Genomic DNA, 56441 nt, shown 5'->3' with positions numbered 1-56441 from the left:
TGATTACCTGGTGGAGCACGCCGTGCCTGGCGAGCTGGTGATCTGCAGTGACGTGCCGTTGGCCGACCGCCTGGTGAAAAAGGGCGTGGCGGCACTGGACCCGCGCGGGCGCGAGTTCGACGAGCGCAACATGGGTGATCGGCTGGCGGCGCGCAACCTGTTCACCGAGCTGCGCGAGCAGGGCCAGGTGGGGGGAGGGCAGGCGCCTTATGGCGAGCGCGAGAAGCAGGCGTTTGCCAATGCGCTGGACCGGATCATTGCCCGGTTGTCCAAACCCTGAAGCGACCCGGCTGGCGGTATGGACACGACGTGTGGGAGCGGCCTTGTGTCGCGAAAGGGCCGCGAAGCGGCCCCAGGATTTCAGCTTCGCCGCATAAATTGCCGGGGCCGCGCTGCGGCCCTTTCGCGACACAAGGCCGCTCCCACGGGGACCGCGTCAGATTCTGAATCTTGCACCCGTTACTCGTGCGTCAGCTCCAGCACCCGGTCCACCAGCTTGTAGATCCCGCCAGCCGCTTCACTGATCGACTTGGCCTCCATGTACGCCGGGGTGGTCACCAGCTTGCGCTGGGTGTCCTCGACAATATCGTGCACATCGCACTCTTCATGGGTGCCGCCCATCTTCGTCACGGCCGCCGCAGTGCCGGCGTCGGTACCGATGGTGCAGACCACGCCTGGCCCGTAGATCTTCGCCGCCAGCGCCGGTGAGATGCAGATCAGTCCAACCGGCTTGCAGGCATCGGCAAAGGCTTCGGCCAGGGCCAGCACATCCGGGTGGACGCTGCAGTTGGCGCCTTCCACGGCAAAGTTGGACAGGTTCTTCGCCGCCCCGAAACCGCCCGGCACGATCAGCGCATCGAAGTCTTCGGCCTTGGCCTCGCGGATGTCCTTGACCTCGCCGCGGGCAATGCGCGCCGACTCCACCAGCACATTGCGCGATTCGGGCATTTCCTCGCCGGTCAGGTGGTTGATCACATGCATCTGCGCAATGTTCGGCGCGAAGCACTGCACCTGCGCACCACGCTGGTCGAGGCGCAGCAGGGTGATCACGCTTTCGTGGATTTCGGCGCCGTCATAAACGCCACAGCCGGAAAGAATCACCGCTACTTTTTTTGTCATGCTTTTTACTCCAGTGTCGAGGCGCTAAATGTCCTCTAGTTTGGCAGATGTAGCCATAGGGATTCCTGCAAGCGCGGCCTAATCTTGGCGGATAACACCTGAGGTCGTACCCATGGACCTGATCCTGCTGGCCGTGCCGTTCTTCTTCGTGCTGATCGCCGTGGAACTGCTGGCCGACCGTGTGCGCGGCCAGCGCAACTTCACCCTGGCCGACTCGATCAACAGCCTCAGCACCGGTGCGCTGTCGACCAGTACCGGGTTGCTGACCAAAGGGGTGGGGCTGGTGACCTATGCCCTGGCGTTCGAGCACATGGCGTTGCTGCGCCTGCCGCCGCAGGCCTGGTGGGTGTGGCTGCTGGCCTTTGTCCTGTACGACTTCTGCTACTACTGGCTGCATCGTCTTGGCCACGAGCGCAACGTGCTGTGGGCTGCGCACTCGGTGCATCACCAGAGCGAGGAATACAACCTCACCACGGCGCTGCGCCAGACCAGCAGCGGGTTCATCTTCTCGTGGCTGTTCTACCTGCCGCTGGCGTTGCTCGGTGTGCCGCCGCTGGTGTTCATCACGGTGGCGTCGCTCAACCTGCTGTACCAGTTCTGGGTGCATACCCGGCACATTCCCAAGCTGGGCTGGCTTGAGTGGGTGTTGATCACGCCATCCAACCATCGCGTCCACCATGCGCAAAATCCTGCTTACTTGGATCGCAATTACGGCGGCGTGTTCATTCTCTGGGATCGTCTGTTCGGCACCTTCAAAGAGGAAGACCCGGCCGAGCCGGTGGTGTTCGGGGTGACCACGCCGCTGGCCAGCTGGAACCCGCTGTGGGCCAATCTGCAGTTCTATGCCCAGCTCTGGCACGACGCCCGTCGCGCCGGCAGCCTGTGGGACAAACTGCGCATCTGGTTCATGCCCACCGGCTGGCGCCCGGCCGATGTGGCCGCACGCTATCCGCAGGCCAAGCAGGACCTGGCGTTGTTTCGCAAGTTCGAGGTTGCCCTGGGCCGTGCGCAGCAGGCCTATGTGGCGGCGCAATTCGTGGGTTACGTGGCGCTGGGCAGCTATCTGATGGAGGTGGCCGAACGCGTGCCAACCGCCGCCCTGGTACTCGGCTGGGCGCTGATGGCGTTTGGGTTGTTCGTGCTTGGCGCGCTGCTGGAGAACCGGCCATGGGCCGTGCGCCTGGAGCTGGTACGGTTGCTGGCGAATGCGCCGGCGCTGTACCTGGCCGGCGCACTGGGCCTAGCGGTGGTCGTGCCGCTGGCCTGGTTGCTGCTCGTGGCTTACAGCCTGCTCAGCCTCTGGGGCCTGGGCCTTGCCCGCCGCCTTGCGCTCCGCGCGCAACGTGCGGAAGCGCCGGCGCAGCCACAGCAGGCCGCCCAGCGCCAACAGGCCACCGAGCACCCATAGCTCGTAGCGCTTCACGTTGCCCAGCAGGCCTTCGAGGATGGCGCCGAAGTGATACGCGGCCGCGCCCAGGGCCACTGCCCAGATGGCCGCGCCAAGACCATTCAGCAGCAGATAGCGGCGTGGCGGGTAGCCGGACAGGCCAATGGCCACCGGCATGACCGTGCGCAGGCCATAGACGAAGCGGAAACTCAGCACCCAGATGTCGGGATGGCGACGGATGTGGTCCAGCGCCCGGTCACCCATCGCCTGCCAGCGCGGTTTGCGTGCCAGGATCCTGCGCCCGTGGCGACGGCCCATGAAGTACCACAGCTGGTCGCCGGCATAGCTGCCGAAAAACGCCACCAGGCACACCAGGTTGATGTCCATGTAACCGCGGAACGCAAGGAATCCCGCAAGCACCAGAATGGTCTCGCCTTCGAAGAAGGTGCCTAGAAAAAGGGCGAAGTAGCCGAAATCCTGCAGGAATTGTTGAAGCATTTTCTGAGGTGCTGGCGAAATGAACGCGAAGCCTACCCCTTCGCGCGCGTTCGTGAAAGTGTCCAAATGTGTCTCGACATGAACAATTCTTGCTCGGAGAATGCCAGAAGCCACGCGCCATGGCTTGCCCTGGCATGTAACACAGGCGTCATAATGGGCGCTTATCTTGCCGCTCAATAGATGATAGGGCGTTAACGTCCTCAGGAACGCCAGATGAATAATGAAGTGCTAACCCCTGTCGCGATCAAGGATGCCCAGGAGCTCCCCGAAGAGATGGTGCAGACCCCGCCAGACCTGCCGCCGGCGCCCCTGCCTGCCGCGGAACCGGTGGCAGAAACTGCGGCTCCGGCCCCCGCGCCGGCCCCGGCAATCATCATCCCAGGCCTGGACGACAGCAGCCTGTACATTCATCGCGAACTCTCGCAGCTGCAGTTCAATATCCGTGTGCTGGAACAGGCGCTGGACGAGAGCTACCCGCTGCTCGAACGCCTCAAGTTCCTGTTGATCTTCTCCAGCAACCTCGACGAGTTCTTCGAGATCCGCGTCGCCGGCCTGAAGAAGCAGATCAACTTCGCCCGTGAGCAGGCCGGTGCCGACGGCCTGCAGCCGCACCAGGCGCTGGCACGCATCAGCGACCTGGTGCACAGCGAAGTGGAGCGCCAGTACGCGATCCTCAACGATGTGCTGCTGCCAGAGCTGGAAAAGCACCATATCCGCTTCATCCGCCGGCGTTACTGGACACCCAAGCTCAAGACCTGGGTGCGCCGCTACTTCCGCGACGAAATCGCCCCGATCATCACCCCGATCGGCCTCGACCCGACCCACCCGTTCCCGCTGCTGGTGAACAAGAGCCTCAACTTCATCGTCGAGCTCGAGGGTGTCGACGCCTTCGGCCGCGATTCGGGCCTGGCGATCATCCCGGCCCCGCGCCTGCTGCCGCGGGTCATCCGGGTGCCGGAAGAGGTGGGTGGCCCGGGCGCCAACTATGTGTTCCTGTCGTCGATGATCCATGCGCACGCCGACGACCTGTTCCAGGGCATGAAGGTGAAGGGCTGCTACCAGTTCCGCCTGACCCGTAACGCCGACCTGGCGCTGGACTCCGAAGAGGTCGACGACCTGGCCCGCGCCCTGCGCGGCGAGCTGTTCTCGCGCCGCTACGGTGACGCCGTGCGCCTGGAGGTGGCCGACACCTGCCCGAAACACCTGTCGGACTACCTGCTCAAGCAGTTCAGCCTCAGCGAAAGCGAGCTTTACCAGGTCAACGGCCCGGTCAACCTTACCCGTCTGTTCAGCATCACCGGCCTGGACAGCCACCCAGAGCTGCAGTACACGCCGTTCACCCCGGCGATCCCCAAGCTGCTGCAGAACGCCGACAACATCTTCAGCGTGATCGGCAAGCAGGACATCCTGCTGATGCACCCGTTCGAGTCCTTTACCCCGGTGATCGACCTGCTGCGCCAGGCCGCCAAGGACCCGCACGTGCTTGCCGTGCGCCAGACCTTGTACCGTTCCGGGGCCAACTCGGAAATCGTCGACGCGCTGGTGGACGCGGCGCGTAACGGCAAGGAGGTCACTGCGGTGATCGAGTTGCGGGCGCGCTTCGACGAAGAGTCCAACCTGCAGATGGCCAGCCGCCTGCAAGCGGCCGGTGCGGTGGTGATCTACGGCGTGGTCGGCTTCAAGACCCACGCCAAGATGATGCTGATCCTGCGCCGCGAGCAGGGCGAGATCGTGCGTTATGCGCACCTGGGCACTGGTAACTACCACGCCGGCAACGCCCGCCTGTACACCGACTACAGCCTGCTGACCTCCGACGACGCCCTCACCGAGGACGTCGGCAAGCTGTTCAGCCAGCTGATCGGCATGGGCAAGACCCTGCGCATGAAGAAACTGCTGCACGCGCCGTTCACCCTGAAGAAGGGCATGCTCGACATGATCGCGCGGGAAACCCAGTTCGCCCTCGAAGGCAAGCCGGCGCATATCATCGCCAAGTTCAACTCGCTGACCGACGCCAAGGTCATCAAGGCGCTGTACAAGGCCAGCCAGTCGGGCGTGAAGATCGACCTGGTGGTGCGTGGCATGTGCTGCCTGCGCCCAGGCATTCCGGGGGTTTCGCACAACATTCAGGTGCGCTCGATCATCGGCCGCTTCCTCGAGCACACGCGGGTGTTCTACTTCCTCAATGGCGGCGAAGAGCAGATCTACCTGTCCAGTGCCGACTGGATGGAGCGCAACCTCGACAAGCGTGTCGAGACCTGCTTCCCGGTGGAAGGCAAGAAGCTGTTGCTGCGGGTGAAGAAGGAGCTGGAAGGCTACCTGACCGACAACACCCACGCCTGGACCCTGCAGCCGGACGGGCGCTACGTGCGCAGCACGCCGACCGGCAACCAGAACCCGCGCAGTGCCCAGGCGACCCTGCTGGAGCGCCTGAGCAACCCGGTCCTCAACGTACGCTGAGGACGAAGCCGACCCGGGCCAGCCACTCCGCCTCGTTGGCGAAGTCGGCCTGGGTCAGCTGGTTCTGTTCCAGCCAGCCCTCGGGGAAGGCCACATCGAGGCTGCTGTCGGCAGCCTTGAGCTCGACCTTCGGCATCTGCTGGTTGCCACGGATGTGGTGGAACAGGATGGCGAAGCGCAGCAGCACGCACAGGCGCAGAAGCTTGACCCCTTCCTCACCCAGCTCGGCGATCTTGTCCTTGGGGATGTTGCGGCGGTGGCCGCGCACCAGCAAGGCCATCATCTGCTGGTCCTCGCGGGAGAAGCCCGACAGGTCGGAGTGTTCGATCAGGTAGGCGCCGTGCTTGTGGTAGTGGTAGTGGGCGATATCCAGGCCGATTTCGTGCACTTTCGCCGCCCAGCCCAGCAGATCGCGCCAATTCCCGTCTTTGAGGTCCCACGCGTCAGCCACCTGGTCGAAGGCGTGCAATGCCTTGCGCTCGACGCGCGCAGCCTGGCCCTGGTCCACGTGGTAGCGCTCCATCAGCGAGTTCAGGGTGCGTTCGCGCACGTCTTCGTGGTGGTGGCGGCCCAGCAGGTCGAACAGCACGCCTTCGCGCAGGGCGCCGTCGCAGTGGTCCATGCGCTGCAGTTCCAGGGCATCGAAGATCGCTTCGAGAATCGCCAGGCCCGCCGGGAAGATGGTGCGGCGGTCCGGCTTGACGCCTTCGAAGTCGATCTTGTCGACCTCGCCAAGCTTGAACAGCTTGCGCTTGACCCAGGCCAGCCCCTCGGCGTTGACCTCGCCATTGCCCAGGCCGCCTGCCTTGATGGCGGCGCCGATGGCTCGAATGGTACCGGACGAGCCGATGGCCTCGTCCCAGGTCAGGCGGTGCAGGGCATTCTCGATGCTCATCAGCTCGAGGCGCGCGGCGGTGTAGGCCTGCGCGTAGCGGGCCGGGGTGATCTTGCCGTCGCGGAAGTAGCGCTGGGTGAAGCTGACGCAGCCCATCTGCAGGCTTTCGCGCAGCAGCGGCTCGAAGCGCTGGCCGATGATGAACTCGGTACTGCCGCCGCCGATATCGGCCACCAGGCGCTTGCCGGGGGTATCGGCCAGGGTATGCGACACGCCCAGGTAGATCAGGCGCGCTTCTTCACGGCCGGATATCACCTCGACCGGGTGGCCAAGGATGGCTTCGGCGCGCTGGATGAATTCGTTGCGGTTGCGCGCTTCGCGCAAGGCGTTGGTACCGACGATGCGCACCGAGCCTGCCGGCATGCCGTTGATCAGTTGGGAAAAGCGCTTGAGGCAATCCAGGCCTCGTTCCATTGCCTCTTCACTGAGCTTGCGTTCTTCGTCGATGCCAGCGGCCAGCTGAACCTTCTCGCCGAGCCGCTCGAGAATGCGGATTTCGGTATGGTGGGCCTTGGCCACGACCATGTGAAAGCTGTTGGAGCCAAGGTCGATGGCGGCGATCAGGGACAGGTTCTTCGCGATGGTTTGCGGCATGATCTGGTTGTTCTCGGTCGTTAACCCGGCAATCGTGCCACGATAGCAGGCTGTCGCCAACGCGTGGTACATAGCCGTTGAGCTGGCCTTGATGCAAGGCAATGTGCCATTCGATGCTATGACGTTTGTATGACAGTTTCGATTCGTGGCGTCTTGCACAACTATAGTTACACTCAATCGTCCGTGGCTTCCTGTCGGGCGTGGGTGCGGCTATCATGGGCCACGTTTTTTTGCTTACGACCCTGGAGATATCCATGAGCAGCGATCTGATCAAACATGTCACCGACGCCTCCTTCGAAGCCGATGTCCTGAAGGCCGAAGGCGCGGTATTGGTCGACTACTGGGCTGAATGGTGCGGTCCATGCAAGATGATCGCTCCAGTACTGGACGACATCGCCGCTACCTACAACGGCAAACTGACCGTCGCCAAGCTGAACATCGACGAGAACCAGGAAACCCCGGCCAAGCACGGCGTGCGTGGTATCCCGACGCTGATGCTGTTCAAGAACGGCAACGTCGAAGCCACCAAGGTCGGCGCCCTGTCCAAATCGCAGCTGGCCGCGTTCCTCGACGCCCACCTGTAATATGAAAAAGCCCCGCAGATGCGGGGCTTTTCTTTGCCCGAAGGGCCTGTGGGAGCGGGTTTACCCGCGAACTCGATGCCGAACCCGCTGCCGCCTTCGCGGGTAAACCCGCTCCCACATGGCACGATTTACCCGGTCAAAACCACTAGACGTCGAAAAAAGCAAGTGTTACATTCGGCCTCGCACTGCTTCTCCAGTGCCCTCTACACGCCGTCGCCGAAGCATCCCTAATTCGAATCAGTACGCGATCCTGTCGCCATCTAGCGGCGCGGCCTCATTAAGCCAGAAGCTTAATTCTCCCTTCTTACATGATTACGTCACTCCCCTTATGAACCTGACTGAACTCAAGCAAAAGCCGATTACCGATCTTTTGGAAATGGCCGAACAGATGGGCATCGAAAACATGGCCCGTTCGCGCAAACAGGACGTGATTTTCGCCCTGCTGAAGAAGCACGCGAAAAGCGGCGAAGAGATCTCGGGTGACGGCGTGCTGGAGATTCTCCAGGATGGTTTCGGTTTCCTGCGTTCGGCTGATGCGTCCTACCTGGCCGGCCCTGACGATATCTACGTCTCGCCCAGCCAGATCCGTCGCTTCAACCTGCGTACCGGTGACACCATCGTCGGCAAGATCCGCCCGCCGAAGGAAGGGGAGCGTTACTTCGCCCTGCTGAAGGTCGACACCATCAACTTCGACCGCCCGGAAAACGCGAAGAACAAGATCCTGTTCGAAAACCTGACGCCGCTGTTCCCGAACAAGCGCCTGAAGATGGAAGCCGGTAACGGCTCCACCGAAGACCTGACCGGCCGCGTCATTGACCTGTGCGCCCCGATCGGCAAAGGCCAGCGTGGCCTGATCGTTGCTCCGCCGAAAGCGGGCAAGACGATCATGTTGCAGAATATCGCGGCCAACATCACCCGCAACAACCCCGAGTGCCACCTGATCGTTCTGCTGATCGACGAGCGCCCGGAAGAAGTGACCGAAATGCAGCGCACCGTGCGCGGCGAAGTGGTTGCTTCCACCTTCGACGAGCCGCCAACCCGCCACGTGCAGGTTGCCGAAATGGTGATCGAGAAGGCCAAACGCCTGGTCGAGCACAAGAAGGATGTGGTCATCCTGCTGGACTCCATCACCCGTCTGGCGCGTGCCTACAACACCGTGATCCCGAGCTCCGGCAAGGTATTGACCGGTGGTGTCGACGCCCACGCCCTGGAGAAGCCGAAGCGCTTCTTCGGTGCCGCGCGTAACATCGAGGAAGGCGGTTCGCTGACCATCATCGCTACCGCGCTGGTCGAAACCGGCTCGAAGATGGACGAAGTGATCTACGAAGAGTTCAAGGGCACCGGCAACATGGAGCTGCCGCTGGACCGCCGCATCGCCGAGAAGCGCGTGTTCCCGGCCATCAACATCAACCGTTCCGGTACCCGCCGCGAAGAGCTGCTGACCGCCGACGACGAACTGCAGCGCATGTGGATCCTGCGCAAGCTGCTGCACCCGATGGACGAAATCGCCGCCATCGAGTTCCTGGTCGACAAGCTCAAGCAGACCAAGACCAACGACGAGTTCTTCCTGTCGATGAAGCGCAAGTAAGCGTTTCAGGCCAGGCAGTAATTGGGGCCGCTTTGCGGCCCTTCGCGGGCACGCCCGCTCCCACAGGTTCAGTGTGATCCTTGTGGGAGCGGGCGTGCCCGCGAAGGGGCGCGAAGCGGCCCCAATGCATTTTTGCCCCCAAACAAAGCCCGAACGGCGCTACACTCTGCACCCCCGACCGATACGGCCAACACGAGGCTCCTGCATGCAGTATCGCGACTTGCGCGACTTCATCCGTGGCCTGGAACAGCGCGGCGAGCTCAAGCGCATCCAGGTTCCGATCTCCCCCGTCCTGGAAATGACCGAGGTCTGCGACCGCACCCTGCGTGCCAAGGGCCCTGCATTGCTGTTCGAAAGGCCCACCGGCTTCGACATCCCGGTGCTGGGCAACCTGTTCGGCACCCCGGAGCGCGTGGCCATGGGCATGGGCGCCGAGTCGGTCGATGAACTGCGGGAAATCGGCAAGCTGCTGGCCTTCCTCAAGGAGCCTGAGCCGCCGAAGGGCCTGAAGGATGCCTGGTCCAAGTTGCCGATCTTCAAGAAAGTCGTGTCGATGGCGCCGAAAGTGGTCAAGGACGCGGTGTGTCAGGAAGTGGTGGTCGAGGGGGACGATGTCGACCTCGGCGCTCTGCCGATCCAGCACTGCTGGCCGGGCGACGTGGCGCCGCTGATCACCTGGGGCCTCACCGTCACCCGCGGCCCGAACAAGGACCGCCAGAACCTGGGCATCTACCGCCAGCAGGTGATCGGCCGCAACAAGGTCATCATGCGCTGGCTCAGCCACCGTGGCGGGGCCCTGGACTATCGCGAATGGTGCGAGAAGAACCCTGGCCAGCCGTTCCCGGTCGCCGTGGCCCTGGGCGCTGATCCGGCCACCATCCTCGGCGCCGTGACCCCGGTGCCGGACACCCTCTCCGAGTACGCCTTCGCCGGCCTGCTGCGCGGCAACCGCACCGAACTGGTCAAGTGCCGGGGTAGCAACCTGCAGGTACCGGCCACCGCCGAAATCATCCTGGAAGGTGTGATCCACCCGGGCGAAATGGCCCCGGAAGGCCCGTACGGCGACCACACCGGCTACTACAACGAAGTGGACAGCTTCCCGGTGTTCACCGTCGAGCGCATCACCCACCGGCAGAAACCGATCTACCACAGCACCTACACCGGCCGCCCGCCAGATGAGCCGGCGATCCTCGGCGTGGCGCTGAACGAAGTGTTCGTGCCGATCCTGCAGAAGCAGTTCCCGGAAATCGTCGATTTCTACCTGCCGCCGGAAGGCTGCTCGTACCGCATGGCGGTGGTGACCATGAAGAAGCAGTACCCGGGCCACGCCAAGCGCGTGATGCTGGGTGTGTGGTCGTTCCTGCGACAGTTCATGTACACCAAGTTCGTTATTGTCACCGATGACGATATCAATGCCCGTGACTGGAACGATGTGATCTGGGCCATCACCACACGCATGGACCCCAAGCGTGATACGGTGATGATCGACAACACCCCGATCGACTACCTGGACTTCGCGTCGCCGGTATCCGGATTGGGGTCGAAGATGGGCCTGGACGCCACGCACAAGTGGCCGGGCGAGACTACACGCGAATGGGGACGGGTCATCGTCAAGGACGAAGCCGTCACCCGCCGTATCGATGAGCTGTGGGATCAGTTGGGAATAGATTGATGCAGGTAACGTTGCAGCCGTCCGGGGCGGTGCTGGCGCTCGAACCCGGGGAACGGATCCTGGATGGAGCGCGGCGGCTGGGCTATGACTGCCCGAACAGCTGCCGCAATGGCAATTGCCATGTCTGCGCCGCGTTGTTGGTCGAAGGCAGGGTACGCCAGGACGGTGAAGTCCGCGACCATGGCGAGCTGTTCACCTGCATTGCCGAACCGCTGGAGGACTGCGTGTTGCTCTGGGATGGTGTGCTCGCCCTGGGCGAGTTGCCGGTGCGCAAACTGGCGTGCAGTGTCAGTGAGTGCGTCGAGGTCGGTGGCGACGTCTGGCGCGTGCGATTGCGCGCGCCGGCTGGCAGGCCGCCGCGCTACCACGCGGGGCAGTACCTGATGATCGAGCGCGAAGGCGGCAAGCAGGCGGCGTTTTCGCTGGCTTCCGCACCCCATGCCGGGCGCGAGCTGGAGCTGCATGTGCTGGCGCGCGAGCCCAGTGCGGTGCAACTTATCGAGCAGCTCAAGCGCGACGGCCTGGCGCGCATCGAAATGCCGTTCGGCGACACCCACCTGGCCGAGTTGCCCGACGGGCCGCTGGTGCTGATCGCTGCTGGCACCGGCATGGGCCAGATGCACAGCCTGGTCGAGCATTGCCGGGCTCAGGGTTTCAAGCACCCGGTGCACCTGTACTGGGGCGTGCGCCGGCCCGAGGACTTCTACCAGATCGAGCACTGGGACGAATGGCAGCGCCTGCCCAACCTGTTCCTGCATCAGGTGGTCAGCGACCTGTGCGGTTGGGAAGGCCGTTGCGGCATGCTACATGAGGCGGTCTGCGAGGACATCACCGACCTCAACAGCGTGCATGTATATGCCAGCGGCTCGCCGAACATGATCTATGCCACTCTCGACGCCCTGGTCGAAGCCGGCATGGATGCGCACCGCATGCGCGCCGATGTGTTTGCCTACGCACCACGCGGCTAATAACCGAAGTTTGAAAGTATGGGTATAAGGCGGTAATTGTTACCGCCTTGGCTAATAACTTTCACAGTTGCCGAAAAAGTACTTTCCAGTCGTCGGGAGCGCGGATGAAACTCTGGCGCAAGGGCTTGAGTATTCCTGCATTTCTGTCCTATGGTTACTGCAAGCGCCCTTGGTACAGAGGCTGGGGGCGCATCGTAATCGAATCTCGCTACATCCGTAGTTCACAGGGATAATGGCGGCAGCTTATGTCGGCACTTGAAAGTATGTCCTGGGAAGTTTCATATCCACCGACACTCGACTTCGGTCAGCAACATACTCGCGAACAGTTGTTCAATTCCATGAAGACAACCATGTCTCGCCATCAGGGTGGGCCTGTGTGGCTGTTCGCTTATGGTTCGTTGATCTGGCGACCGGAGTGCAACTCGGTGGAACGCCAACGCGCGCGGGTACATGGTTACCACCGTGGTTTGTACCTGTGGTCGCACGAACACCGCGGCACCCCGGAAACCCCCGGGCTGGTGTTCGGCCTGGACCGTGGTGGCTCCTGCAGTGGTTTTGCCTACCGGCTGGATGAAAGCAGCCTGGACGAGTCGCTGATGGCCCTGTGGCAGCGCGAGATGCCGTACCCGGCGTATCGGCCGCACTGGCTCAGTTGCCGGTTGGGTGATGGCAGCAAGGTGCAGGCCCTGGGCTTCGTGCTGGAGCGGCATCTGCCGTGCTATGCCGGGAACCTGCCGGACACCCTGCTCAGCCAGATCCTGGCCAGTGCCAAGGGGCGCTATGGCACCACGCGTGATTATGTCGAACAGACCTTGAATGCCCTGCGCAGCCACCAGATGCCCGATCGCAACCTGGAGGCGCGGTTCAGGCGCTGCTATAACCTGCGCGAAGTTTGATCAGTCTGTCAGGGCCCTATCGCCGGCAAGCCGGCTCCCACAGGTACTCCACTGGCCTTGGAAACTGTGGAGATCCTGTGGGAGCTGGCTTGCCGGCGATAGGGCCCTGACAGGCAACAGATTTCTCAATCCTTACCTGGCCAGCACCACCAACTTACCCACAGCCTGACGCTGCCCCAACTTTTCAATGGCAGCCCCTGCCTCTGCCAGTGGATAAGTCTGCGACACCAGCGGCTTCAACTTGCCTTCGGCATGCCATGCAAACAGCTGCCGGAAGTTGGCCGCATTGTCCTCCGGCTGACGCTGGGCAAACGCCCCCCAGAACACCCCGAGCACCGCCGCGCCCTTGAGGAGCACCAGGTTGGCCGCCAGCTGCGGGATGGTCCCGCTGGCAAAACCCACCACCAGCAACCGGCCATTCCAGGCCAGCCCGCGCACTGCCTGCTCGAACAACTCGCCACCCACCGGGTCGTAGATCACGTCCACGCCCTGGCCGCCGGTCAGGCGCTTGATCTCGTCACGCAGGCTGGCCTGGCTGTAGTCGATCAGTTCATCCGCGCCGGCTGCCTTGGCCACGTCCAGTTTTTCCGCACTGCTGGCGGCCGCGATCACCCGCGCGCCCATGGCCTTGCCGATCTCCACCGCTGCCAGGCCGACCCCGCCGGATGCGCCCAGCACCAGCAGGGTCTCGCCCGCCTGCAGCTGGCCGCGCTGGCGCAGGGCGTGCATGGAGGTGCCGTAGGTCATGCCGAATGCCGCTGCGGTGGTGAAGTCCATGCTCGGCGGGATCGGCAGCACATTGTAGAACGGCACCGCCACCTGCTCGGCGAATGCACCCCAGCCGGTCAGCGCCATGACCCGGTCGCCGGCCTTGAATGCGCCGGCCTTTTCCCCGACGGCGGCCACCACGCCCGCTGCCTCGCCGCCGGGGGAGAACGGCAACGGTGGCTGGAACTGGTACTTGCCTTCGATGATCAGGGTGTCGGGGAAGTTGACCCCGGCGGCCTGCACATCCAGCAGGATCTCGTTTTTCTTCGGCACCGGGCTGGCCACCTCTTCCAGCACCAGGTCGCGCGCCGGGCCCAGGGTTTTGCACAACACAGCTTTCATCGGGGCTATTCCTTTGCGGGTCGTGGCCGATAAGTGTAGGAGGGCCGCCTGCCCGGTCAACGAGCATGGGGCGCCCTGATGTGCAGGCATAAGTGGCTGCACAAGCCCAGGCTTGGGTTTGAGCGGCATGCTGGGTAAGCTGGCGCCAACTGTATTGAGGAGCAAATTCGTGAAAGCGTGGATCTTGATGGTGCTGGCGCTGCTGCTGCCGGCTGCGGCCATGGCCGAGGAAGCCAAGGAAGGGGCGCCGAAAGTCGCCTACATCAGCCTGAGCCCGCCCTTTGTCGGCAACTACGCCCTCGACGGCAGCCCGCGGCTGCGCGTGTACAAAGCCGACGTGGCCCTGCGCGTGACCGGCGACGAAGCTGCCAAGGCGGTGAAGCACCACGAGCCGCTGATCCGCAACCAGCTGGTGGCGCTGTTCACCCAACAGTCGGTGGACAGCATGAGCAACGTCGAAGCCAAGGAGCACCTTCGCCAGGAAGCGCTGAAACAGGTGCAGCAGGTGATGGAAGCCGAAGAGGGCAAACCGATCGTCGAAGACCTGCTGTTCAACAACCTGATCGTGCAGTGACCGGCAAGCCGGCTCTCTCAGGAACAGCGCAATCCGCACTGTGGCGCGATCCCTGTGGGAGCGGCTTTAGCCGCGAAGAATCCAACGCGGTGCATGGCACCGGCTGCGCCGGTGTTCGCGGGTAAACCCGCTCCCACAGGAATCGCGCAATCTTTCAGATTTTGAGCCGGGTATGCGCGGATCAAGACGCCAGGCTTCGGCGAAACCGCGCCAGCGCCACGCCGAAGAACCCCAGCCCGATCACAGCCAGCGCCAGGATGTCCGGCCACACCACCGTCCAGCCGGCATCACGGAACAGGATTGCGGCGCCAAGGCTGACAAAGTGCGTCGACGGCGACCCTTGCATCACCCACTGCAGCCACTGCGGCATGCTGTCCAGCGGTGTGCTGCCGCCGGACAGCAACAGCATCGGGATGATCACCGGGATCGCCAGCAGGCCGAATTGTGGCGTCGAGCGCGCCATGGTGGCGAGGAAGATGCCCAGTGCGGTGCTGGCAAACAGGTACAGCGCGGTCACGGCCAGGAACAGGCCCATCGAACCGGAGAGCGGCACGCCAAGCGCGCCCTTGACCACCACCACCAGCGAAATCCAGGTGCAGATCACCACCACCAGCGCGTTGCTGGCGATTTTCGCCAACATGATTTCCAGCGCGGTCAGCGGCAGCACCAGCAGGTGGTCGAGGGTGCCGTGCTCGCGCTCGCGCAGCAACGCGGTGCCGGTGAGGATGATCGCCAGGATGGTGATGTTGTTGACGATCTGGATCACCGCCAGGAACCAGCCACCCTCCAGGTTGGGGTTGAACAGGGCCTTGGCGTTGATTAGCACCGGGCTCTGCGTGTTGTTGCGCTGGCTGTAGTCGAGCAACTCGCGTTCGAAGATACGGCCGATATAGCCGGCCCCCATGAACGCCTGGCTCATGGCCGTGGCGTCGACATTGATCTGCAGTTCCGGCGAGCGCCCGGCCAGCAGGTCGCTCTGGAAATTCACCGGCACGTTGATCACGAAGGTGTACTGGCCGCTGTCCATGGCCTGGTCCAGGCGCCCCGGGGCCAGCGGCACGGCGGGCTGGAATTCGGGTGGTTGCAGGGCTTCGCCGAGCTTGCGCGACAGCAGGCTGTGGTCTTCGTCCACCACCGCGACGCTGGCGTTGTGCACGCCGATCACCGAGCCGGCTGCGGGCATGTAGATGGCCACGCTGAAGGCATACAGCAGGAACAACAGCAGCACGCTGTCATGGCGCAGGCTGGTCAGCTCTTTCAGGCCCAGGCGCAGGGTGTGGTTCAGGCGCGACATCTCAGGCCTCCTGCTTCTTCAGCATGGCCAGGCTCAGGCCAGTGAACACGACAAAGAAACTGAGCAGGATCAGGCACTGCGGCCACAGTTCGCGCAGGCCCAGCGCTTTGGTGAAGGTGCCGACCGCGATATCGAGGAAGTAGCCCGCCGGGAACAGCTGGCCCATTACCGCCGCCGCACCGTCCAGCGACGAGCGTGGCACGATCAGCCCGGAAAACTGGATGGTCGGCAGGCTGGTGATGATCATGGTGCCCAGGATGGCGGCGATCTGGGTGCGGGTGAAGGCCGAGATCAGCAGGCCCAGGCTGGTGGTCGCCAGCAGGTAGGCGACGCCACCACAGGCCAGGGCCAGCACGCTGCCCTTGAGCGGCACGGCGAACAGCCAGCGGTTCATCGCCACCAGCAGCGCCAGGTTGACCAGGCTCACGGCCAGATAGGGCATCTGCTTGCCAAGCAGAAACTCCAGGCGGGTGAGGGGTGTGGCGTAGAAGTTGGTGATGGAGCCGAGCTCTTTCTCGCGGACGATACCCAGCGCGGTGAGCATGGCCGGGATGAAGGCCAGGATCAGCGCCATTACCCCCGGGCCGATGGCGTTCACGCTGACCACATCCTGGTTGTAGCGAAAACGGGTTTCCAGGCGCACCAGGTCCTGGCGCGGCTGCGGCTGTGGGCTGGCCTTGGCCAGTTGCTCGAGGTTGGCCTGATGCACGGCTTCCACGTAGTTGCGGCTGGTTTCCGCGCGGAACGGCATGCCGCCATCGAGCCAGGCAGCCACCACCGGTTGACGCCCGGCGTACAGGTCGCGGCCAAAGCCGGGTGGGATTTCCAGCGCCAGTTTGATTTCCGAGCGCTGCAGGCGCTGGTGCATTTCGCGGGTATCGCGGATGGGCGCCTGTTCGGCGAAATAGCGTGAACCACGGAAGGCTTCCAGATAGGCCCGGCTTTGTGGGCTCTGGTCCTGGTCGTGTACGGCGAAGGCGAGGTTTTCCACATCCAGCGAAATGCCATAGCCGAAGATCACCATCATGAACACCGCCCCCAGCAGGGCGAAGGCCAGGCGCACCCTGTCGCGCAGCAGCTCCTTGCCCTCACGGCTGGCCACCGCCAGCAGGCGACGCAGGCTGAAACCCTGGCGCAGCGCCGGCGCAGGCGTGGCGGCCTGTTCCAGCACGGCGTTGTCGGTGGCTTGCGGCGCCAGTTCCTGGGCCTGTTCCAGGCAGCGCACGAACGCGTCTTCCAGGGTGTTGCCCTGGTACTGGCGTTGCAGGGCGCCCGGCGTGTCGCAGGCCAGCACCCGGCCTGCATGCATCAGCGAGATGCGGTCGCAGCGTTGGGCTTCGTTCATGAAGTGGGTAGAAAGGAAAATGGTCACGCCCTGCTCGCGTGACAGCTCCACCAGCAGGCGCCAGAAGTCGTCACGGGCAGCCGGGTCGACACCGGAGGTGGGTTCGTCGAGGATCAGCACTTCCGGGCGGTGCAGCACCGCCACCGCCAGTGACAGGCGCTGGCGCAGGCCGAGGGGTAGGGCGCCGGATGGCTGGTCGGCGATGGCACCCAGGTCGAAGCGCTCGATCAGTTCGTCGATACGCTGGGCGCTCTCGGCCTTGGGCAGGTCGAACAGGCGGGCATGCAGGGTCAGGTTCTGCCGGGTGCTGAGCTCGCCATACAGCGAAAAACTCTGCGACATGAAACCGACCCGCTTGCGCGTGGCCAGGTCGCTGGCATCCACTGGGCGGCCAAGCAGGCTGGCGCTGCCTTCGCTGGCCGGCATCAGGCCGGTGAGCACTTTCATGGTGGTGGTCTTGCCGCAGCCGTTGGAGCCCAGGAAGCCGAAGATCTCCCCGCGGCCAATGGCGAAGCTGACCTTGTTCACGGCAGTGAAATCGCCAAAGCGCAGGGTCAGGTCGTGTGCCTCGATGGCGACCGAGGTGTCAGTGGCCGGGCGCGGTGGAATGATGAGCGGAGGGTGTTGTGCCTTGCCCGCGCCTTGGTAATGGGTGAAGGCGTCGTCCAGCTTGCCGCTGGGGGTGACTGCAGCCAGCTCATGGCTGAGGCCGGCGGCCAGCAGGCGGCCGCCATCGAGCATCAGGCAATGCTCGAATTGTTCGGCTTCCTCCATGTAGGCGGTGGCCACCAGCAGGGTCAGTTGCGGGCGCTGCGCGCGCACCTGTTCGACCAGCTCCCAGAAGCGCCGCCGTGACAGTGGGTCGACGCCGGTGGTCGGCTCGTCGAGGATCAGCAGGTCCGGCTCGTGGATCAGCGCGCAGCACAGGCCCAGCTTCTGTTTCATGCCGCCCGACAGCTTGCCCGCCGGGCGCTCGGCAAAGCGCTGCAGGTCGGTGGCCTGCAGCAGGTTGGCCATGCGCTGTTCGCATTCGCGGCGGCCGAGGCCGAACAGGGTGGCGAAAAAACGGATGTTCTCGCTGATCGACAGCTCCGGATACAGATTGTTGCCCAGCCCCTGCGGCATGAACGCCACTTTCGGGTACAACGCCGCGCGATGGCGCCGCTGGCGGATCGAGCCACCCAGCACCTGCAGTTCGCCCTGTTGCAGGCGCTTGACGCCGGCGATCAGCCCCAGCAGGGTCGATTTGCCAGCCCCGTCAGGGCCGATCAGCGCGCAGCGGGTGCCCGCCGGCAGGCTGAACCCGAGGGGGTGCAGGGCCACCAGGTCGCCGTAGCGATGGCTGATACCCTCGGCCAGCAGTGCCGGGGCGTTCATTGCAGGTTGGCCGGCCAGTCCACCTCAGCCGTGCGTACATAGCCGGCGCCTGGCATGCCCGGCTTGGCCTGCGGTACGGCGCCCGGGTCGGTCAGGCGCAACTTGACCCGGAACACCAGCTTCTGCCGCTCGTCGCGGGTTTCCACCTGCTTGGGGGTGAACTGGGCCTTGGCCGCGACAAAGGCCACCTTCGCCGGCAGCGCCCGCTCGGGCAGGGCGTCGAGCACGATCCGCGCCTGGTCGCCGACGGTCAGCCGGCCGCTGGTGGAGGCGGGCAGGTAGAGGTTCATGTACTGGTCGCTGGGGTCGATCAGCATCAGTACGCGGCCGCCGGCACCCAGCACTTCACCGGGCTCGGCCAGGCGCAGCTGGATGATGCCGTCGATCGGTGCGCGCAGGCTGCTGTCGTCGATTTCGCTGGTGAGCTGCGCCACCTGGGCCTCGGCGGCGCCGATGGCGGCCTTGATCGCCGCCAGTTGGGCGCGGGCGGCGACCACGGCGGCGTTGGCCGTGTCGAAGCGCGCCTGCTGTTGGTCGAGCAACTGCTGGCTGGCGTATTTGCGCTGGAAGATCTCGCGCACGCGCTTGAGCTCCTGGCTGGCCAGCAGCAGTTCGCTCTGGCGCAGCTGCACGCTGGCCTGGGCGGCGGCGTAGTTTTCCCGAGCGCGCAGCACTTCGGCTTCGGCCTGGCTGCGCTGGGCTTCCATGGTACGGGTGTCGATGCGCGCCAGCAGCTGGCCGCGAGTTACCTTGTCACCTTCGTCGACCAGCACTTCGGCCAGGCGGCCGGGGATTTTGCTGGCGATCTGCACTTCGGTGGCTTCCAGGCGGCCGTTGCCCATGCTCAGGCCTTCGGGCAGCTGGTCGTGGAGCGACTTCCAGTACCCCAGCCCACCGGCTGTTGCGAGTAGGGCGATCAGCGCGGTGGCGAAGATCCTGGGGGCGTATCGGTTCATCGGTCTGCATCCTTGCGGTCATGCACACTGCATCATGGCCTGCGGCCGCGCGCGGCGTGTTGATATCAGTCAAATCCATGACTGGGTCTGCTTCGCAGCCCATCGCCGGCAAGCCAGCTCCCACAGGGGCAGCGCATGGCTTGAGGTCTATGCGGTCGGGGTGGGAGCTGGCTTGCCGGCGATGGGCCGCAGGGCGGCCCCTTTGGTTTATGACCTTAGCCGCAGTTTCAACGCAAAGCGACAATCACCGCCCATTGCTCTGGTGTCACCGGCATCACCGACAGGCGGCTGCCCTTCTGCACCAGCGGCAGTTCGGCCAGGCCTGTCTGCTGTTTCAGCCAGCCCAGCTCCAGCACCCGTGGCAGGGTTTGCACATGGGCCACATCCACCGCGCTCCACGGGTTCTTGTCGGCCGTGGCCTTGGCATCGTAGTAGTGGCTTTGCGGGTCCAGCGCGGTCGGGTCGGGGTAGGCGGCGCGGGTGATTTTGGCAATGCCGGCGATGCCCGGCTGCGGGCAGCTGGAGTGATAGAAGAAGAACTCGTCGCCAACGCTCATGGCCCGCAGGAAATTGCGCGCCTGGTAGTTGCGCACGCCGTCCCAGCGCGCTTCGCCGAGGCGGCCGAGGGCTTCGATGGAGAGCTCGTCGGGCTCGGATTTCATCAGCCAGTAGGCCATGGGTGCTGCTCCTGAAAAGGTTTGAAATAACCTGTTGCATGAAACCGACAGTCGGTTGGCGTCAAGGTTTGCGTGCAGACGCAGGTTGTCGGAAAATGCGCCCCGTTTAAAGCGCGATGCTCCGGCGATACCCAGAAAATTGCCGAGCCTGAACAGTTTGCCTGGGGGGCAATCTTCGATGAATCAACGTAACAAGCCGGATCTGCTGTGGATCCTGGTGTTCATTTTCGGCCTGGGTGTGGTCACGACCGGTTATGCGCAAGGGATCTGGGAGCGCAAGCTGGACAACGCCTATCAGATGCCGGTCGACGCCAGCCAGCCGCAACGTTGATGCCCCCGCCGGCGCCGCTCAACGCGGCGCCAGGTACCAGCCACGGTCCGAGACCGTCCCCTGCAGCGGTACATCCCAACTGGCCTGAGCCAGCCGCTCGACCTTCTGGCATTCATGTGCCAGCCCCAACAGCAACGGCTTTTTCCAGGTCTGGCGACGCGCCTGGTAGGCCAGGCTGCGATCATAGAAACCACCGCCCATTCCCAGGCGACCGCCCACTTCGTCGAAACCGACCAACGGTAGCAGGATCAGGTCCAGCGACCAGATCGGGCGCTGGCGCTTGCGCTCGGTGACCGGCTCGGGAATGCGAAAGCGGTTGGGCTTGAGCTTCTCGCCCTGCTCGAAGCGCTGGAACACCATGCGCGTACGCGGCCAGGCGTGGAGCACCGGCAGGTAGGTGCGCTTGCCGCGGCGCTGGGCTTCGCGCAGCAGCAGGTAAGGGTCGATCTCGCCGTCGTTGGGCAGGTACAGGGCAATATGCCGGGCGCGTCGGAACAGCGGGTGCTGCGCCAGCTGGCGGTACAGGCCAAGGGCGGCCTGGCGTTGCTGGGCAGGGGTAAGGGCGCGGCGGGCATTGCGGAGCAGGCGACGAAGCTGGGGGCGGGTGAGCTGCGCGGTGTCGGTCATGGCACGGGCGATCCCAGGTGCTGGCCGACGTGGTCGGCCAAAACGAATTGCCCGCCGGAAGGGGCGGGCAAGAGAATTCAGGCTCCCCGATAAGACCGCTATCGGTGTAGCCCTTGAACCCGAAAGTTCAAGGTGGAGATTGCAGGGGGCGTTAAGGCTTTCCGTCGGGCGGACATGCACACCGGCCCCAGCGTGCAACCCCCGTGGTTGTGCGTATCGGCTCAGGGACATAACCGACTGGCGCATCCCCCAGGGAGTGGCGCCAGTATACCAATCTCAGCCGATTTTGGTATCCGCGTCGTCGGACAGTGCCTGGTCGACCCGTTCCAGCAGGTCGCGCACCTGTTCGCGGGTGGTGCCGCCTGCCGGGGCATCGTTACGGTCTTCCTGGCGGTGCAGCATTTCGTGGGTGATGTTCAACGCTGCCATGACCGCGATGCGGTCGGCGCCGATCACCTTGCCGCTGCTGCGGATCTCGCGCATCTTGCCGTCCAGGTAGCGCGCGGCGCTGACCAGGTTGTTGCGCTCTTCCGGCGGGCAGATGATCGAATATTCCTTGTCGAGGATCTGCACGGTGACGCTATTGCTTGAACTCATGAGTCTTGCTCCAGAGCCTTGAGGCGTAAAATCATCGACTCGACCTTGCGCTTGGCGATCTCGTTCTTTTCGATGAGGTGGGCGCGCTCTTCGCGCCAGGATTTTTCCTGAGCTACTAGGAGTGCATTTTGCCGTTTTAGTTGCTCGACACGTTCGATCAGCAACTCGAATCGGCTCATCAGTGCCTGCAGGTCGTTCTCTTGCGTGGGTTGCACTCGATTCGCTCCGTCGTTGAGTCACCTGGCGATGATGCCTCTCCCTGGGCGGCGACGGCCAGTGCCGATGGTCTTGGCGCGCCTGCCGGTGCTAGGATACAAGGTCTCCATTCTAGTCATTGCGCCGTCTGGCGCCTAGCTGCCCATGCCCAATACCCAATCGCCCTACATCGCCTTCGCCATGCTGCTGTCCAGCAATGGTCATCCTGTCACCCCGGCCGAACTGCACGGCCTGCTGATCGGCCGCAGCTGCGCCGGTGCCGGCTTCGACGCCGACGGCTGGCTGGCCGATGCCGCCCAGCTGCTGGAAACCGAGCCCGGTGACACCGTGCGCAACGCCCTGGTCGGCCTGCAGGAAATGGTCAAGGGCGAGCTGACCAGCGACGACATGGCCATCGTCCTGCTGCTGCCTTCCGACGACGCCGCCCTGAGCGACCGCGCCACCGCGCTGGGCCAGTGGTGCCAAGGCTTCATTACCGGTTTCGGCCTGAATGCCGGTGGCAAGGACCTGTCCGACGAGGCCAAGGAAGTGCTGCAGGACCTGGTGGCCATTTCCCAGGTCCAGGAAGCCCTCGAGGAGTCCGAGGACGGCGAGAGCGACTACATGGAAGTCATGGAATACCTGCGCGTGGCGCCGTTGCTGCTGTTCTCCGAGCTGGCCAAGCCGGCCGCCCCCGCACCCAAGCCATCGCTGCACTGATCAACCGGGGGTAGTCTGCCCATGAGCCACATTCCCAAGGCCGAGTATGCCCGTCGGCGCAAGGCGCTGATGGCGCAGATGGTCCCCAACAGCATCGCCATCCTGCCCGCCGCCGCGGTTGCCATCCGCAACCGCGACGTCGAGCACGTTTACCGCCAGGACAGCGACTTCCAGTACCTCAGCGGTTTCCCCGAGCCGGAGGCGGTGATTGCGCTGATCCCGGGGCGCGAGCATGGCGAATACGTGCTGTTCTGCCGTGAACGCAACCCCGAGCGCGAACTGTGGGATGGTCTGCGGGCCGGCCAGGAAGGTGCGGTGCGCGATTTTGGCGCAGACGATGCCTTCCCCATCACCGACATCGACGAGATCCTGCCGGGCCTGATCGAAGGCCGTGAGCGGGTGTACAGCGCCATGGGCAGCAACCCCGAATTCGACCGCCGGCTGATGGACTGGATCAACGTGATCCGCTCCAAGGCCCGCCTGGGCGCCCAGCCGCCGAACGAGTTCGTTGCGCTGGATCATCTGCTGCACGACATGCGCCTGTATAAATCGGCAGCGGAAGTGAAGGTGATGCGCGCTGCCGCAGACATCTCGGCGCGGGCCCACGTGCGGGCCATGCAGGCCTGCCGGGCCGGGTTGCACGAATACAGCCTGGAAGCCGAGCTGGACTACGAGTTCCGCAAAGGCGGGGCGAAGATGCCGGCCTACGGCTCGATCGTCGCGGCCGGGCGCAATGGCTGCATCCTGCACTATCAGCAGAACGACGCCCCGCTCAAGGATGGCGACCTGGTGCTGATCGACGCCGGCTGCGAGATCGACTGCTACGCCAGCGACATCACCCGTACCTTCCCGGTGAGCGGGCGCTTTTCGCCCGAGCAGAAGGCCATCTACGAGCTGGTGCTCAAGGCCCAGGCCGCGGCGTTTGCCGAAATCGCCCCCGGCAAGCACTGGAACCACGCCCATGAGGCGACCGTGCGGGTCATCACCGAGGGCCTGGTGGAACTGGGCCTGCTGACGGGCGAGGTGCAGGCGCTGATCGACAGCGAGGCCTATCGTGCCTTCTACATGCACCGCGCCGGGCACTGGCTGGGAATGGATGTGCACGATGTGGGCGAGTACAAGGTGGGCGGTGAGTGGCGGGTGCTTGAACCCGGCATGGCGCTGACCGTCGAGCCGGGCATCTACATAGGCGCCGACAATCAGGCCGTGGCCAAGAAATGGCGCGGCATTGGTGTAAGGATCGAGGACGACGTGGTAGTGACCAGGCAAGGTTGTGAAATCCTGACTTCGGGCGTGCCGCGCACGGTCGCCGAGATCGAGGCGCTGATGCAGGCCGCCCGCAAGGACGCCGCATGAATCGGGTAAACCTGGCGATCATCGGTGGCGGCCTGGTGGGCGCGAGCCTGGCCCTGGCCCTGCAGGCGGGGGCCAAGGCGCGAGGCTGGAAGATCCTGCTGATCGAGCCGTTCGCCCCCGGTGACAGCTTCCAGCCCAGCTACGACGCACGTTCGTCGGCACTGTCGTTCGGTACCCAGCAGATCTACCAGCAGCTGGGCCTGTGGCAGGCCATCGGCCATCGCGCCGAGCCGATCCGGCAAATTCACGTATCTGACCGCGGCCGCTTCGGTGCCACCCGCCTGGATGCCCTGGAAGAGGGCGTGCCGGCGCTTGGCTACGTGGTGGAAAACGCCTGGCTGGGCCAGTGCCTGTGGCAAGGGCTGGACAGCGAGGTGGTGAGCTGGCGCTGCCCGGCGGAGGTGACCGCGATGCAGGCCATCGAAGGTGGCTACCGCCTGCTGCTGAACGACGACACCCAGCTGGAGTGCGACCTGGCGGTACTGGCCGACGGTGGCCGCTCCGGCCTGCGCGAACAGCTGGGCATCCATGTGCGCCACACGGCCTACCAACAGAGCGCGCTGATCGCCAATATCACCCCGGGCGAGGCCCACGGTGGCCAGGCCTTCGAGCGTTTCACCGAAGAAGGCCCCATGGCCCTGCTGCCGCTGCCGGATAACCGCTGCGCGCTGGTCTGGACCCGCCAGGGCATGGACGCGCGACGCCTGGCCGACATCGACGAGCGCAGTTTCCTGCGCGAGCTGCAGGGCGTGTTCGGCTATCGCCTGGGCGCCTTGCGCCAGGTCGGCGCGCGGCACCTCTACCCACTGTCGCTGATCGAGGCCCAGGAGCAGGTGCGGCCGCATCTGGTGGTGCTGGGCAACGCCGCGCACAGCCTGCACCCCATTGCCGGCCAGGGCTTCAACCTGTCGCTGCGTGACGTGCAGGCGCTGGCCGAGGCGCTGCTGGCCGGGCCGCAGCAGCCTGGCGACCTGACCACGTTGCAGGGCTACCACCAGCGTCAGCGCCTGGACCAGGCCATGACCATCGGCTTTTCCGACCAGGTCACCCGTCTGTTCGGCAGCAGCCAGCCATTGCTGGCCGCAGGCCGCAACCTTGGCCTGCTCGGGCTCGACCTGCTGCCACCGGCCAAAAGCTGGTTCGCCCGCCAGGCCATGGGCCTGGGCACCCGCCCCGATCCGCGAGGTCAGGCATGAGGGACGACGCGCGCAGGCTGGCGCGCCGGGCGTGCCTGTTGCGCTGGCGGCTTAACCTGTTCCCGCCGCACCTCGGGGCTGGTATCCGCGTGCAGCACATCAGCCCGGACCTGCGCAGCGTCAAGGTGGCGATGAAACTGACCCGCTGGAACCGCAACTACGTCGGCACCCAGTGCGGCGGCAGCCTGTACGGCATGGTCGACCCGTTCTACATGCTGCTGTTGATCGAGCAGCTGGGGCGTGACTACATCGTCTGGGACAAGGCGGCCAGCATCGATTTCATTTCGCCGGGCAAAGGCCCGGTGTATGCCGAACTCCACGTCGATGACGCGCTGCTGGACGAAATCCGCCAGCAGACCGCCACCGGCAAGAAGTGCCTGCCGCGTTTGCAGGTCGATATCCGCGACGGCGCCGGCGAGCTGGTGGCGCGGGTCGATAAAACCCTATATGTGCGGCTCAAGCCGCAAGCGAGGCTGGCGTAAGGCATGGAAATGCGCGCAGATCTGTTGATTGTCGGTGCCGGTATGGTCGGCAGCGCCCTGGCCCTGGCGTTGCGCCACAGTGGCTTGCAAATCCTCTTGCTCGACGGCGGCCCGCTGACGGTCAAGCCGTTCGATGCCCAGGCCCCGTTCGAGCCGCGTGTCAGCGCGCTGTCGGCAGCCAGCCAGCGCATTCTCGAGCGCCTTGGCGCCTGGGATGGCATTGCCCGGCGGCGTGCCACGCCATACTCGGACATGCATGTGTGGGATGGCAGCGGCACCGGGCAGATTCACTTCTCGGCGGCCAGCGTGCATGCCCAGGTGCTCGGCCACATCGTCGAGAACCGGGTGGTGCAGGATGGCCTGCTGGAGCGCCTGCATGACAGCGACATCGGCCTGCTGCCCAATGCGCGGCTCGAACAGCTGCGCCGCTCCGGCGACGAGTGGCTGCTGACCCTCGCCGATGGCCGCCAGCTGCGTGCGCCGCTGGTGATCGCGGCCGACGGTGCCAACTCGGCAGTGCGGCGCCTGGCCGGCTGCGAAACCCGCGAGTGGGATTACCTGCACCATGCCATCGTCACCAGCGTGCGTTGCAGCGCCGGGCACCAGGCCACGGCCTGGCAGCGCTTCACCGATGAAGGGCCACTGGCGTTCCTGCCGCTGACCCGCGATGGCCAGCAGGACTGGTGCTCGATCGTGTGGTCGACCACCCCGGAGCATGCCGAGCAATTGATGGCGCTGGATGAAGCGGCCTTCCTGAAAGCCCTTGAGCGGGCTTTCGAGGGGCGCCTGGGTGATGTGCTGCAGGCCGACCCGCGGCTGTGCGTGCCGCTGCGCCAGCGCCACGCCAAGCGCTATGTGGATGAAGGCCTGGCATTGATAGGCGATGCCGCGCACACCATTCACCCGCTGGCCGGGCAGGGCGTGAACCTGGGCTTCCTCGATGCTGCGGTGCTGGCCGAGGTGCTGGTCAACGCCTGCGAGCGTGGCGAGCGGCTGGCGGATGTGAAGGTACTGAGCCGTTACGAGCGACGGCGCATGCCGCACAACCTGGCGCTGATGGCGGCGATGGAAGGGTTCGAGCGGTTGTTCCAGGCCAACCCGTTGCCGTTGCGCTGGTTGCGTAACAGCGGGTTGAAGCTGGTGGAGCAGATGCCGGAGGCCAAGGCGATGTTTGTGCGACAGGCGCTGGGTTTGAGCGGTGATCTGCCGGATCTCGCCAAGGCTTGAGATTGTCGGGGCCGCTTTGCGGCCCTTTCGCCGGCAAGCCAGCTCCCACCTCGACCGCATCGACCTCAAGCCCTGTGCAGTACCTGTGGGAGCTGGCTTGCCGGCGATGGGCTGCACAGCAGCCCCCTCTGCAACATCCGGTAACGCCTATGTAGATGAGTCGGAAAATGGGATTCACTACCATTTGCGCCTCTCATACGATCCGAGGAGTGCTTTCCATGTTGCCACGCAAGCCCCTACTGGCCGCCCTGGCCCTGACCCTGTTTGGCGGCACCGCCCACGCAGCGGACGAAGTGGTGGTGTACTCCTCGCGCATCGACGAGCTGATCAAGCCGGTGTTCGATGCCTATACCGCCAAGACCGGGGTCAAGATCAAGTTCATCACCGACAAGGAAGCCCCGCTGATGCAGCGCATCAAGGCCGAGGGCGAAAACGGCGTGGCCGACCTGCTGCTGACCGTCGATGCCGGCAACCTGTGGCAGGCCGAGCAGATGGGCATCCTGCAGCCGATCAAGTCCGACATCATCGACCAGAACATCCCGCCGCAGTACCGCGCCTCGTCCCACGACTGGACCGGCCTGAGCCTGCGCGCCCGCACCATCATCTACTCCACCGAGCGGGTCAAGCCACAGGAGCTGAGCACCTACGAAGCCCTGGCCGACAAGCAGTGGGAAGGCCGCCTGTGCCTGCGCACGGCGAAGAAGGTGTACAACCAGTCGCTGACCGCCACCCTGATCGAAACCCACGGCGAGGCGAAGACCGAGCAGATCGTCAAAGGCTGGGTCAACAACCTGTCCACCGACGTGTTCTCCGACGACAACGCAGTGATCCAGGCCATCGAGGCCGGCCAGTGCGACGTGGGCGTGGTCAACACCTATTACTACGGTCGCCTGCACAACCAGAACCCGAAACTGCCGGTGAAGATCTTCTGGCCCAACCAGGGTGACCGTGGCGTGCACGTGAACCTGTCGGGCATCGGCCTGACCAAGCATGCGCCACACCCGGAGGCGGCGAAGAAGCTGGTGGAATGGATGACCGGTGAAGAGGCGCAGAAGCTGTTCGCCGACATCAACCAGGAGTTCCCGGCCAACCCGAAGGTCAAGCCATCGGAAGAAGTGGCAGCGTGGGGCAGCTTCAAGGCTGACAGCATTCCGGTGGAAATCGCCGGCAAGCGCCAGGCTGAAGCGATTCGCTTGATGGATCGGGCTGGCTGGAACTAAGCGCCAGGCTTTATCCTTCCGGGGCCTGCAAGGGCCCATTCGCGGCGGTTCGGCGTTCCGATAAACCCGCTCCCACAGGGACCGCACAACCCTCAAAGGCAGTGCAGATCCTGTGGGAGCGGGTTCACCCGCGAACGACCGCGCAGCGGTCGCCATCGCAATCGAGAATCAAGCCTTGCCCCACACCCCCCAACGCCGCTGGTACCTCCCGGTCACCCTGGTCGCCGCCCTGGTGCTCCTGCCCCTGAGCGTCCTGCTGTTGTCCTGGCAGTCGATCGACCTGCAGATCTGGTCGCACCTGCTCGACACCCAGATGACTCGCCTGCTGGGCAATACCCTGACGCTGGTGGTGGGTGTGGGCATCGGCGTCACCGTGCTGGGCGTCAGCCTGGCCTGGCTGACCAGCCTCTGCGAGTTCCCTGGCCGGCGCTGGCTGGACTGGGCGCTGATGCTACCGTTCGCCATCCCGGCCTATGTGCTGGCGTTCGTCTTCGTCGGCCTGCTGGACTTCGCCGGCCCGGTGCAGAGCGCCCTGCGCGAGGTATTCGGGCCGATGCGCCTGCCGCGGGTGCGCTCCACCGGCGGGGTGATCGTCGTCCTGGTGCTGGTGTTCTACCCCTATGTCTACCTGCTGGCGCGCAGCGCATTCCTGGCCCAGGGCAAGGGCCTGATGGAGGCTGCGCGGGTGCTGGGGTTGTCCCCGCTGCAAGCGTTCTGGCGTGTGGCCCTGCCCATGGCACGGCCCGCGATCGGCGCCGGTATTGCCCTGGCCCTGATGGAAACCCTGGCCGACTTCGGCGCGGTGGCGGTGTTCAACTTCGACACCTTCACCACGGCCATCTACAAGACCTGGTACGGCTTCTTCAGCCTGTCCAGCGCGGCCCAGCTGGCCAGCCTGTTGCTGCTGGCGGTGATGCTGGTGCTGTATGGCGAGCGCCGTGCCAGGGGGGCCAGCCGCAGCGGCAACGAGCGGCCGCGCGGGCAGGCGCTGTACCACCTGCGCGGGTTCAAGGCGTTGCTGGCCAGTGGCTGGTGCCTGCTGGTGTTCGCCTGCGCCTTCGTCATTCCGCTGCTGCAACTGCTGGCGTGGTTCTGGCAGCGCGGCCGGCATGACCTGGACGAGCGCTATGTCGGCCTGGTGCTGCACACCCTGTACCTGGGCGGCATGGCGGCGCTGGTCACGGTGTGTGTGGCGTTGCTGCTGGCCTTTGCCCGGCGCCAGGCGCCGACGGGCGGTATCCGCGCCGGGGTAGGCCTGGCCAACCTGGGCTATGCCTTGCCCGGCTCGGTGCTGGCGGTGTCGATCATGCTGGCCTTCAGTTACCTCGACAACCACCTGGTCATCCCGCTGTCCAGCTGGCTGGGCGGTGCCGGCAAGCCGCTGCTGCTGGGCAGCCTGGCCGCATTGCTGCTGGCCTACCTGGTGCGCTTCATCGCGGTGGCCTACGGGCCGCTGGAGAGCAGCCTGGAGCGGATCCGCCCGTCATTGCCCGAGGCATCCCGCAGCCTGGGCGTCGGTGGCGCGGGATTGTTTTTCAAGGTGTATCTGCCGCTGCTGGTGCCTGGCGCGCTCAGCGCCGCCCTGCTGGTTTTCGTCGACGTGCTTAAGGAAATGCCGGCCACCTTGCTGATGCGCCCGTTCGGCTGGGACACCTTGGCGGTAAGGGTGTTCGAGATGACCAGCGAGGGTGAGTGGGCGCGTGCATCGTTGCCGGCACTGACCCTGGTGCTGGTGGGCCTGCTGCCGGTCATCGGCCTGATCCGCCGTTCGGCACGTCGACCCGGTCACAGTCACTGAGGGTGCCAGCCCGCGCCCTTGCGGCTACAATGCGCGGCATTCGCGCGGCGGGTCCTACACAAGAAGAGCTGACGACCCGACGTCATCGACCGCCGCCGCTTCGCCACGCCCGGAAGGAGAAACCCATGGGACAGCGCACGCTTTTGTATGACCTGCACCTGGCGCTTGGCGCCAAGACGGTCGATTTCGGTGGCTGGGACATGCCCCTGCACTATGGCTCGCAGGTCGAGGAGCACCATCAGGTGCGCAGCGATTGCGGGGTGTTCGATGTTTCCCACATGACCGTGATCGATGTCGATGGTAGCGACGCCACTGCCTGGTTGCAGCGTCTGCTGGCCAACGATGTGGCCCGCCTCGACGACACCGGCAAGGCGCTTTACAGCCCGCTGCTGCAGGCGCAGGGCGGGGTGATCGATGACCTGATCGTCTACCGCACGGAAGATGGCTATCGTCTGGTCACCAACGCCGCCACCCGCGCCAAGGTGCTCGACTGGCTGCAGCTGCAGCGTGACGGTTTTGCCGTGGACTTCAAGGTCCGCCCCGACCTTGCCATCCTTGCCATCCAGGGCCCGCATGCCCGAGAAAAGGTTGCGGCCCTGCTCAGCTCCGCGCGTGCCGCGCTGATCCGCGAGTTGCGCCCGTTCGAAGGCGTTGCCGAAGGCGACTGGTTCATTGCCCGCACCGGTTATACCGGTGAAGACGGCCTGGAGATCATCCTCCCCGGCGAGCAGGCCGTGGCTTTCTTCAACGACCTGGTCGGTGCCGGTATTGCCCCCAGCGGCCTTGGTGCCCGCGATACCCTGCGCCTGGAAGCCGGCATGAACCTGTACGGCCAGGACATCGACGAAACCCACACCCCGCTTACCTCCAACCTGGGCTGGAGTATCGCCTGGGAGCCGGCCGAGCGCGACTTCATCGGCCGCGCCGGGCTGCTGGCGGAAATCGAGCACGGCGTGCAGGAAAAACTGGTCGGCCTGGTGCTGGAAGAGCGCGGCGTGCTGCGTGCCCACCAGGTGGTGCGTGTAGCCGGGATTGGCGAAGGGGAGATCACCAGTGGTAGTTTCTCGCCTACGCTGAGCAAGTCCATTGCCCTTGCACGCGTGCCCATGGCCACCGGCGACCGGGCCGAGGTGGAAATCCGCGGCAAGTGGTACCCGGTGCGGGTGGTCAAACCGACCTTCGTGCGCAACGGCAAGATCCTGATCTGAACAATTTTTAACCGGCGGGCGTACCGCTGAGCCAATCGAGGAATTCAAGACATGAGCAATATCCCCGCCGACCTGCGTTTTGCCGAAAGCCACGAGTGGGCTCGCCTGGAAGCCGACGGCACCGTGACCGTGGGTATCAGCGACCACGCCCAGGAAGCCCTGGGTGACGTGGTGTTCGTCGAGCTGGCTGAAGTCGGCAAGGTATTCGCCGCTGGCGACGCGGCCGGTGTGGTCGAGTCGGTCAAGGCCGCTTCGGACATCTATGCCCCGGTCGGTGGCGAAGTGATCGCGGTCAACGAAGAGCTGGCTGACAGCCCTGAGCTGCTCAACGAAGAACCTTACGAGTCGTGGATCTTCAAGCTGAAGCCAAGCAACCCGGCCGAGCTGGACAAGCTGCTGGATGCTGCTGGTTACGCAGCCGCTATCGGCGAGTAAGACCGCGTTGCCTTCTTCGCGGCTAAAGCCGCTCCCACAGGGACTGCACAGCGTCTGATACCTGTGCGGTCCCTGTGGGAGCGGCTTTAGCCGCGAAGAGGCCGGGCCTGCGAGCAACTTTCCCCGCAGAATCGGCAATCCCTTCCTAGACTTGTAAGTCTCCATGAGAGCTGTTCCAGGAAGAGAGCGTCGTCATGTCCCAGTCGCCATCCCTGCATCAACTGCAAGAGCTCAACCCATTCCTGCGTCGCCACCTGGGCCCGGATGCCACGGAGCAGCAGGCCATGCTCAACGCGCTGGGTGTCGCCAGCCGCAGTGAGCTGATCGAGCAGACCGTACCGCCAGACATCCGCCTCAATCGCCCCCTCGACCTGCCGCCGGCACTGGACGAACAGGCCGCCCTGGCCAAGCTCGCCGGTTACGCCGGGCAGAACCAGGTCTGGACCAGCCTGATCGGCATGGGCTACCACGGCACCATCACCCCCACGGTCATCCTGCGCAACGTGCTGGAAAACCCGGGCTGGTACACCGCCTACACGCCTTATCAGCCCGAGATTGCCCAAGGCCGGCTGGAGGCGCTGCTGAACTTCCAGCAGATGGTCATCGACCTCACCGGGCTGGCCCTGGCCAATGCCTCGCTGCTCGACGAAGCCACCGCCGCCGCCGAGGCCATGGCCCTGGCCAAGCGGGTGGTGCGCAACAAGAGCAATGCCTTCTTCGCCGACGAGCACTGTCACCCGCAGACCCTGTCGGTACTCAAGACCCGTGCCGAGGGCTTCGGCTTCGAGCTGATCGTCGACTCTGTGGATAACCTTGGCAAACACGCGGTTTTCGGGGCTTTGCTGCAGTACCCGGATACCCACGGCGAGGTGCGCGACCTGCGCCCGCAAATCGACCATTTGCACAGCCAGCATGCCCTGGCCTGCGTAGCCGCCGACCTGCTCAGCCTGGTGGTGCTGGCACCGCCTGGGGAGCTGGGTGCCGATGTGGTGCTGGGCTCGACCCAGCGCTTTGGCGTACCGATGGGCTATGGCGGCCCCCACGCGGCCTATTTCGCCTGCCGCGATGACTACAAGCGAGCCATGCCGGGGCGCATCATCGGCGTGTCGCGCGATGCCCGTGGCAACACCGCGTTGCGCATGGCCCTGCAGACCCGCGAGCAGCATATCCGCCGCGAGAAGGCCAACTCCAACATCTGCACGGCCCAGGTGCTGCTGGCCAACATTGCCGGCTTCTACGCGGTGTACCACGGCCCGGAAGGCCTGCAGCGCATTGCCCAGCGCGTGCACCGGCTGACCTTCATCCTGGCCGCCGGCCTCGAGGCCAAGGGCATCAAGCGCCTCAACCAGCACTTCTTCGACACCCTCACCCTGGACGTCGGCGGTGCCCAGGCGGCCATCATCGAAAGCGCCGAAGCCGCGCAGATCAACTTGCGCATCCTCGGCCGCGGGCACCTGGGCGTGAGCCTGGATGAGACCTGCTCGGAGCAGACAGTGCTGCGCCTGTTCGACATCTTCCTGGGGGTGGACCACGGCCTGGATATAGCCGCACTCGACCAGCTGGCCCTGCCCGAAGGCATCCCCGCCAGCCTGGTGCGGCGCACGCCGTTCCTCGCCCACCCGGTGTTCAACCTGCACCACAGCGAAACCGAGATGCTGCGCTACCTCAAGCAGCTCGAGAACAAGGACCTGGCGCTGAACCAGTCGATGATCCCGCTGGGTTCGTGCACCATGAAGCTCAACGCCACCAGCGAGATGATCCCCATCACCTGGCCTGGTTTTGCCCAGCTGCATCCGTTTGCCCCGGCGGCCCAGGCAACCGGCTACAAGGCGATGATCGACGAACTGGAAAGCTGGCTGTGCGCCATTACCGGCTTCGATGCCATCTGCATGCAGCCCAACTCCGGTGCCCAGGGCGAGTACGCCGGCCTGATGGCCATTACCCGCTACCACCGTAGCCGCCACCAGCCGCAACGCACGCTGTGCCTGATCCCGTCGTCGGCCCACGGCACCAACCCGGCGTCGGCGCAAATGGCCGGCATGGAGGTGGTGATCGTCGATTGCGACGACGATGGCAACGTCGACCTGGCCGACCTCAAGGCCAAGGCCCACTCGGCCGGGGATCGGTTGTCGTGCCTGATGATCACTTACCCGTCGACCCACGGCGTGTATGAAGAGGGGATTCGCGAAATCTGCGAAGTGGTCCACCAGCACGGTGGCCAGGTGTACATGGATGGCGCCAACCTCAATGCCCAGGTGGGCCTGGCGCGGCCGGCGGATATCGGCGCCGACGTTTCACACATGAACCTGCACAAGACCTTCTGCATTCCCCACGGTGGTGGCGGGCCGGGCATGGGCCCGATCGGCATTCGCGCGCACCTCAAGCCGTTCGTCGCCAGCCACCCGGTGGTGCCGGTACCCGGCCTGGACCCGAACAACAGCGCGGTCAGTGCGGCGCCCTGGGGCAGTGCGAGCATCCTGCCGATCAGCTGGATGTACATAGCCATGATGGGGCCGCAGCTGGCCGATGCCAGCGAGGTGGCGATCCTTTCGGCCAATTACCTGGCCAGCCAGCTGGGTGGCGCCTTCCCGGTACTCTACCGCGGGCGCAACCAGCGGGTGGCGCATGAGTGCATCCTCGACCTGCGGCCGCTGAAGGCGCTGACCGGCATCAGCGAAGAGGACGTGGCCAAGCGCCTGATGGATTATGGCTTCCACGCGCCGACCATGTCGTTCCCGGTGCCGGGCACGCTGATGGTCGAGCCGACCGAGAGTGAGTCGAAGGCCGAACTGGACCGCTTCGTCGAGGCGATGTTGGCGATTCGGGCGGAAATTGGCGAAGTGCAGGAGGGCAACTGGCCGGCGGAGAACAATCCGCTCAAGCATGCGCCGCATACCCTGGCCGATGTGCTGGCGGTGTGGGACAGGCCCTACAGCCTGGAACAGGCGGTGGCGCCCAGTGCTCATGTGCGCCAGCACAAGTACTGGCCAGCGGTGAACCGGGTCGACAATGTGTATGGGGACAGGAATTTGTTCTGTGCTTGTGTGCCGGTGGAGGCTTACCGCTAATTGTGGTTTGCCTGTGCCGGCCTCTTCGCGGGTAAACCCGCTCCCACAGGGCTTGTACAAGTTTTGAATACTGTGCAGTACCTGTGGGAGCGGGTTCACCCGCGAAGCAGGCGACGCGGTTACTCGGCTACCGCATTCTTGGCCAAGATGGCATTGGCCAGTTCCATGTCAGAAGCCTGCATCCCCGGGTTTTCCGCGCGGGCCTGACGAATCGCCGCTTCAAGGAACGGCCCGCGGATCGCGCCTTCGCTGGCCACGAAGCTGCCGGCGTCATCCTGCGCCGCCATCACCAGCTTGTGATCCCCGGAGGTCAGGTAGCTCGATGCCGTGGTAGCACCGGTAGTCATCACGTTACGCCAGAAGGTATCGGCCATGGCCGAGCCGATAGGCAGCGAAAGCAAGGCAGCGGCAGCGATGGCGGTTTTGAAACGCATGTTGAAACACCTCGAAGGGTGAGGGTTGAAGATGCGCGGTTTGATCCTGCCACAGGGGGGCAAGTTCCTTGAATACAAAGGATTTTTGCTCAGGAACAGGCCCGTAGCACTTCCTCTTGGCGGGTGTGCCCGCAGGCTACCTTGGCTTCGCCGCAGCGGCGCAGATCGAGCAAGCCATCGGCCACGGCCTGGCGCCGCAAACTGGCCAGATCGCTGCCCGGGCCTATCAGGGCGCGCAGGCTGTCGCTGGGCACCAGCAGCTCGAACAACCCTGTGCGGCCATGGAACCCCGTGCCACGACAGGTACGGCACGGCTGGCCTTCGGGCAGCGCTGCACCACCCCGGCAATCCGCGCACAGTGTGCGCACCAACCGCTGGGCCATTACCCCCACCAGCGTTGCCTTGATCAGGTAGTCGGCCACACCCAGTTCCTGCAGGCGGGTGATCGCGCCACAGGCGTCGTTGGTATGCAGGGTCGACAGCACCAGGTGCCCGGTCAGGGCTGCCTGCACCGCCACCAGGGCTGTCTCGCGGTCACGGATTTCGCCGATCATGATGATGTCCGGGTCCTGGCGCAGCATGGCCCGCACACCGTTGGCGAAACCCAGGTCCAGGGCGGGCTGCACCTGCAGCTGGTTGAAGGTGGGATCCAGACGCTCGATCGGGTCTTCGATGGTGCACAGGTTGACCTGCGGCGTGGCCAGCAGCTTGAGGCTGGCGTACAGCGTGCTGGTCTTGCCGGACCCGGTGGGGCCAGTGACCAGGATGATGCCCTGGCGCTGGCGCAGCAGGCCTTGCCACTGGTCCAGTTGTGGCCCATCCAGGCCCAGCCGGTCGAAGCCTTCTTGCAGCTGTTGCGGGTCGAACAGGCGCAGCACCAGTTTTTCGCCGAACGGGGTCGGCAGGGTCGACAGCCGCAGTTCCACCTCGCCGCCGCCAGGCAGGCGGCTTTGCAGCCGGCCATCCTGCGGCCGGCGCTTTTCCGCGACGTCCATGCGCCCCAGGTGTTTCAGGCGGCTGACCAGCGCCAGGGTCACCCCGGCGGGGAAGGCATAGACGTTGTGCAGCAGGCCGTCGATGCGGTAGCGCAGTTGGCCCTGCTCGCGGCGTGGTTCCAGGTGGATATCGCTGGCGCGTTGCTCGATGGCGTACTGCAGCAGCCAGTCGACGATATGCACGATGTGCGCGTCGTCCGCACTGGCCTCGGCCTGGCGCTTGCCCAGCTCCAGCAGCTGTTCCAGTTCGCCCAGGCTGGCTGACTGCTGGTGTTGCGCGCCCTTTACCGATTGGGCCAGGCGGTGGAACGACTGCCCTGCCTGGCGGACCTGCTGCGGGCTGGCCAGCACGCGACGAATCGGCCGGCCCAGGCTGCGAGTGAGGTCGGCCAGCCAGTCGTCCTGGTAGGGCTGGGCGCTGGCGACGGTGACGCTGGAGGCGTCAGCGGCGACGATAAGGATGCCGTGGCGCTGGGCGAAGGCCGGGGATATCAGGCCGGTGACCTGGGGCAGGTCCAGTTGCAGCGGGTCGATGCGCAGGTAGGGCTGGCCGACCTTGTTGGCCAGCCATTGGCAGAGGCGGTCCAGGTCCAGGGGCTGGCCAGGGTGTCGGCGGTCTTCCAGGGCGCAGGCGGCGATCTGTTCCAGCGGGTGGGCGGTGGGGTGAGTGGCGGCATGCTCGAGTACCTGCAGGGTGTCGTTGGCGTGCAGGTGCTGGCCGGCGAGCAGGGCCTGGAGCAGGTGCTTGAGGTCGAGTGCCGGGTTGTCGGGTGTGTGCATGGTGGGCGTCCGTGCCTGATAGGGGAGTGCTGATCAAGGCTAGCCGGACGGCGGAAGGTTAACGGAAGTGAAAAGTTTCGGGAATTTACTGTGCCTGTACTGGCCCTATCGCCGGCAAGCCAGCTCCCACAGGATCACCACAGGCTCGAAGATTGCGCTGTACCTGTGGGAGCCGGCTTGCCGGCGATAGGGCCGGTAAATGCTTACACAAGCGCCAGCTCCACCCGCTGCAGGTTGCTCAGGCTCACCTCACCCACACACACCAGGTTACGCAGTTTCTGCGCAATCACCTCGGCCCGGTGCCAGCTCAGGCCGCCGATGCCGACCTCGATATCCAGCCAGTCATCCTGCTGGCTGACCTGCACGCTGTGCGGGGTCAGGAACTGCAGGGCAAACAGGTTGAGCACCCGGCACAGGCTGTCAGGCTCGGCCTCGGCCTGCAGGCGATAGTGCACGGTGCTATGGGCGCTGCTGGCGGCCCAGGCGTCGGTACGGGGCTGTGCGTTCATGCTGGTCTCCGCAAATGTGGGAGAAATTCTTGCACGTTGGCGGCGGTATTTTTTCGCTATGATTTGATCATTTCGCTGTATCGGCGAATTGTTCTATTCATGAAGTGCTGCTCTGGAGAATTATTGATGCATAGCGAGCTGGACGCCTACGACCGCCGTATCCTCGAACTGCTGCAGGAGGACGCTTCACTGTCCAGTGCGCAGATCGCCGAACGCGTGGGGCTGTCGCAATCGCCGTGCTGGCGGCGTATCCAGCGGTTGAAGGAGGAGGGGGTGATTCGCGGGCAGGTGACCTTGCTGGATCGCAAGAAGGTCGGCCTGAACACGCAGATTTTCGCCGAGGTGAAACTGAACGCCCACGGACGCTCCAACTTCACCGAGTTCACCGACGCAATCCGCGGGTTTCCGGAGGTGCTGGAGTGTTATGTGCTGATGGGGTCGGTGGACTTTCTGTTGCGCATCGTCACCCCGGATATCGAGGCTTATGAACGGTTCTTCTTCGAAAAACTGTCGAACGTGCCGGGGATACAGGAGGTGAACTCGATCGTGGCGCTGTCGGAGATCAAGTCCACCACCAGCCTGCCACTTTCGCGCTGAGGCATTCGCGGGTAAACCCGCTCCCACAGGGTTATCAGTGAGCCAGAGAGCAGCGCGACCCCTGTGGGAGCGGGTTTACCCGCGAAGAATGCGACGCGGTATCACGCCTTGAGCAAGTGCTTCCAGCCGCGGCTCTGGTCCACCGCCCGAGCCTGTTCGATACGCGCCTCCAGCACTTCATCGCTGATCGGCTGTTCAGCCAGCTCATGCAGCTTCTTCAGGTCGCCATACAGGCGGTCCATCTGCGGCGCTTCCAGCACCTGACGGGCATGATGCAGCCAGGCCAGCAGCTGTTCGATACGCGGCAGTTGCTCGGCCAGGTCTTCCGGACGCTGGGTGTACAGCGGCAGCTTCAACGCTCGGCCTTCTTCGCCCAGCAGGTGCGCCAGCCAGCTTGCCAGCTGCGCCTTGCCCTGGCGCTCGCCACGGCCTTTGCGCTCCACGGTCCAGGCACGGGCCAGCAGCCAGCGCGAGGTTTCCAGCGAGAACTGGCCCCAGCGCACGTCCTCCAGCTCTTCGGCGAACTGCTCGGGAGCGGCGCGGCGGATATCTTCGTCTTCGTTGCCGGCCTGCACCAGCGGGCGCCAGTCTTCGAGCAGGGCGTCGAGGCTGCTGCGCAGGTCGCGGGTGGTGGCGCGTGGCGCGGCCTGGCCCAGGCTGGCGGTAATGGCACGCAGCTCGCTCAGGCACTCGACCCAGTCCTGCAGCAGGCGCCAGTGGCCGTTGTGGCGGTATTGCTCGGCCAGGCGCTGGCTGCTGCCCAGCAGTTGCCAGGCCAGTGCGGCGTAGGCGTCGTCCACGGCCATTTCGGCTTCCAGCTCGGTGTGCGGCAGGCCCAGCTCGTAGCTGTCCGGCTCCAGCAGGCGGTAGCCACGCTCGGCCTTGCTGATGTCGCATGGCATCAGCGGCAGGCTGGCGGCCAGCTCGGCGGCCAGTTCCAGCAGTGCCTGCGGCTCGCCTTCACGCAGTTCCAGTTCCAGCTCGCAGATCTCTTCCTTGCGCTTGCCGGCGATCACGAAACCCTGGTCCAGCGCGGCCTCGATCACCACCTTGCTCTTGCCACGGCCCCAGGCGATTTCGGCGTATTCACGGCTGAAGTCGGTGGTGAACAGCGGCTTGATGGTCTTTTTGTCCAGGTTGGCCAGTTGCGCGGGCCAGCAGCTGTCGTCGAGCTTCTTCAGGTCGAGCTTGACCTTGTCCAGCTGCCATTCGTGCTCGTTGCGCTCGGACAGGCCGGCCACGCTGGTGCCGCGGCACTTGAGGGTCTGGATGATGGCCTCGCCATCGCGGCGCAGGCGCAGGGCGACACGGGCGGCGGAGAGCTCGCGCTCGGGGGTGTCGAAGTACTGGTTGAGCAGTTCGCGGGTCTGCCAGCCGGACTTGTTGCGCTTTTTCAGCAGAGGGTGCTCGCGCAGGGCGGCAAGGGTCTCGCGGCTGGCGCGGAGCTTGAGTTCGGTTTCTTTGTGCATCACAGGCTCGAAGGAGGGGGCGTGGTTGCCCAGCAGTCTACAGGAGTCGGCTCTCGTCTGTTGGATCGTGGTGGCCTTCTTCGCGGGTGAACCCGCTCCCACAGGTACTGTGTAGCCCTCAGGTGTAGCGCTTTCCCTGTGGGAGCGGGTTTACCCGCGAAGAAGCCCACACGGTTGGACGGCATTGCTATGATGGGCAACGCTTCCGAGGAGTACGCGCATGCCGTTGCCGACGCTGAAAGACCAGTTCGCCGCCCTGATCGCCGCGCCCTCGGTCAGTTGCACCCAGCCTGCGCTGGACCAGTCCAACCGCCAGGTCATCGACCTGCTGGCCGGCTGGCTGGGTGACCTGGGTTTCAAGTGCGACATCCAGCAGGTCAGCCCCGGCAAGTTCAACCTGCTGGCCAGCCGTGGCACCGGCCCGGGTGGCCTGGTGCTGGCGGGGCACAGCGACACCGTACCCTATGACGAACAGCTGTGGGCCAGCGACCCGCTGAAGCTGACCGAAACCGATGGCCGCTGGGTCGGCCTGGGCAGCTGCGACATGAAAGGCTTCTTCGCCCTGGTCATCGAGGCGGTCATCCCGCTGCTGGAGCACGATTTCAAGCAGCCGCTGCTGATCCTCGCCACCTGTGACGAAGAAAGCTCCATGTCCGGCGCCCGCGCCCTGGCCGAGGCCGGCCAGCCGCTCGGCCGTGCAGCGGTGATCGGCGAGCCCACCGGGCTGCGGCCGATCCGCATGCACAAGGGCATCCTCATGGACCGCATCGACATCCTCGGGCGCAGCGGCCACTCCTCGGACCCAAGCCTGGGCCGCAGCGCCATGGAGGCCATGCACGCAGTGATGGGCGAGCTGATGGGCCTGCGCCAGCAATGGCAGCAAACCTACCGCAACCCGCAGTTCACCGTACCGACCCCTACCATGAACTTTGGCTGCATCCACGGCGGTGACAACCCCAACCGTATCTGCGGCCAGTGCGCCCTGGAATTCGACCTGCGCCCGCTGCCAGGCATGGACGTGGAGCAACTGCGCGCAGCCATCCGCGGCAAGCTGGTGCCGGTGGCAGAGCGTTTTGAGGTGCGCATCGACTATGCGCCGCTGTTCCCGGAGGTGCCGCCATTCGAGCAGGCCGCCGACGCCGAGCTGGTGCAAGTGGCGGAGCGCCTGACCGGCCATCGCGCCGAAGCGGTGGCGTTCGGCACCGAAGCGCCTTATCTTCAGCAACTGGGTTGCCAGACCATCGTGCTGGGCCCCGGCGACATCGCCTGTGCCCACCAGCCCGGCGAATACCTTGAAATGTCACGAATCGAGCCTACCGTGCGTCTATTGCGTGACCTGATCCGGCACTATTGCCTGGACTAAACGTCAACCGAACTGTTTCGTTCCTGCCTAGAGGAGACCGCGCGTGACCGCAAGCCTGTTCCGACGATGATCCTGAACGCCCCCTGTATCGCCGTTCTCCGTCCACTTATCCACAGGCCCTGTCATGCCCGACTACGTCAACTGGCTGCGTCATGCCTCCCCGTATATCAATGCCCATCGCGACTGCACTTTCGTGGTCATGCTCCCTGGCGATGGGGTGGAACACCCTAATTTCGGCAACATCGTCCACGACCTGGTGCTGCTGCACAGCCTCGGCGTGCGCCTGGTGCTGGTGCATGGCTCGCGCCCGCAGATCGAAAGCCGCCTGGCTGATCGCGGCCTGACCCCGCACTACCACCGTGGCCTGCGCATCACCGATGCCGCCACCCTGGATTGCGTGATCGATGCCGTCGGCGCCTTGCGCCTGGCCATCGAGGCACGCCTGTCGATGGACATCGCCGCTTCGCCGATGCAGGGCTCGCGCCTGCGCGTGGCGTCCGGCAACCTGGTCACGGCGCGGCCGATCGGCGTGCTCGAAGGCGTGGACTACCACCACACCGGCGAAGTGCGCCGGGTCGACCGCAAGGGCATCAGCCGCCTGCTCGACGAGCGCTCCATCGTGCTGTTGTCGCCGCTGGGCTACTCGCCCACGGGTGAAATCTTCAACCTGGCCTGCGAAGACGTGGCCACCCGCGCCGCCATCGAACTGGGTGCCGACAAGCTGCTGCTGTTCGGTGCCGAGCCGGGCCTGCTGGATGCCGATGGCAAGCTGGTGCGTGAGTTGCGCCCGCAGCAGGTTGCCCCGCATCTGCAGCGCCTGGGCAGCGATTACCAGGGCGAATTGCTGGATGCCGCGGCCGAAGCCTGCAAAGGCGGCGTGGCGCGCAGCCATATCGTCAGCTATGCCGAGGACGGCGCCTTGCTGACCGAGCTGTTCACCCGTGGCGGTGGCGGCACGCTGGTGTCGCAGGAGCAGTTCGAAGTGGTGCGAGAGGCGACCATCGAGGACGTGGGCGGTTTGCTGGAACTGATCAGCCCGCTGGAAGAGCAGGGCATCCTGGTGCGCCGTTCGCGTGAGGTGCTGGAGCGGGAGATCGAGCAGTTCAGCGTGGTCGAGCGCGAGGGCATGATCATCGCCTGTGCGGCGTTGTACCCGATTGCCGACTCCGACGCCGGCGAACTGGCGTGCCTGGCGGTGAACCCGGAGTACCGCCATGGCGGGCGTGGCGACGAGCTGCTGGAGCGCATCGAAAGCCGGGCGCGGCAGTTGGGGCTGAACACCCTGTTCGTGCTGACGACGCGTACTGCGCACTGGTTCCGCGAACGCGGGTTTGCGCCGAGCGGGGTCGAGCGGCTGCCAGCGGCGCGGGCTTCGCTGTACAACTACCAGCGCAATTCGAAAATCTTCGAGAAGCTCTTGTAAACCTGTACTGGCCTCTTCGCGGGTGAACCCGCTCCCACAGGATCTTCACCGGACCTGAGGCCGGCGCGGTCGCTGTGGGAGCGGGTTTACCCGCGAAGCAGGCGACACCGATCTCGAACAAAAACGCCGCCCTTGTGGGCGGCGTTTTTGTTTACACGGTATGCAGGTACCAGTTGTACTCGAGGTCGGAGATCGAGTGCTCGAACTCCTCCAGCTCGCTCTCCTTGCACGCGACGAAGATGTCGATGTACTTCGGATCGATGTACTTGTTCAGGATCTCGCTGTCGTCCAGCTCGCGCAGGGCATCGCGCAGGTTGTTGGGCAGGCTCTGCTCCAGCTGCTCGTACGAGTTGCCTTCGATCGGCTCACCCGGCTCGACCTTGTTGGTCAGGCCATGGTGCACGCCGGCCAGTACGGCGGCCATCATCAGGTACGGGTTGGCGTCGGCACCGGCCACGCGGTGCTCGATGCGTACGGCGTCCGGCGAGCCGGTCGGCACGCGCAGGGCCACGGTGCGGTTGTCCAGGCCCCAGCTTGGCGCGTTCGGTACATAGAACTGGGCGCCGAAGCGGCGGTACGAGTTGACGTTCGGGCAAAGGAACGCCATGGACGCGGGCAGGGTCTCGAGCACACCGCCGACAGCGTGACGTAGCGCGGCGTTCTGCTCGGGATCCTCGCTGGTGAAGATGTTGTTGCCATCTTTGTCCAGCACGGAAATGTGTACATGCAGGCCGTTGCCTGCCTGGCCCGGGTAGGGCTTGGCCATGAAGGTGGTGTCCATTTCATGGTCGTAGGCGATGTTCTTGATCAACCGCTTGAGCAGTACCGCGTAGTCGCAGGCCTTGAGCGGGTCGGCCACGTGGTGCAGGTTGACTTCGAACTGCGCCGGGGCGCTTTCCTTGACGATGGCGTCGGCCGGGATGCCTTGCTCCTTCGCGCCTTCCAGGATGTCCTGCAGGCAGTCGGCATATTCGTCGAGGTCGTCGATCAGGTACACCTGGGTCGACTGCGGGCGCTTGCCCGAAATTGGCGAGCGTGGCGGCTGCGGGCGGCCGTTCACGTTCTCCTGGTCGATCAGGTAGAACTCCAGCTCGAACGCGGCGCAGATGGTCAGGCCCATCTCGGTGAACTTGTCGACCACCTGGCGCAGCACTTCACGCGGGTCGGCAAAAAACGGCTCACCTTCGAGCTCGTGCATGGTCATCAGCAGCTGGGCGGTCGGGCGCTTCTGCCAGGGTTCGTTGGAGAGGGTGCCGGGGATCGGGTAGCAGATGCGGTCAGCATCGCCGATGTCCAGGCCCAGCCCGGTGCTTTCAACGGTGGAACCGTTGATGTCCAGGGCGAAGAGGGAGGCAGGCAGGTTGATGCCTTTCTCGTAAACCTTGTGGAGGCTGGTGCGCTCTATGCGCTTGCCACGCACCACACCATTCATATCTGCAATCAGAAGGTCAACGTAGAGAACCTCAGGATGTTCCTTAAGGAACGCGTTCGCTTCGTTAAGCTGAACGGCACGCGGGGGTACCGACATGATGCAACACCTTTGTTGTTAAAAATATCAATCAAGGGGGGCTTGCAAGACCAGTCAATCGAAAAGACAAACTGATGTCAAGCCAACCCCATGATGCCCTGAAATGGCACGTCGACGGCAGATTTGCTGCATCTCGGGGCAAACCATTATCCGCTATTTCCCGCGCAAAGGGCTATCTCCGACCAACCGTGTTTTATTTTTTACGGAGGTGTTGTGTAAAAAAATGAACAAGGCTAAGCTCGGTCTCAACCCAGAACACAATAATACGAGGGTCACATGGTCCGCTTGCCGAGACCTGAAAGCACTGCCTGCGCAGTGCCATCGGGTACATCCGTCATTTTTGCAAGCTTCGTCGATGGCGTGGCCGCCCTGGCCGCAATAATTGACGTTTGGCGCTCCCGGACCTGCCCTCGTAGCGGCTTGCCGCCCTTCGTTTCGTCTTCCTGCCCTTCGAACTCATTACGGACGCACCTGTTTTCAGTGTATCCACTGTGGCTCTGCGCGGGGGTTTTTGCTTTAGCAATGTACTCCATCCAGAATCAGTGCGCGGACCACCTTACCTCCTGAGGTATTTATGAGTAACAACCTCGACCAGCTCACCGATTGGTTGAAAGAGCACAAGATCACCGAAGTCGAATGCATGATCAGTGACCTGACCGGCATCACGCGCGGCAAGATTTCGCCTACCAATAAATTCATCGCCGAAAAAGGCATGCGCCTGCCCGAGAGCGTGCTGCTGCAGACCGTGACCGGCGACTACGTCGACGACGACATCTATTACGAACTGCTGGACCCGGCGGACATCGACATGATCTGCCGCCCTGACGAGAACGCCGTGTTCCTGGTGCCATGGGCCATCGAGCCGACCGCCCAGGTGATCCACGACACCTACGACAAGAAGGGCAACCCGGTCGAACTGTCGCCGCGCAACGTGCTGAAGAAAGTCCTCAAGCTTTACGCCGACAAGGGCTGGCAGCCGATCGTAGCGCCGGAGATGGAGTTCTACCTGACCAAGCGCAGCGAAGACCCGGACTTCCCGCTGCAGCCGCCGGTAGGCCGTTCGGGCCGCCCGGAAACCGGCCGTCAGTCGTTCTCGATCGAAGCCGCCAACGAATTCGACCCGCTGTTCGAAGACGTCTACGACTGGTGCGAACTGCAGCAGCTGGACCTCGACACGCTGATCCATGAAGACGGCACGGCGCAGATGGAGATCAACTTCCGTCATGGCAACGCCCTGCACCTGGCTGACCAGATCCTGGTGTTCAAGCGCACCATGCGCGAGGCCGCGCTCAAGCACAATGTGGCCGCCACCTTCATGGCCAAACCCATGACCGGCGAGCCAGGCAGTGCCATGCACCTGCACCAGAGCGTGGTCGACGTGACCACCGGCAAGAACATCTTCAGCAACGACGACGGCAGCATGAGCGAACTGTTCCTGCACCACATCGGTGGCCTGCAGAAGTTCATCCCCGAGGCATTGCCGCTGTTCGCCCCCAACGTCAACTCGTTCCGCCGCTTCCTGCCCGATACCTCGGCGCCGGTGAACGTGGAATGGGGCGAGGAAAACCGTACCGTCGGCCTGCGCGTGCCGGACGCCGGCCCGCAAAGCCGCCGGGTCGAGAACCGCCTGCCAGGCGCCGACGCCAACCCTTACCTGGCCATCGCCGCCAGCCTGCTGTGTGGCTACATCGGCATGGTCGAAGGCATCGACGCCAGCGCGCCGGTGCAGGGCCGTGGTTACGAACGCCGCAACCTGCGCCTGCCACTGACTATCGAAGATGCCCTGGAACGCATGGAAAACAGCCGTGCACTGGTGCAGTACCTGGGCAAGAAGTTCATCACCGGCTACGTCGCCACCAAGCGCGCCGAGCACGAGAACTTCAAGCGAGTCATCAGTTCCTGGGAGCGTGAGTTCCTGCTGTTTGCTGTCTGATCAACTTGGTGCCGCAGGACGCGGCTGTCGAACAACGGAGAAGCACATGAGCGTCAACAACCCGCAAACCCGTGAATGGCAAACCCTGAGCGGGGAGCATCACCTCGCGCCCTTCAGCGACTACAAGCAGCTGAAGGAGAAGGGGCCGCGCATCATCACCAAGGCCCAGGGTGTGCATTTGTGGGATAGCGAGGGGCACAAGATCCTCGACGGCATGGCTGGCCTGTGGTGCGTGGCAGTGGGTTATGGCCGTGAAGAACTGGTTCAGGCGGCAGAAAAGCAGATGCGCGAGCTGCCGTACTACAACCTGTTCTTCCAGACTGCCCACCCGCCTGCGCTGGAACTGGCCAAGGCAATCTCCGATGTCGCGCCGCAAGGCATGACCCATGTGTTCTTCACCGGCTCCGGCTCTGAAGGCAACGACACCGTGCTGCGCATGGTCCGCCATTACTGGGCGCTGAAAGGCAAGCCACAGAAGCAGACCATCATCGGCCGCATCAACGGCTACCACGGCTCCACCGTGGCTGGTGCCAGCCTGGGCGGCATGAGCGGCATGCACGAGCAGGGCGGCCTGCCGATCCCGGGCATCGTGCATATCCCGCAGCCTTACTGGTTCGGCGAAGGCGGCGACATGACCCCGGATGAGTTCGGGGTGTGGGCGGCCGAGCAGCTGGAGAAGAAAATCCTCGAAGTCGGCGAAGACAATGTCGCCGCCTTCATCGCCGAGCCGATCCAGGGCGCCGGCGGCGTGATCATCCCGCCGGAAACCTACTGGCCGAAGGTGAAAGAGATCCTCGCCAAGTACGACATCCTGTTCGTCGCCGACGAAGTGATCTGCGGTTTCGGCCGTACCGGCGAGTGGTTCGGCTCCGACTACTACGACCTCAAGCCCGACCTGATGACCATCGCCAAGGGCCTGACTTCCGGTTACATCCCCATGGGCGGTGTGATCGTGCGTGACACCGTGGCCCAGGTACTCAGCGAAGGCGGCGACTTCAACCACGGCTTCACCTACTCCGGCCACCCGGTAGCGGCCGCCGTGGGCCTGGAAAACCTGCGCATCCTGCGTGACGAGAAAATCGTCGAGAAGGCGCGCAGCGAAGCGGCACCGTATTTGCAAAAGCGTTTGCGTGAACTGCAGGACCACCCTCTGGTGGGCGAGGTACGCGGCCTGGGCCTGCTCGGCGCGATCGAGCTGGTCAAGGACAAGGCCACCCGCAGCCGTTACGAAGGCAAGGGCGTGGGTATGATCTGCCGCACCTTCTGCTTCGAAAACGGCCTGATCATGCGCGCGGTGGGTGACACCATGATCATTGCGCCGCCGCTGGTGATCAGCCATGCAGAGATCGACGAACTGGTGGAAAAGGCACGCAAATGCCTCGATTTGACCCTTGAGGCGATCAACTGAGCACCTGCTAGGCTAGCGATGTGGCATTAAGTCGTTACTAGGCCCTGCTTTCCTTGATACAGGGCCTTGTAACTTGCCAGACTAGCGGCTGTTTCAGTCGCCGCGCGCTCTGCACCGTAGGTCCTGGCTGCTGAACAGATGGCTAAATAAAAAATTCTGGAGCATTACGCATGAATAAAATGGGCAAGACGTTGCTGGCCGCCGCCCTGATGGGTGCCATGGCTACCGCTGTTCAGGCTGAAGACAAGGTGTTGAACGTCTACAACTGGTCGGACTACATCGCTCCGGACACCATCGCCAAGTTCGAGAAGCAGTCGGGCATCAAGGTCAAGTACGACGTCTTCGACAGCAACGAAACCCTCGAAGCCAAGCTGCTGGCAGGCAAGTCGGGCTATGACATCGTCGTGCCTTCGAACAACTTCCTGGCCAAGCAGATCAAGGCTGGCGTGTACGAGGAACTGGACCGCTCCAAGCTACCGAACTGGAAGAACCTCGACCCTGACCTGCTCAAGGCCGTTGGCGATGCCAGCGACAAGGACAACAAGCACGCCTTCCCTTACATGTGGGGCTCGATCGGCATCGGCTACAATCCGGAGAAGGTCAAGGCCGCGCTGGGCGTGGACAAGATCGACTCGTGGGACGTGGTGTTCAAGCCTGAGAACATCGCCAAGCTCAAGAGCTGCGGCGTGAGCTTCCTGGATGCCCCGACCGAAATGCTGCCGGCTGCGCTGCACTACCTGGGCCTGCCGAGCAACAGCACCAAGAAGGAAGACCTGAAGGCCGCCGAGGACCTGTTCCTCAAGATCCGTCCTTCGATCACCTACTTCCACTCGTCCAAGTACATCGGCGACATGGCCAACGGCAATATCTGCGTAGCCGTCGGTTACTCGGGTGACCTGGAGCAGTCCAAGGCCCGTGCCCACGAAGCCGGTGACAAGGTCAAGGTGGACTACGTCATTCCGAAGGAAGGTGCCGGTACCTTCTACGACATGGTCGCCATCCCCAAGGATGCCGAGCATAAAGACGCTGCCTACCAGTTCATGAACTTCCTGATGCAGCCGGAAATCATGGCCGAGATCACCAACGCCGTGCGCTTCCCGAACGGCAACGCTGCCGCCACCCAGTTCGTGGACAAGGAAATCACCAGCGATCCGAGCATCTATCCGCCAGCTGAAGTCAAGAAGCAGCTGTACGCGATCGCTGCGCCTGAAGCGTCTGCCCAGCGTGTGATCACCCGCAGCTGGACCAAGATCAAGTCGGGCAAGTAAGCCCGATGCAGTACCTCTGGGCCGGGGAATCCCGGCCCAGAGCCAGTGAAAGGCAATTGATGATTGCGGCATCGAAGCTGCGAAGGTAAGTTGCGCGCCGGTTTTGCGTGTGCGGCAGCATTGTCGCTACCCAGGCACTGATTGTGAGGACCACCCACTTGTCCATTTCTGTATTCCGCAAGGCCTTGATGGCTGGAGCGGGCCTGACGCTGGCATGCAGCGTCCAAGCGGCGCCTACGGTGCACTTCTACAACTGGTCCGACTACGTCGGCCCGACCACACTCGCGGACTTCGAGAAAGCCACGGGCATCAAGCCCGTGCAAGACGTGTTCGATTCCAACGAAACCCTGGAAGGCAAGCTGCTGGCCGGCAACACCGGCTATGACGTGGTAGTGCCATCCAACCATTTCCTCGGCAAGCAGATCAAGGCGGGCGCGTTCCAGAAGCTCGACAAGAACCTGCTGCCCAATTATTCCAACCTGGACCCGGCGCTGATGAAGCGCCTGGAAAGGAACGACCCGGGCAACCAGTACGCCGTGCCTTACCTGTGGGGCACCAACGGCATCGGTTACAACGTCGACAAGGTGAAGGCCGCGCTGGGCGTGGACACCATCGACTCCTGGGCAGTGCTGTTCGAGCCCGAGAACATGAAGAAGCTCGCCAAGTGCGGCGTGGCCTTCCTCGACTCGGCAGACGAAATGCTGCCGGCGGTGCTCAACTACATGGGGCTGGACCCCAACAGCACCAATGCCAAGGACTACCAGGCCGCCGAGAAGAAACTGCTGGCGGTACGCCCGTACGTGACCTACTTCCACTCGTCCAAGTACATCACCGACCTGGCCAACGGCGACATCTGCGTCGCGGCAGGTTTCTCGGGTGATGTGTTCCAGGCCAAGGCCCGCGCCGAAGAAGCGAAGAAGGGCGTGAACCTGGCCTACGCCATTCCCAAGGAAGGCGGCAACCTCTGGTTCGACGTGCTGGCGATCCCCAAGGACGCCAAAAACGTCAAAGAGGCGCATGCCTTCATCAACTATTTGCTGAAGCCTGAGGTTATCGCCCAGGTCAGTGATTACGTCGGTTACGCCAACCCGAACCCCAAGGCTGGCGACCTGATGGACCAGGCCGTGAGGACTGACGCCGCGGTTTACCCACCGCAGGAAGTGCTGGACAAGATGTTCGTGAACTCAGAGTTGCCACCCAAGGTGCAACGGCTGATGACCCGTAGCTGGACCAAGGTCAAGTCGGGCAAGTAAAAATCCAGGCCCGTGGCGGCACCTGTAGAACAGGGCTCGCGGGCACAAAAATCTTGTTGGGAGTTTCACTCATGGCAGTTGCCTCCGGTGCCTATAAAAAAGCCCTCGAGGGTGGCCAGCAACCCAAGCAGGTGCTGGTCAAGATCGACCGGGTCACGAAAAAGTTCGACGAAACGGTAGCCGTGGACGATGTGTCCCTGGAAATCCGCAAGGGCGAGATCTTCGCCCTGCTGGGTGGCTCCGGTTCCGGCAAGTCCACCTTGCTGCGCATGCTGGCCGGCTTCGAACGCCCGACCGAAGGGCGGATCTTCCTCGATGGCGTCGACATCACCGACATGCCGCCATACGAGCGGCCGATCAACATGATGTTCCAGTCCTACGCGCTGTTCCCGCACATGACCGTGGCGCAGAACATCGCCTTCGGCCTGCAGCAGGACAAGATGCCCAAGGCCGAGATCGACGCCCGCGTGGCCGAGATGCTCAAGCTGGTGCACATGACCCAGTACGCCAAGCGCAAGCCGCACCAGCTGTCCGGCGGCCAGCGCCAGCGCGTGGCCCTGGCCCGCTCGCTGGCCAAGCGCCCCAAGCTGCTGCTGCTCGATGAGCCGATGGGTGCACTGGACAAGAAACTGCGTTCACAGATGCAGCTGGAACTGGTGGAGATCATCGAGCGTGTGGGCGTGACCTGCGTGATGGTGACCCACGACCAGGAAGAGGCCATGACCATGGCCCAGCGCATCGCCATCATGCACCTGGGCTGGATCGCCCAGATCGGCTCGCCGGTGGACATCTACGAGACGCCTACCAGCCGCCTGGTGTGCGAGTTCATCGGCAACGTCAACCTGTTCGAAGGTGAAGTGGTCGACGACGCCGAAGGCCACGCGATCATTGCCAGCCCGGAGCTGGAGCGCAAGATCTATGTCGGCCACGGCATCACCACATCGGTGGAAGACAAGCACATCACCTATGCCCTGCGTCCGGAAAAGATGCTGGTTACCACCCAGCAACCGACCTGCGAGCACAACTGGTCGCGCGGCAAGGTTCACGACATTGCCTACCTGGGTGGCCACTCGGTGTTCTACGTCGAGTTGCCGAGCGGCAAGGTCGTCCAGTCGTTCGTCGCCAACGCCGAGCGCCAGGGCACCCGCCCGACCTGGGGCGATGAAGTGTACGTGTGGTGGGAAGACGACAGCGGCGTGGTACTGCGGTCATGAAACTGCGCAAGCTCAAGCGAGCCTTCCAGCGTATTACCCCGGAGGGGCGGCACCTGGTGATCGGCGTGCCGTTCATCTGGCTGTTCCTGTTCTTCATGCTGCCGTTCTTCATCGTGCTGAAGATCAGCTTCGCCGAAGCCGACGTGGCGATCCCGCCGTATACCGAGATCTACAGCTACGTCGAAGACAAGCTGCAGCTGGTGCTCAACCTGGCCAACTATGGCCTGTTGACCGAGGATGAGCTGTATATCTCGGCCTACCTGGGCTCGCTGAAGATGGCCTTCTTCAGCACCCTGCTGTGCCTGCTGATCGGCTACCCGATGGCCTATGCCATTGCCAACGCCAAGAAGGAAACCCAGACGGTCCTGCTGTTGCTCATCATGATGCCGACCTGGACCGCGATCCTGATCCGCGTCTATGCCTGGATGGGCATTCTCAGCAACAACGGCCTGCTCAACGGCTTCCTGCTGTGGACCGGGTTGATCGACCAGCCGCTGCAGATCCTCAACACCAACCTGGCGGTATACATCGGCGTGGTCTATTCGTACCTGCCGTTCATGATCCTGCCGCTGTTCGCCAACCTGGTGAAGCACGACCCGAGCCTGCTCGAGGCCGCTTCGGACCTGGGTTCGAGCACCTTCAACAGCTTCTGGAAGATCACCGTGCCACTGTCGAAGAACGGCATCATCGCCGGCTGCATGCTGGTGTTCATCCCGGTGGTGGGCGAGTTCGTGATCCCTGAACTGCTTGGCGGCCCGGAAACCCTGATGATCGGCAAGGTGCTGTGGCAAGAGTTCTTCAACAACCGTGACTGGCCGGTGGCCTCTGCGCTGGCGGTAGTGATGCTGGCGATCCTGATCGTGCCGATCCTGCTGTTCAACCGCAGCCAGGCCAAAGAAATGGAGGGCAGGGCATGAAGCGCTTCAGTTTTTCCAAGCTGATGCTGGTGCTCGGCTTGCTGTTCATCTACCTGCCGATGCTGATCCTGGTGATCTACTCGTTCAACGCCTCCAAGCTGGTGACGGTATGGGGTGGCTGGTCGGTGAAGTGGTACGTCGGCCTGCTCGACAACACCCAGTTGATGGGTTCGGTGATGCGTTCGCTGGAAATCGCCTGCTACACGGCGGTGGCAGCGGTGGCGCTGGGTACCTTGGCGGCGTTCGTGCTGACCCGGGTTACCCGCTTCAAGGGCCGTACGCTGTTCGGTGGCCTGGTCACCGCGCCGCTGGTAATGCCCGAGGTGATCACCGGCCTGTCGCTGTTGCTGCTGTTCGTGGCCATGGCGCAGATGATTGGCTGGCCGCAGGAGCGCGGCATCGTCACCATCTGGATCGCCCATACCACGTTCTGTGCCGCGTATGTGGCGGTGGTGGTGTCGGCACGCCTGCGTGAGCTGGACCTTTCGATCGAGGAAGCGGCGATGGACCTGGGTGCCAAGCCGTGGAAGGTGTTCTTCCTGATCACCATCCCGATGATCGCGCCGTCGCTGGCGGCGGGCGGCATGATGTCGTTCGCCCTGTCGCTGGATGACCTGGTACTGGCCAGCTTCGTCTCCGGCCCTGGTTCGACCACCTTGCCGATGGAAGTGTTCTCGGCGGTGCGCCTGGGCGTGAAGCCGGAGATCAACGCCGTGGCAAGCCTGATCCTGCTGTCGGTGTCGCTGGTGACCTTCTTCGTCTGGTACTTCAGCCGCCAGGCCGAAGAGCGCCGTCGCAAGGCGATACAGCAGGCGATCGAAGAGGGCGCTGCGGCGAATGCTTCGCAGCCACAGGTCAAGCGCCCGGCGCAGGTTGCGGCGTCGGCCTGACCTGGCCTCTTCGCGGGTGAACCCGCTCCCACAGGGTCATGTGCAGTCCTCAAGACCTGCGCAGTACCTGTGGGAGCGGGTTCATCGGGGCGCCGAACCGCCGCGAATGCCCCAGCACAGATTCAAAGCCAGACTGCATCCCAATGTGGATAGTCCCTGACACTTCTGACCAAGCCAGCCCGCAAGGGGTTGGCAACAATGTATCTGGCAACATGCACCATGCTCTCCTCCCGCCGCAGTGCCCGGTCCTGATACCCAGACTGCCATACCGGATCATGCTCAACCCCCGCCTGATGCAAAACCAGACTGGACCTGGACTTGAACCTGCGCATCAAGGTGCCCAACGTCGTACCTTTCAACTCGATCAGCCAATGCAGATGGTCCGGCATCAGCACCCAGGCCAGTGATCGGCAGGCATGTTCCTGGTCTGATTGTCGCAGTTGGTGAATGACCAGCCGGGCATGGTGGAAATCATGGAACAGCGGCTTGCGCTGGTGGGTGACGGTGGTCAGCAGATAGAGCCGGCCAAGTTCTGAATAGCGACCACGGCGAAGCAGGTGAGACTGGGCTCGCGACATTGGCTTCTTCCTTGAAAAGCAGGTGACTTTTCAAAGGTAGTGGCTGAGATGCAGGTGCTGTGTAGATCATGGTTTCTGGATATGGCAGAGGCTTGCGGATGGCAGTACCGGCCTTTTCGCGGGTAAACCCGCTCCCACAGGTATTGCACAGGTCCTGAAGGCTGCACATAACCCTGTGGGAGCGGGTTCACCCGCGAAGGGGCCCTCGAGGCGTACGACTTTTCATCAACTCAAACCAAAGGCTTCAGTTGGATCGGCTTGGGAATTATCCTACGAGCCGTGTGGAAGCTGCTCTGTTGTAGGGGAAATGCCCCAGGGATAACGTCGTCGAGTCGCCAATCAAGGTGACCGGGTGTGAGAAACCCGCTCGATGTTGAACAGGCTTCCTGTCATGGCGGCCTTGCGTGGGCAGGCCTCGGCCTGGCCGGGTTCAATGTCCTCGGTTTTCTCACCCCGCGTACGGCTGCCACCCCTTATCCGTGAGAAAGATGAGCTGGCGGTTCCATAAACGACATTGGATTCCGACCATGACAACGCACGTTCCAAATCACCCAAAAAACAGCAGCACCGTCGGTAAAGAAACCTGCATGGACCTTTTCCGCGTCCAGGCCAATATCCCCTTCAACCATGCCTTCTCCGAACTCTCCGTAATGCTCGGGTGCATCAATCACCTGACGACCGAAGCCGAGATGGAAAATGACCGACTGGCTGGTAGCGCTGCGAGAATTCTCAGTGGCTTTGCCAAAGCACTGATCGATGACATCGAACTGGGACTGAACAAGGCTTCAATTCAGCTCTGACCTGTACCGGCCCTTTCGCGGGTAAACCCGCTCCCACAAGTATCCGTGCAGCCTTCATGGCTTGCACATGCCCCTGTGGGGGCGGGTTTGAACTCGAAGAAGATCTTCTACGTACGTTTTTTTATCGACCAAAGGTTTGCTGCCGGAATCCACTTATACTTTTGGGAAAAGAATTTGGGAATGGGTCAGATTTACTGTAAGTCGGAGGAGGTGATCCTGCGTTATGCTGGGTGCGGGGAGTAGAAAATGGTGTTAGAACTTCAGATGTATGGGCATTATAATGGACACGTGAGTTAACACCTGACGAGGTTTGAGGCTGCATTGGAGAGGCAGGTGCATGGGAAACGCTGTTAGAGGATGCAGCACTTTGTGGGGGATTCATGATGTTTCGTAGGCGATTAATGCTGCCGTTTTGGCGAGTAATGGTCTCTTGTTGAATCCGAACAGTTTCTCGTAGGGCATCAACGTTGTTTTCTAGGCGTTGATTGTCTTTTTTCAGCTGAGCTGATTTGAACCGGTAACGTAGGAGCGAGCCTGCCATTAGAGCCGCGGCGGCGGTGCCAAGAACTATTGATGTTATATTTAGAATATTTCGGCTTTTAGGGTCTTTTACCAAAGCTGCTGCAATAGTGGTTCCTACTGATGCGCCCCCAGTAATCATCATCGCAATATTGAGAAAATTGGCTAAAGGAAAATGACCAGTGGGATCAACGTAATTCACTGGGTCCCCGGCACAGTACGCTTTTGAGTTCAGTCCACCCTTCCCGAACGGGCTTTGGTCATCGTCGCTATAGAATCTGTAACTTCCGGGGCTGGCCAGACGATAACTGCCCAGCAAGTAACAATCTGTTGGCGTATCCAGTATCTCACCGTTGAATGCCAAGGGGTTGTTCGATTCTCCCTGGACTGTGCGATGGCCATAGGGGGTATAAGCGAACTGCGCCTTCCCGGAGTCTCTCAAGTCGCTCATGACGGTGTTGGAGTTGTCCACTGCCATGATTGAACGCGATTCCTCAGCACCTGATGTGCATAGCGCCAGGAGGCTGTCCTGATGCCGGAAAATGGAGCGTGTCACAGAGCCGTCTAGTTCGGTGCAAACATGGTTGTTTTGGTAGAAGCGGCGTGTAGTTTTTGCAGCGGCCATGGGGCCTCCGAGGGGTCAAGGGTTAACAGGGACTGGCCTCTTTTGTGATGCCACTGCCGGGGCGACCGGTTGGGTAGACTATGTAATGCCCTGGCGACAATTGGCTACTGACAGAAATGCCAGGTTTTCCACGAACAAGTTGTGCCGAGCCTGCCCTGTGACACCGGCCTCGAATGTCTCCCTTGCGCATGTGGCCAGTGCCGTTTGTCCAACCCTGAACTACGCTGACAGTCGCATCCCACGAATCATTTGCGCGCAAGCAAGGAGCCTGCATGACGTTGATACGTCCGCTGTTGGTCGTCTGCCTGGGGCTTGTGTCCCTGCTGTCGGGCTGTAGTAAGGAAGAAACCACCGAAACACTGCCACGCGTAGGCGTGCAACAGGTATCACCCACCGATTTCGCTGCCAGGGTCACCCTGACTGGCGATGTGCAGGCGCGGGTGCAGACCGACCTGTCGTTCCGGGTGGGCGGCAAGATCATTTCGCGCAGTGTCGATGTCGGCGACCACGTAAAGGCCAACCAGGTGCTGGCGCGGCTGGACCCGAAAGACCTGCAGAACAATGTCGACTCGGCCAAGGCCGAGGTGTTCGCCGCGCAGGCGCGGGTCACCCAGACCAGCGCTGCCTTCGTACGCCAGCAAAAGCTGTTGCCCAAGGGCTACACCAGCCAGAGCGAATACGATTCCGCCGAAGCCGCGCTGCGCAGCAACCAGAGCGCGCTCAAGGCCGCGCAGGCGCAATTGGCCAATGCCAACGAACAACTGAGTTATACCGCGTTGGTCTCCGAGGCCGATGGGGTCATCACCGAGCGCCAGGCCGAGGTCGGCCAGGTGGTGCAGGCGACCATGCCAATCTTCAGCCTGGCCACCGATGGCGACCGTGATGCCGTGTTCAATGTCTACGAATCGCTGCTGGTGGCCCCGCCCAGCGATGCCGGCGTGATCGTCAGTCTGCTGGACGACCCCAAGGTTCAGGCCCGTGGCTTCGTGCGCGAAATCACCCCCACGGTGTCTGCGCAAAGCGGCACGGTACAGGTCAAGGTCGGGCTGAGGGATGTGCCGCCAGGGATGCAACTGGGTGCACCGGTGACGGCCACCACCAATGCCCAGGGCCGGCCTAGTATCGAGCTGCCATGGTCGGCACTGACCAAGGCCCTGCATGAGCCCGCCGTCTGGGTAGTGGGCGAGGGTGACAAGGTAGAGCTGCGCAAGGTCGAGGTCAGCCGTTACCTCACCGGCAGGATCGTGGTCGCCAGTGGCCTGAAAGGCGGCGAGACCGTGGTGGTCAATGGCGGGCAGTTGCTGCACCCCGGCATGCAGGTGCTGAAGATCGATGCCAAGGGCAACGGGGGTGAGCTATGAAGCGCCTGCTGATGATGCTGTCGGCCGGCGTGCTGTTGGCCGGCTGCAGTAGCGAGGATGAAGTGCCGGAGCCGATTCGGCCGGTACTGTCGGTCAAGGTCGAACCCCAGGTGCAGTCGCAGCTGG

The 56441-nt window shown here is 63.6% G+C and carries 51 protein-coding genes, 1 other RNA gene and 1 pseudogene (2 of these 53 only partly in view); 33 read left to right on the top strand and 20 right to left on the bottom strand.

What is annotated here, in order from left to right; translation table 11 throughout:
* Positions 1-280: the 3' portion of a YaiI/YqxD family protein gene (locus tag RYH74_RS01705; RefSeq protein ID WP_013974739.1), read on the top strand. Its footprint begins 173 nt before the window's first position; 280 of the gene's 453 nt are visible here — the last part of the coding sequence; its start codon lies off the left edge, out of view; it ends in the stop codon at positions 278-280.
* Positions 281-459: 179 nt separating this feature from the next.
* Here RYH74_RS01705 and elbB read toward each other — a convergent pair whose 3' ends face one another.
* Positions 460-1119, bottom strand: a complete 660-nt coding sequence (gene elbB / locus RYH74_RS01700; protein WP_025341066.1) for an isoprenoid biosynthesis glyoxalase ElbB — start codon at positions 1117-1119, stop codon at positions 460-462.
* A gap of 112 nt (positions 1120-1231) precedes the next feature.
* Here elbB and RYH74_RS01695 point away from each other — a divergent pair.
* Positions 1232-1858: pseudogene (locus tag RYH74_RS01695) on the top strand (sterol desaturase family protein); the annotation flags it as partial.
* Between the two features lie 501 nt (positions 1859-2359).
* Here RYH74_RS01695 and RYH74_RS01690 read toward each other — a convergent pair.
* A complete protein-coding gene (locus tag RYH74_RS01690) occupies positions 2360-3004 on the bottom strand; it encodes a DedA family protein (RefSeq protein ID WP_085704029.1) in 645 nt (214 codons plus the stop codon).
* 213 nt (positions 3005-3217) lie between these two features.
* Here RYH74_RS01690 and ppk1 point away from each other — a divergent pair, with 213 nt between their 5' ends.
* On the top strand, positions 3218-5461 hold the full coding sequence (gene ppk1 / locus RYH74_RS01685; protein ID WP_084785300.1) for a polyphosphate kinase 1: 2244 nt from the start codon (positions 3218-3220) through the stop codon (positions 5459-5461).
* Here the strand turns inward: ppk1 and ppx are convergent.
* Positions 5448-6950, bottom strand: coding sequence for an exopolyphosphatase (ppx, locus tag RYH74_RS01680; protein WP_025341063.1), 1503 nt, complete (start codon positions 6948-6950; stop codon positions 5448-5450). The genes ppk1 and ppx overlap by 14 nt on opposite strands.
* A 254-nt stretch (positions 6951-7204) precedes the next feature.
* Between ppx and trxA the strand changes: the two genes are divergently transcribed.
* The 5 genes from trxA (at position 7205) to RYH74_RS01655 (ending at position 12658) form a co-directional block, all read left to right on the top strand.
* The gene (gene trxA, locus RYH74_RS01675) at positions 7205-7534 is read left to right on the top strand and encodes a thioredoxin TrxA (RefSeq protein WP_075046720.1); all 330 of its coding nucleotides are present in this window, start codon (positions 7205-7207) and stop codon (positions 7532-7534) included.
* A gap of 328 nt (positions 7535-7862) precedes the next feature.
* Positions 7863-9122 carry a transcription termination factor Rho gene (gene rho, locus RYH74_RS01670; protein WP_003253661.1) on the top strand — a complete coding sequence of 420 codons (1260 nt, stop codon included), beginning with the start codon at positions 7863-7865 and terminating at the stop codon, positions 9120-9122.
* A gap of 205 nt (positions 9123-9327) precedes the next feature.
* A complete protein-coding gene (ubiD, locus tag RYH74_RS01665; RefSeq protein WP_075046719.1) occupies positions 9328-10794 on the top strand; it encodes a 4-hydroxy-3-polyprenylbenzoate decarboxylase in 1467 nt (488 codons plus the stop codon).
* A complete protein-coding gene (locus RYH74_RS01660; protein ID WP_317408872.1) occupies positions 10794-11762 on the top strand; it encodes a CDP-6-deoxy-delta-3,4-glucoseen reductase in 969 nt (322 codons plus the stop codon). Before ubiD ends, RYH74_RS01660 begins: the two co-directional genes overlap by 1 nt.
* A 245-nt stretch (positions 11763-12007) precedes the next feature.
* Entirely contained in the window at positions 12008-12658 is a 651-nt protein-coding gene (locus RYH74_RS01655) for a gamma-glutamylcyclotransferase (protein ID WP_317408871.1), read from the top strand.
* 132 nt (positions 12659-12790) lie between these two features.
* Here the strand turns inward: RYH74_RS01655 and RYH74_RS01650 are convergent, their stop codons facing one another.
* On the bottom strand, positions 12791-13768 hold the full coding sequence (locus RYH74_RS01650) for an NADPH:quinone oxidoreductase family protein (RefSeq protein ID WP_317408870.1): 978 nt from the start codon (positions 13766-13768) through the stop codon (positions 12791-12793).
* A 169-nt stretch (positions 13769-13937) separates the two neighbouring features.
* Between RYH74_RS01650 and RYH74_RS01645 the strand changes: the two genes are divergently transcribed.
* Positions 13938-14342 carry a flagellar basal body-associated protein FliL gene (locus tag RYH74_RS01645; RefSeq protein ID WP_025341058.1) on the top strand — a complete coding sequence of 135 codons (405 nt, stop codon included), beginning with the start codon at positions 13938-13940 and terminating at the stop codon, positions 14340-14342.
* 181 nt (positions 14343-14523) lie between these two features.
* Here the strand turns inward: RYH74_RS01645 and RYH74_RS01640 are convergent, their stop codons facing one another.
* The 4 genes from RYH74_RS01640 to RYH74_RS01625 all read right to left on the bottom strand — a co-directional run bounded on the left by RYH74_RS01640 (position 14524) and on the right by RYH74_RS01625 (position 19991).
* Positions 14524-15636, bottom strand: coding sequence for an ABC transporter permease (locus RYH74_RS01640; RefSeq protein ID WP_317408869.1), 1113 nt, complete (start codon positions 15634-15636; stop codon positions 14524-14526).
* A gap of 1 nt (position 15637) precedes the next feature.
* Entirely contained in the window at positions 15638-18358 is a 2721-nt protein-coding gene (gene rbbA, locus RYH74_RS01635; RefSeq protein ID WP_317408868.1) for a ribosome-associated ATPase/putative transporter RbbA, read from the bottom strand.
* A complete protein-coding gene (locus tag RYH74_RS01630; protein ID WP_085704041.1) occupies positions 18355-19314 on the bottom strand; it encodes an HlyD family secretion protein in 960 nt (319 codons plus the stop codon). Before RYH74_RS01630 ends, rbbA begins: the two co-directional genes overlap by 4 nt.
* 227 nt (positions 19315-19541) lie before the next feature.
* Positions 19542-19991 (bottom strand): EVE domain-containing protein, encoded by a 450-nt coding sequence (locus tag RYH74_RS01625; protein WP_286100744.1) that lies wholly within the window; start codon positions 19989-19991, stop codon positions 19542-19544.
* Between the two features lie 178 nt (positions 19992-20169).
* On the opposite strand from RYH74_RS01625, the gene RYH74_RS01620 reads away from it, so the two are divergent.
* Positions 20170-20322: a hypothetical protein gene (locus RYH74_RS01620; protein ID WP_013974724.1), complete on the top strand. Its 153-nt coding sequence runs from the start codon at positions 20170-20172 to the stop codon at positions 20320-20322.
* Between the two features lie 18 nt (positions 20323-20340).
* Here RYH74_RS01620 and RYH74_RS01615 read toward each other — a convergent pair whose 3' ends face one another.
* The 4 genes from RYH74_RS01615 to RYH74_RS01600 form a co-directional block, all read right to left on the bottom strand.
* Positions 20341-20949, bottom strand: a complete 609-nt coding sequence (locus RYH74_RS01615; RefSeq protein ID WP_003259369.1) for a 5-formyltetrahydrofolate cyclo-ligase — start codon at positions 20947-20949, stop codon at positions 20341-20343.
* A 79-nt stretch (positions 20950-21028) separates the two neighbouring features.
* Positions 21029-21208, bottom strand: a non-coding RNA gene (gene ssrS, locus RYH74_RS01610) — 6S RNA.
* 17 nt (positions 21209-21225) lie between these two features.
* A complete protein-coding gene (locus tag RYH74_RS01605; protein ID WP_003259368.1) occupies positions 21226-21546 on the bottom strand; it encodes a cell division protein ZapA in 321 nt (106 codons plus the stop codon).
* Positions 21543-21725, bottom strand: a complete 183-nt coding sequence (locus tag RYH74_RS01600; RefSeq protein WP_029886233.1) for a TIGR02449 family protein — start codon at positions 21723-21725, stop codon at positions 21543-21545. Before RYH74_RS01600 ends, RYH74_RS01605 begins: the two co-directional genes overlap by 4 nt.
* 181 nt (positions 21726-21906) lie before the next feature.
* Between RYH74_RS01600 and RYH74_RS01595 the strand changes: the two genes are divergently transcribed.
* The 10 genes from RYH74_RS01595 to gcvP all read left to right on the top strand — a co-directional run bounded on the left by RYH74_RS01595 (position 21907) and on the right by gcvP (position 34451).
* A complete protein-coding gene (locus RYH74_RS01595; protein WP_003259367.1) occupies positions 21907-22461 on the top strand; it encodes a YecA family protein in 555 nt (184 codons plus the stop codon).
* 21 nt (positions 22462-22482) lie between these two features.
* Positions 22483-23817, top strand: a complete 1335-nt coding sequence (pepP, locus tag RYH74_RS01590; RefSeq protein ID WP_025341052.1) for a Xaa-Pro aminopeptidase — start codon at positions 22483-22485, stop codon at positions 23815-23817.
* A complete protein-coding gene (gene ubiH, locus RYH74_RS01585) occupies positions 23814-25013 on the top strand; it encodes a 2-octaprenyl-6-methoxyphenyl hydroxylase (protein WP_317408867.1) in 1200 nt (399 codons plus the stop codon). Before pepP ends, ubiH begins: the two co-directional genes overlap by 4 nt.
* Complete coding sequence (locus RYH74_RS01580) at positions 25010-25495, top strand: DUF4442 domain-containing protein (RefSeq protein WP_317408866.1); 486 nt, start codon at positions 25010-25012, stop codon at positions 25493-25495. The genes ubiH and RYH74_RS01580 overlap by 4 nt, the downstream gene beginning before the upstream one ends.
* A 9-nt stretch (positions 25496-25504) precedes the next feature.
* The gene (locus RYH74_RS01575; protein WP_317408865.1) at positions 25505-26722 is read left to right on the top strand and encodes a 2-octaprenyl-3-methyl-6-methoxy-1,4-benzoquinol hydroxylase; all 1218 of its coding nucleotides are present in this window, start codon (positions 25505-25507) and stop codon (positions 26720-26722) included.
* A 218-nt stretch (positions 26723-26940) separates the two neighbouring features.
* Positions 26941-27942 carry an extracellular solute-binding protein gene (locus RYH74_RS01570; protein ID WP_274078265.1) on the top strand — a complete coding sequence of 334 codons (1002 nt, stop codon included), beginning with the start codon at positions 26941-26943 and terminating at the stop codon, positions 27940-27942.
* Positions 27943-28117: 175 nt separating this feature from the next.
* Entirely contained in the window at positions 28118-29740 is a 1623-nt protein-coding gene (locus RYH74_RS01565; protein ID WP_075046708.1) for an ABC transporter permease, read from the top strand.
* Positions 29741-29865: 125 nt separating this feature from the next.
* Positions 29866-30948: a glycine cleavage system aminomethyltransferase GcvT gene (gcvT, locus tag RYH74_RS01560; RefSeq protein WP_317408864.1), complete on the top strand. Its 1083-nt coding sequence runs from the start codon at positions 29866-29868 to the stop codon at positions 30946-30948.
* A 51-nt stretch (positions 30949-30999) separates the two neighbouring features.
* Positions 31000-31383 (top strand): glycine cleavage system protein GcvH, encoded by a 384-nt coding sequence (gcvH, locus tag RYH74_RS01555; RefSeq protein ID WP_274078263.1) that lies wholly within the window; start codon positions 31000-31002, stop codon positions 31381-31383.
* Positions 31384-31577: 194 nt separating this feature from the next.
* On the top strand, positions 31578-34451 hold the full coding sequence (gene gcvP, locus RYH74_RS01550) for an aminomethyl-transferring glycine dehydrogenase (RefSeq protein ID WP_317408863.1): 2874 nt from the start codon (positions 31578-31580) through the stop codon (positions 34449-34451).
* Positions 34452-34570: 119 nt separating this feature from the next.
* Here gcvP and RYH74_RS01545 read toward each other — a convergent pair whose 3' ends face one another.
* The 3 genes from RYH74_RS01545 to RYH74_RS01535 all read right to left on the bottom strand — a co-directional run bounded on the left by RYH74_RS01545 (position 34571) and on the right by RYH74_RS01535 (position 37169).
* Entirely contained in the window at positions 34571-34885 is a 315-nt protein-coding gene (locus RYH74_RS01545; protein WP_003259356.1) for a DUF2388 domain-containing protein, read from the bottom strand.
* Positions 34886-34974: 89 nt separating this feature from the next.
* Positions 34975-36660, bottom strand: coding sequence for a GspE/PulE family protein (locus RYH74_RS01540; protein ID WP_286100741.1), 1686 nt, complete (start codon positions 36658-36660; stop codon positions 34975-34977).
* Between the two features lie 203 nt (positions 36661-36863).
* Entirely contained in the window at positions 36864-37169 is a 306-nt protein-coding gene (locus tag RYH74_RS01535) for a hypothetical protein (protein ID WP_286100740.1), read from the bottom strand.
* Between the two features lie 126 nt (positions 37170-37295).
* On the opposite strand from RYH74_RS01535, the gene RYH74_RS01530 reads away from it, so the two are divergent.
* On the top strand, positions 37296-37766 hold the full coding sequence (locus RYH74_RS01530) for an Lrp/AsnC family transcriptional regulator (RefSeq protein WP_015272225.1): 471 nt from the start codon (positions 37296-37298) through the stop codon (positions 37764-37766).
* Between the two features lie 101 nt (positions 37767-37867).
* Here the strand turns inward: RYH74_RS01530 and RYH74_RS01525 are convergent, their stop codons facing one another.
* Positions 37868-39235 carry a CYTH domain-containing protein gene (locus tag RYH74_RS01525; RefSeq protein WP_003259352.1) on the bottom strand — a complete coding sequence of 456 codons (1368 nt, stop codon included), beginning with the start codon at positions 39233-39235 and terminating at the stop codon, positions 37868-37870.
* A gap of 220 nt (positions 39236-39455) precedes the next feature.
* On the opposite strand from RYH74_RS01525, the gene argE reads away from it, so the two are divergent.
* Together argE and argA are read left to right on the top strand one after the other, a co-directional pair.
* A complete protein-coding gene (argE, locus tag RYH74_RS01520) occupies positions 39456-40598 on the top strand; it encodes an acetylornithine deacetylase (RefSeq protein ID WP_075046704.1) in 1143 nt (380 codons plus the stop codon).
* Positions 40599-40722: 124 nt separating this feature from the next.
* Positions 40723-42021, top strand: coding sequence for an amino-acid N-acetyltransferase (argA, locus tag RYH74_RS01515; RefSeq protein WP_075046703.1), 1299 nt, complete (start codon positions 40723-40725; stop codon positions 42019-42021).
* 151 nt (positions 42022-42172) lie between these two features.
* Here argA and RYH74_RS01510 read toward each other — a convergent pair whose 3' ends face one another.
* The gene (locus RYH74_RS01510) at positions 42173-43549 is read right to left on the bottom strand and encodes a glutamine synthetase family protein (protein WP_015272222.1); all 1377 of its coding nucleotides are present in this window, start codon (positions 43547-43549) and stop codon (positions 42173-42175) included.
* A gap of 272 nt (positions 43550-43821) precedes the next feature.
* The gene (locus RYH74_RS01505; protein ID WP_075046702.1) at positions 43822-44082 is read right to left on the bottom strand and encodes a hypothetical protein; all 261 of its coding nucleotides are present in this window, start codon (positions 44080-44082) and stop codon (positions 43822-43824) included.
* Positions 44083-44123: 41 nt separating this feature from the next.
* Here RYH74_RS01505 and RYH74_RS01500 point away from each other — a divergent pair, with 41 nt between their 5' ends.
* The 7 genes from RYH74_RS01500 to RYH74_RS01470 all read left to right on the top strand — a co-directional run bounded on the left by RYH74_RS01500 (position 44124) and on the right by RYH74_RS01470 (position 52432).
* Positions 44124-45482 carry a glutamine synthetase family protein gene (locus RYH74_RS01500; protein ID WP_046613615.1) on the top strand — a complete coding sequence of 453 codons (1359 nt, stop codon included), beginning with the start codon at positions 44124-44126 and terminating at the stop codon, positions 45480-45482.
* A 46-nt stretch (positions 45483-45528) separates the two neighbouring features.
* The gene (locus tag RYH74_RS01495) at positions 45529-46890 is read left to right on the top strand and encodes an aspartate aminotransferase family protein (RefSeq protein WP_075046701.1); all 1362 of its coding nucleotides are present in this window, start codon (positions 45529-45531) and stop codon (positions 46888-46890) included.
* A 170-nt stretch (positions 46891-47060) separates the two neighbouring features.
* On the top strand, positions 47061-48158 hold the full coding sequence (locus tag RYH74_RS01490; protein WP_025341036.1) for a polyamine ABC transporter substrate-binding protein: 1098 nt from the start codon (positions 47061-47063) through the stop codon (positions 48156-48158).
* Between the two features lie 158 nt (positions 48159-48316).
* Positions 48317-49411: a polyamine ABC transporter substrate-binding protein gene (locus RYH74_RS01485; protein WP_084785299.1), complete on the top strand. Its 1095-nt coding sequence runs from the start codon at positions 48317-48319 to the stop codon at positions 49409-49411.
* Between the two features lie 71 nt (positions 49412-49482).
* Positions 49483-50625 (top strand): polyamine ABC transporter ATP-binding protein, encoded by a 1143-nt coding sequence (gene potA, locus RYH74_RS01480; RefSeq protein ID WP_013974704.1) that lies wholly within the window; start codon positions 49483-49485, stop codon positions 50623-50625.
* Complete coding sequence (locus RYH74_RS01475) at positions 50622-51542, top strand: ABC transporter permease subunit (protein WP_013974703.1); 921 nt, start codon at positions 50622-50624, stop codon at positions 51540-51542. Before potA ends, RYH74_RS01475 begins: the two co-directional genes overlap by 4 nt.
* Entirely contained in the window at positions 51539-52432 is an 894-nt protein-coding gene (locus tag RYH74_RS01470) for an ABC transporter permease subunit (protein WP_003258560.1), read from the top strand. The genes RYH74_RS01475 and RYH74_RS01470 overlap by 4 nt, the downstream gene beginning before the upstream one ends.
* 122 nt (positions 52433-52554) lie before the next feature.
* On the opposite strand, the gene RYH74_RS01465 is transcribed toward RYH74_RS01470, so the two are convergent.
* A complete protein-coding gene (locus tag RYH74_RS01465) occupies positions 52555-53010 on the bottom strand; it encodes an REP-associated tyrosine transposase (protein ID WP_013974702.1) in 456 nt (151 codons plus the stop codon).
* A 527-nt stretch (positions 53011-53537) separates the two neighbouring features.
* Between RYH74_RS01465 and RYH74_RS01460 the strand changes: the two genes are divergently transcribed.
* Positions 53538-53810 (top strand): DUF3077 domain-containing protein, encoded by a 273-nt coding sequence (locus RYH74_RS01460; RefSeq protein ID WP_075046700.1) that lies wholly within the window; start codon positions 53538-53540, stop codon positions 53808-53810.
* A gap of 121 nt (positions 53811-53931) precedes the next feature.
* Here RYH74_RS01460 and RYH74_RS01455 read toward each other — a convergent pair whose 3' ends face one another.
* Positions 53932-54954 carry an RHS repeat-associated core domain-containing protein gene (locus tag RYH74_RS01455; RefSeq protein WP_317408862.1) on the bottom strand — a complete coding sequence of 341 codons (1023 nt, stop codon included), beginning with the start codon at positions 54952-54954 and terminating at the stop codon, positions 53932-53934.
* A 272-nt stretch (positions 54955-55226) separates the two neighbouring features.
* Here RYH74_RS01455 and RYH74_RS01450 point away from each other — a divergent pair, with 272 nt between their 5' ends.
* Together RYH74_RS01450 and RYH74_RS01445 are read left to right on the top strand one after the other, a co-directional pair.
* Positions 55227-56315, top strand: coding sequence for an efflux RND transporter periplasmic adaptor subunit (locus RYH74_RS01450; protein WP_075046698.1), 1089 nt, complete (start codon positions 55227-55229; stop codon positions 56313-56315).
* Positions 56312-56441: the 5' end (the start) of an efflux RND transporter periplasmic adaptor subunit gene (locus tag RYH74_RS01445; protein WP_317408861.1), read on the top strand. 938 nt of this gene lie beyond the right edge of the window; only the first 130 of its 1068 coding nucleotides appear in the window; it begins with the start codon at positions 56312-56314; its stop codon lies beyond the right edge, outside the window. The genes RYH74_RS01450 and RYH74_RS01445 overlap by 4 nt, the downstream gene beginning before the upstream one ends.

It is taken from the genome of Pseudomonas sp. LSJ-87, from assembly GCF_032971465.1.
In the GTDB taxonomy this organism is placed as follows: domain Bacteria; phylum Pseudomonadota; class Gammaproteobacteria; order Pseudomonadales; family Pseudomonadaceae; genus Aquipseudomonas; species Aquipseudomonas putida_Z.
The sequence above is the reverse complement of the archived record's forward strand: the minus strand, read 5'-3'. Positions and strand labels throughout refer to the sequence as shown.

Coding starts and splice junctions, on each gene's coding strand:
- elbB (WP_025341066.1), bottom strand. CDS start 1,119: ATGACAAAAAAAGTAGCGGTGATTCTTTCCGGCTGTGGCGTTTATGAC.
- argE (WP_075046704.1), top strand. CDS start 39,456: ATGCCGTTGCCGACGCTGAAAGACCAGTTCGCCGCCCTGATCGCCGCG.
- RYH74_RS01630 (WP_085704041.1), bottom strand. CDS start 19,314: ATGAACCGATACGCCCCCAGGATCTTCGCCACCGCGCTGATCGCCCTA.
- RYH74_RS01490 (WP_025341036.1), top strand. CDS start 47,061: ATGAATAAAATGGGCAAGACGTTGCTGGCCGCCGCCCTGATGGGTGCC.
- RYH74_RS01690 (WP_085704029.1), bottom strand. CDS start 3,004: ATGCTTCAACAATTCCTGCAGGATTTCGGCTACTTCGCCCTTTTTCTA.
- RYH74_RS01625 (WP_286100744.1), bottom strand. CDS start 19,991: ATGGCCTACTGGCTGATGAAATCCGAGCCCGACGAGCTCTCCATCGAA.
- RYH74_RS01600 (WP_029886233.1), bottom strand. CDS start 21,725: ATGAGCCGATTCGAGTTGCTGATCGAACGTGTCGAGCAACTAAAACGG.
- rho (WP_003253661.1), top strand. CDS start 7,863: ATGAACCTGACTGAACTCAAGCAAAAGCCGATTACCGATCTTTTGGAA.
- RYH74_RS01450 (WP_075046698.1), top strand. CDS start 55,227: ATGACGTTGATACGTCCGCTGTTGGTCGTCTGCCTGGGGCTTGTGTCC.
- RYH74_RS01535 (WP_286100740.1), bottom strand. CDS start 37,169: ATGAACGCACAGCCCCGTACCGACGCCTGGGCCGCCAGCAGCGCCCAT.
- RYH74_RS01530 (WP_015272225.1), top strand. CDS start 37,296: ATGCATAGCGAGCTGGACGCCTACGACCGCCGTATCCTCGAACTGCTG.
- RYH74_RS01615 (WP_003259369.1), bottom strand. CDS start 20,949: ATGACCGACACCGCGCAGCTCACCCGCCCCCAGCTTCGTCGCCTGCTC.
- trxA (WP_075046720.1), top strand. CDS start 7,205: ATGAGCAGCGATCTGATCAAACATGTCACCGACGCCTCCTTCGAAGCC.
- RYH74_RS01455 (WP_317408862.1), bottom strand. CDS start 54,954: ATGGCCGCTGCAAAAACTACACGCCGCTTCTACCAAAACAACCATGTT.
- RYH74_RS01575 (WP_317408865.1), top strand. CDS start 25,505: ATGCGCGCAGATCTGTTGATTGTCGGTGCCGGTATGGTCGGCAGCGCC.
- RYH74_RS01640 (WP_317408869.1), bottom strand. CDS start 15,636: ATGTCGCGCCTGAACCACACCCTGCGCCTGGGCCTGAAAGAGCTGACC.
- ppk1 (WP_084785300.1), top strand. CDS start 3,218: ATGAATAATGAAGTGCTAACCCCTGTCGCGATCAAGGATGCCCAGGAG.
- ubiD (WP_075046719.1), top strand. CDS start 9,328: ATGCAGTATCGCGACTTGCGCGACTTCATCCGTGGCCTGGAACAGCGC.
- RYH74_RS01510 (WP_015272222.1), bottom strand. CDS start 43,549: ATGTCGGTACCCCCGCGTGCCGTTCAGCTTAACGAAGCGAACGCGTTC.
- RYH74_RS01605 (WP_003259368.1), bottom strand. CDS start 21,546: ATGAGTTCAAGCAATAGCGTCACCGTGCAGATCCTCGACAAGGAATAT.
- RYH74_RS01570 (WP_274078265.1), top strand. CDS start 26,941: ATGTTGCCACGCAAGCCCCTACTGGCCGCCCTGGCCCTGACCCTGTTT.
- potA (WP_013974704.1), top strand. CDS start 49,483: ATGGCAGTTGCCTCCGGTGCCTATAAAAAAGCCCTCGAGGGTGGCCAG.
- RYH74_RS01650 (WP_317408870.1), bottom strand. CDS start 13,768: ATGAAAGCTGTGTTGTGCAAAACCCTGGGCCCGGCGCGCGACCTGGTG.
- RYH74_RS01655 (WP_317408871.1), top strand. CDS start 12,008: ATGTCGGCACTTGAAAGTATGTCCTGGGAAGTTTCATATCCACCGACA.
- argA (WP_075046703.1), top strand. CDS start 40,723: ATGCCCGACTACGTCAACTGGCTGCGTCATGCCTCCCCGTATATCAAT.
- ppx (WP_025341063.1), bottom strand. CDS start 6,950: ATGCCGCAAACCATCGCGAAGAACCTGTCCCTGATCGCCGCCATCGAC.
- RYH74_RS01595 (WP_003259367.1), top strand. CDS start 21,907: ATGCCCAATACCCAATCGCCCTACATCGCCTTCGCCATGCTGCTGTCC.
- gcvT (WP_317408864.1), top strand. CDS start 29,866: ATGGGACAGCGCACGCTTTTGTATGACCTGCACCTGGCGCTTGGCGCC.
- RYH74_RS01525 (WP_003259352.1), bottom strand. CDS start 39,235: ATGCACAAAGAAACCGAACTCAAGCTCCGCGCCAGCCGCGAGACCCTT.
- gcvH (WP_274078263.1), top strand. CDS start 31,000: ATGAGCAATATCCCCGCCGACCTGCGTTTTGCCGAAAGCCACGAGTGG.
- RYH74_RS01580 (WP_317408866.1), top strand. CDS start 25,010: ATGAGGGACGACGCGCGCAGGCTGGCGCGCCGGGCGTGCCTGTTGCGC.
- RYH74_RS01620 (WP_013974724.1), top strand. CDS start 20,170: ATGAATCAACGTAACAAGCCGGATCTGCTGTGGATCCTGGTGTTCATT.
- RYH74_RS01545 (WP_003259356.1), bottom strand. CDS start 34,885: ATGCGTTTCAAAACCGCCATCGCTGCCGCTGCCTTGCTTTCGCTGCCT.
- pepP (WP_025341052.1), top strand. CDS start 22,483: ATGAGCCACATTCCCAAGGCCGAGTATGCCCGTCGGCGCAAGGCGCTG.
- RYH74_RS01475 (WP_013974703.1), top strand. CDS start 50,622: ATGAAACTGCGCAAGCTCAAGCGAGCCTTCCAGCGTATTACCCCGGAG.
- RYH74_RS01500 (WP_046613615.1), top strand. CDS start 44,124: ATGAGTAACAACCTCGACCAGCTCACCGATTGGTTGAAAGAGCACAAG.
- RYH74_RS01505 (WP_075046702.1), bottom strand. CDS start 44,082: ATGGAGTACATTGCTAAAGCAAAAACCCCCGCGCAGAGCCACAGTGGA.
- rbbA (WP_317408868.1), bottom strand. CDS start 18,358: ATGAACGCCCCGGCACTGCTGGCCGAGGGTATCAGCCATCGCTACGGC.
- ubiH (WP_317408867.1), top strand. CDS start 23,814: ATGAATCGGGTAAACCTGGCGATCATCGGTGGCGGCCTGGTGGGCGCG.
- RYH74_RS01540 (WP_286100741.1), bottom strand. CDS start 36,660: ATGCACACACCCGACAACCCGGCACTCGACCTCAAGCACCTGCTCCAG.
- RYH74_RS01460 (WP_075046700.1), top strand. CDS start 53,538: ATGACAACGCACGTTCCAAATCACCCAAAAAACAGCAGCACCGTCGGT.
- gcvP (WP_317408863.1), top strand. CDS start 31,578: ATGTCCCAGTCGCCATCCCTGCATCAACTGCAAGAGCTCAACCCATTC.
- RYH74_RS01660 (WP_317408872.1), top strand. CDS start 10,794: ATGCAGGTAACGTTGCAGCCGTCCGGGGCGGTGCTGGCGCTCGAACCC.
- RYH74_RS01465 (WP_013974702.1), bottom strand. CDS start 53,010: ATGTCGCGAGCCCAGTCTCACCTGCTTCGCCGTGGTCGCTATTCAGAA.
- RYH74_RS01495 (WP_075046701.1), top strand. CDS start 45,529: ATGAGCGTCAACAACCCGCAAACCCGTGAATGGCAAACCCTGAGCGGG.
- RYH74_RS01470 (WP_003258560.1), top strand. CDS start 51,539: ATGAAGCGCTTCAGTTTTTCCAAGCTGATGCTGGTGCTCGGCTTGCTG.